The 57,671-nt window shown below is 71.5% G+C and carries 50 protein-coding genes and 1 pseudogene (2 of these 51 cut by a window edge); 20 read left to right on the top strand and 31 right to left on the bottom strand.

Annotation, left to right across the window (positions count from 1 at the left end):
- A protein-coding gene (locus VAB18032_RS00820; RefSeq protein ID WP_013730863.1) for an acetyl-CoA C-acetyltransferase crosses the window boundary here: on the bottom strand, positions 1-295 show its 5' portion. Its footprint begins 998 nt before the window's first position; only the first 295 of its 1,293 coding nucleotides appear in the window; its start codon is at positions 293-295; its stop codon lies beyond the left edge, outside the window.
- A gap of 54 nt (positions 296-349) precedes the next feature.
- Here VAB18032_RS00820 and VAB18032_RS00815 point away from each other — a divergent pair, with 54 nt between their 5' ends.
- The 7 genes and pseudogenes from VAB18032_RS00815 (at position 350) to VAB18032_RS00785 (ending at position 7,605) form a co-directional block, all read left to right on the top strand.
- Positions 350-1,723 carry a 3-oxoacyl-ACP reductase gene (locus VAB18032_RS00815; RefSeq protein WP_013730862.1) on the top strand — a complete coding sequence of 458 codons (1,374 nt, stop codon included), beginning with the start codon at positions 350-352 and terminating at the stop codon, positions 1,721-1,723.
- Positions 1,723-2,844 (top strand): MaoC/PaaZ C-terminal domain-containing protein, encoded by a 1,122-nt coding sequence (locus VAB18032_RS00810; RefSeq protein ID WP_013730861.1) that lies wholly within the window; start codon positions 1,723-1,725, stop codon positions 2,842-2,844. The genes VAB18032_RS00815 and VAB18032_RS00810 overlap by 1 nt, the downstream gene beginning before the upstream one ends.
- 83 nt (positions 2,845-2,927) lie before the next feature.
- Positions 2,928-3,683 (top strand): NUDIX hydrolase, encoded by a 756-nt coding sequence (locus VAB18032_RS00805; RefSeq protein WP_013730860.1) that lies wholly within the window; start codon positions 2,928-2,930, stop codon positions 3,681-3,683.
- A complete protein-coding gene (locus tag VAB18032_RS00800) occupies positions 3,680-4,654 on the top strand; it encodes a protein kinase family protein (RefSeq protein WP_013730859.1) in 975 nt (324 codons plus the stop codon). Before VAB18032_RS00805 ends, VAB18032_RS00800 begins: the two co-directional genes overlap by 4 nt.
- 10 nt (positions 4,655-4,664) lie before the next feature.
- Complete coding sequence (locus VAB18032_RS00795; RefSeq protein ID WP_043719232.1) at positions 4,665-5,627, top strand: hypothetical protein; 963 nt, start codon at positions 4,665-4,667, stop codon at positions 5,625-5,627.
- A gap of 8 nt (positions 5,628-5,635) precedes the next feature.
- A pseudogene (locus VAB18032_RS00790) lies at positions 5,636-6,950 on the top strand (adenylosuccinate synthetase).
- Positions 6,951-6,975: 25 nt separating this feature from the next.
- A complete protein-coding gene (locus VAB18032_RS00785; RefSeq protein ID WP_013730856.1) occupies positions 6,976-7,605 on the top strand; it encodes a DedA family protein in 630 nt (209 codons plus the stop codon).
- Positions 7,606-7,650: 45 nt separating this feature from the next.
- On the opposite strand, the gene VAB18032_RS00780 is transcribed toward VAB18032_RS00785, so the two are convergent.
- On the bottom strand, positions 7,651-8,289 hold the full coding sequence (locus VAB18032_RS00780) for a TetR/AcrR family transcriptional regulator (protein ID WP_043719230.1): 639 nt from the start codon (positions 8,287-8,289) through the stop codon (positions 7,651-7,653).
- Positions 8,290-8,354: 65 nt separating this feature from the next.
- Here VAB18032_RS00780 and VAB18032_RS00775 point away from each other — a divergent pair, with 65 nt between their 5' ends.
- From VAB18032_RS00775 to VAB18032_RS00765, 3 genes are all read left to right on the top strand, one after another.
- Positions 8,355-8,807, top strand: coding sequence for an SCP2 sterol-binding domain-containing protein (locus tag VAB18032_RS00775; RefSeq protein WP_013730854.1), 453 nt, complete (start codon positions 8,355-8,357; stop codon positions 8,805-8,807).
- Position 8,808: 1 nt separating this feature from the next.
- A complete protein-coding gene (locus VAB18032_RS00770) occupies positions 8,809-10,023 on the top strand; it encodes an acyl-CoA dehydrogenase family protein (protein WP_013730853.1) in 1,215 nt (404 codons plus the stop codon).
- 206 nt (positions 10,024-10,229) lie between these two features.
- Positions 10,230-11,795 (top strand): AMP-binding protein, encoded by a 1,566-nt coding sequence (locus tag VAB18032_RS00765; RefSeq protein WP_013730852.1) that lies wholly within the window; start codon positions 10,230-10,232, stop codon positions 11,793-11,795.
- Between the two features lie 149 nt (positions 11,796-11,944).
- Here the strand turns inward: VAB18032_RS00765 and VAB18032_RS00760 are convergent, their stop codons facing one another.
- From VAB18032_RS00760 to VAB18032_RS00700, 13 genes are all read right to left on the bottom strand, one after another.
- Positions 11,945-17,017, bottom strand: a complete 5,073-nt coding sequence (locus tag VAB18032_RS00760; RefSeq protein WP_013730851.1) for a DNA repair ATPase — start codon at positions 17,015-17,017, stop codon at positions 11,945-11,947.
- The gene (locus VAB18032_RS00755; RefSeq protein ID WP_013730850.1) at positions 17,010-19,031 is read right to left on the bottom strand and encodes a flotillin family protein; all 2,022 of its coding nucleotides are present in this window, start codon (positions 19,029-19,031) and stop codon (positions 17,010-17,012) included. The genes VAB18032_RS00760 and VAB18032_RS00755 overlap by 8 nt, the downstream gene beginning before the upstream one ends.
- Before the next feature lie 168 nt (positions 19,032-19,199).
- Positions 19,200-19,832, bottom strand: a complete 633-nt coding sequence (locus tag VAB18032_RS00750) for a DUF1449 family protein (RefSeq protein ID WP_013730849.1) — start codon at positions 19,830-19,832, stop codon at positions 19,200-19,202.
- Positions 19,833-19,942: 110 nt separating this feature from the next.
- Positions 19,943-20,560: a hypothetical protein gene (locus tag VAB18032_RS00745; RefSeq protein WP_013730848.1), complete on the bottom strand. Its 618-nt coding sequence runs from the start codon at positions 20,558-20,560 to the stop codon at positions 19,943-19,945.
- Entirely contained in the window at positions 20,557-21,063 is a 507-nt protein-coding gene (locus tag VAB18032_RS00740) for a SigE family RNA polymerase sigma factor (protein WP_013730847.1), read from the bottom strand. Before VAB18032_RS00740 ends, VAB18032_RS00745 begins: the two co-directional genes overlap by 4 nt.
- 77 nt (positions 21,064-21,140) lie before the next feature.
- The gene (locus tag VAB18032_RS00735; RefSeq protein ID WP_013730846.1) at positions 21,141-21,698 is read right to left on the bottom strand and encodes a hypothetical protein; all 558 of its coding nucleotides are present in this window, start codon (positions 21,696-21,698) and stop codon (positions 21,141-21,143) included.
- Between the two features lie 18 nt (positions 21,699-21,716).
- Positions 21,717-21,905 (bottom strand): hypothetical protein, encoded by a 189-nt coding sequence (locus VAB18032_RS00730; RefSeq protein ID WP_043719224.1) that lies wholly within the window; start codon positions 21,903-21,905, stop codon positions 21,717-21,719.
- Positions 21,906-21,907: 2 nt separating this feature from the next.
- A complete protein-coding gene (locus VAB18032_RS00725) occupies positions 21,908-22,462 on the bottom strand; it encodes a hypothetical protein (protein ID WP_013730844.1) in 555 nt (184 codons plus the stop codon).
- Complete coding sequence (locus VAB18032_RS00720; RefSeq protein ID WP_013730843.1) at positions 22,459-22,971, bottom strand: hypothetical protein; 513 nt, start codon at positions 22,969-22,971, stop codon at positions 22,459-22,461. Before VAB18032_RS00720 ends, VAB18032_RS00725 begins: the two co-directional genes overlap by 4 nt.
- Positions 22,971-23,642 (bottom strand): hypothetical protein, encoded by a 672-nt coding sequence (locus VAB18032_RS00715; protein ID WP_013730842.1) that lies wholly within the window; start codon positions 23,640-23,642, stop codon positions 22,971-22,973. The genes VAB18032_RS00720 and VAB18032_RS00715 overlap by 1 nt, the downstream gene beginning before the upstream one ends.
- Before the next feature lie 537 nt (positions 23,643-24,179).
- Positions 24,180-24,773 carry a MauE/DoxX family redox-associated membrane protein gene (locus tag VAB18032_RS29820; RefSeq protein ID WP_013730841.1) on the bottom strand — a complete coding sequence of 198 codons (594 nt, stop codon included), beginning with the start codon at positions 24,771-24,773 and terminating at the stop codon, positions 24,180-24,182.
- 150 nt (positions 24,774-24,923) lie between these two features.
- Positions 24,924-26,171, bottom strand: a complete 1,248-nt coding sequence (gene purD / locus VAB18032_RS00705; protein WP_043719216.1) for a phosphoribosylamine--glycine ligase — start codon at positions 26,169-26,171, stop codon at positions 24,924-24,926.
- A 127-nt stretch (positions 26,172-26,298) separates the two neighbouring features.
- Positions 26,299-27,588 (bottom strand): adenylosuccinate synthase, encoded by a 1,290-nt coding sequence (locus VAB18032_RS00700; RefSeq protein WP_013730839.1) that lies wholly within the window; start codon positions 27,586-27,588, stop codon positions 26,299-26,301.
- A 124-nt stretch (positions 27,589-27,712) separates the two neighbouring features.
- On the opposite strand from VAB18032_RS00700, the gene VAB18032_RS00695 reads away from it, so the two are divergent.
- The gene (locus VAB18032_RS00695; protein WP_013730838.1) at positions 27,713-28,711 is read left to right on the top strand and encodes a diacylglycerol kinase family protein; all 999 of its coding nucleotides are present in this window, start codon (positions 27,713-27,715) and stop codon (positions 28,709-28,711) included.
- A gap of 69 nt (positions 28,712-28,780) precedes the next feature.
- Entirely contained in the window at positions 28,781-30,955 is a 2,175-nt protein-coding gene (locus VAB18032_RS00690; protein ID WP_013730837.1) for a MinD/ParA family ATP-binding protein, read from the top strand.
- A gap of 193 nt (positions 30,956-31,148) precedes the next feature.
- Here the strand turns inward: VAB18032_RS00690 and VAB18032_RS00685 are convergent, their stop codons facing one another.
- Positions 31,149-31,577, bottom strand: coding sequence for a DUF3151 domain-containing protein (locus VAB18032_RS00685; RefSeq protein ID WP_013730836.1), 429 nt, complete (start codon positions 31,575-31,577; stop codon positions 31,149-31,151).
- A 326-nt stretch (positions 31,578-31,903) separates the two neighbouring features.
- Between VAB18032_RS00685 and VAB18032_RS00680 the strand changes: the two genes are divergently transcribed.
- Complete coding sequence (locus tag VAB18032_RS00680; protein WP_013730835.1) at positions 31,904-33,151, top strand: LOG family protein; 1,248 nt, start codon at positions 31,904-31,906, stop codon at positions 33,149-33,151.
- A gap of 112 nt (positions 33,152-33,263) precedes the next feature.
- On the opposite strand, the gene fbaA is transcribed toward VAB18032_RS00680, so the two are convergent.
- The gene (fbaA, locus tag VAB18032_RS00675) at positions 33,264-34,289 is read right to left on the bottom strand and encodes a class II fructose-bisphosphate aldolase (RefSeq protein WP_013730834.1); all 1,026 of its coding nucleotides are present in this window, start codon (positions 34,287-34,289) and stop codon (positions 33,264-33,266) included.
- Between the two features lie 165 nt (positions 34,290-34,454).
- Positions 34,455-34,838, bottom strand: coding sequence for a phage holin family protein (locus tag VAB18032_RS00670; RefSeq protein WP_043722518.1), 384 nt, complete (start codon positions 34,836-34,838; stop codon positions 34,455-34,457).
- A gap of 162 nt (positions 34,839-35,000) precedes the next feature.
- Between VAB18032_RS00670 and VAB18032_RS00665 the strand changes: the two genes are divergently transcribed.
- From VAB18032_RS00665 to VAB18032_RS00650, 4 genes are all read left to right on the top strand, one after another.
- Positions 35,001-35,213, top strand: a complete 213-nt coding sequence (locus tag VAB18032_RS00665; RefSeq protein ID WP_013730832.1) for a hypothetical protein — start codon at positions 35,001-35,003, stop codon at positions 35,211-35,213.
- A 79-nt stretch (positions 35,214-35,292) separates the two neighbouring features.
- Positions 35,293-36,714, top strand: a complete 1,422-nt coding sequence (locus VAB18032_RS00660) for a 3' terminal RNA ribose 2'-O-methyltransferase Hen1 (protein ID WP_013730831.1) — start codon at positions 35,293-35,295, stop codon at positions 36,712-36,714.
- Between the two features lie 67 nt (positions 36,715-36,781).
- A complete protein-coding gene (locus VAB18032_RS00655; RefSeq protein WP_043722514.1) occupies positions 36,782-39,307 on the top strand; it encodes a polynucleotide kinase-phosphatase in 2,526 nt (841 codons plus the stop codon).
- Between the two features lie 119 nt (positions 39,308-39,426).
- On the top strand, positions 39,427-40,362 hold the full coding sequence (locus VAB18032_RS00650) for a DUF368 domain-containing protein (RefSeq protein ID WP_013730829.1): 936 nt from the start codon (positions 39,427-39,429) through the stop codon (positions 40,360-40,362).
- Positions 40,363-40,411: 49 nt separating this feature from the next.
- Here the strand turns inward: VAB18032_RS00650 and VAB18032_RS00645 are convergent, their stop codons facing one another.
- The 8 genes from VAB18032_RS00645 to VAB18032_RS00610 all read right to left on the bottom strand — a co-directional run bounded on the left by VAB18032_RS00645 (position 40,412) and on the right by VAB18032_RS00610 (position 48,540).
- The gene (locus tag VAB18032_RS00645; RefSeq protein WP_007454255.1) at positions 40,412-40,789 is read right to left on the bottom strand and encodes an ArsR/SmtB family transcription factor; all 378 of its coding nucleotides are present in this window, start codon (positions 40,787-40,789) and stop codon (positions 40,412-40,414) included.
- A gap of 57 nt (positions 40,790-40,846) precedes the next feature.
- The gene (locus VAB18032_RS00640; protein ID WP_013730827.1) at positions 40,847-41,377 is read right to left on the bottom strand and encodes an orotate phosphoribosyltransferase; all 531 of its coding nucleotides are present in this window, start codon (positions 41,375-41,377) and stop codon (positions 40,847-40,849) included.
- A 169-nt stretch (positions 41,378-41,546) separates the two neighbouring features.
- On the bottom strand, positions 41,547-42,356 hold the full coding sequence (locus VAB18032_RS00635) for an SDR family NAD(P)-dependent oxidoreductase (RefSeq protein ID WP_043722509.1): 810 nt from the start codon (positions 42,354-42,356) through the stop codon (positions 41,547-41,549).
- A 14-nt stretch (positions 42,357-42,370) separates the two neighbouring features.
- On the bottom strand, positions 42,371-43,033 hold the full coding sequence (locus VAB18032_RS00630) for a hypothetical protein (protein ID WP_013730825.1): 663 nt from the start codon (positions 43,031-43,033) through the stop codon (positions 42,371-42,373).
- A gap of 136 nt (positions 43,034-43,169) precedes the next feature.
- Positions 43,170-44,078 (bottom strand): collagen-like protein, encoded by a 909-nt coding sequence (locus VAB18032_RS00625; RefSeq protein WP_043719203.1) that lies wholly within the window; start codon positions 44,076-44,078, stop codon positions 43,170-43,172.
- 152 nt (positions 44,079-44,230) lie between these two features.
- Positions 44,231-44,608 carry a hypothetical protein gene (locus tag VAB18032_RS00620; protein WP_013730823.1) on the bottom strand — a complete coding sequence of 126 codons (378 nt, stop codon included), beginning with the start codon at positions 44,606-44,608 and terminating at the stop codon, positions 44,231-44,233.
- Positions 44,609-44,726: 118 nt separating this feature from the next.
- A complete protein-coding gene (clpB, locus tag VAB18032_RS00615; RefSeq protein ID WP_013730822.1) occupies positions 44,727-47,318 on the bottom strand; it encodes an ATP-dependent chaperone ClpB in 2,592 nt (863 codons plus the stop codon).
- A gap of 100 nt (positions 47,319-47,418) precedes the next feature.
- The gene (locus VAB18032_RS00610) at positions 47,419-48,540 is read right to left on the bottom strand and encodes a hypothetical protein (RefSeq protein WP_148272166.1); all 1,122 of its coding nucleotides are present in this window, start codon (positions 48,538-48,540) and stop codon (positions 47,419-47,421) included.
- A 269-nt stretch (positions 48,541-48,809) separates the two neighbouring features.
- Here VAB18032_RS00610 and VAB18032_RS00605 point away from each other — a divergent pair, with 269 nt between their 5' ends.
- A complete protein-coding gene (locus tag VAB18032_RS00605) occupies positions 48,810-49,238 on the top strand; it encodes a hypothetical protein (protein WP_013730820.1) in 429 nt (142 codons plus the stop codon).
- 106 nt (positions 49,239-49,344) lie between these two features.
- Here VAB18032_RS00605 and VAB18032_RS00600 read toward each other — a convergent pair whose 3' ends face one another.
- The 5 genes from VAB18032_RS00600 to dnaK form a co-directional block, all read right to left on the bottom strand.
- Positions 49,345-49,617 carry a hypothetical protein gene (locus VAB18032_RS00600; protein WP_013730819.1) on the bottom strand — a complete coding sequence of 91 codons (273 nt, stop codon included), beginning with the start codon at positions 49,615-49,617 and terminating at the stop codon, positions 49,345-49,347.
- A 211-nt stretch (positions 49,618-49,828) separates the two neighbouring features.
- Positions 49,829-50,266, bottom strand: a complete 438-nt coding sequence (locus VAB18032_RS00595) for a heat shock protein transcriptional repressor HspR (RefSeq protein ID WP_013730818.1) — start codon at positions 50,264-50,266, stop codon at positions 49,829-49,831.
- 29 nt (positions 50,267-50,295) lie between these two features.
- On the bottom strand, positions 50,296-51,483 hold the full coding sequence (dnaJ, locus tag VAB18032_RS00590; protein ID WP_013730817.1) for a molecular chaperone DnaJ: 1,188 nt from the start codon (positions 51,481-51,483) through the stop codon (positions 50,296-50,298).
- An 85-nt stretch (positions 51,484-51,568) separates the two neighbouring features.
- The gene (gene grpE, locus VAB18032_RS00585; RefSeq protein ID WP_013730816.1) at positions 51,569-52,345 is read right to left on the bottom strand and encodes a nucleotide exchange factor GrpE; all 777 of its coding nucleotides are present in this window, start codon (positions 52,343-52,345) and stop codon (positions 51,569-51,571) included.
- Positions 52,346-52,391: 46 nt separating this feature from the next.
- Positions 52,392-54,275, bottom strand: coding sequence for a molecular chaperone DnaK (gene dnaK, locus VAB18032_RS00580; protein WP_013730815.1), 1,884 nt, complete (start codon positions 54,273-54,275; stop codon positions 52,392-52,394).
- Between the two features lie 221 nt (positions 54,276-54,496).
- On the opposite strand from dnaK, the gene VAB18032_RS00575 reads away from it, so the two are divergent.
- Together VAB18032_RS00575 and VAB18032_RS00570 are read left to right on the top strand one after the other, a co-directional pair.
- A complete protein-coding gene (locus VAB18032_RS00575; RefSeq protein WP_013730814.1) occupies positions 54,497-56,335 on the top strand; it encodes a GTPase family protein in 1,839 nt (612 codons plus the stop codon).
- A 103-nt stretch (positions 56,336-56,438) separates the two neighbouring features.
- Positions 56,439-57,671: the 5' portion of a GTPase gene (locus VAB18032_RS00570; RefSeq protein ID WP_013730812.1), read on the top strand. 444 nt of this gene lie beyond the right edge of the window; the window shows 1,233 of its 1,677 coding nt (coding positions 1-1,233); its start codon is at positions 56,439-56,441; its stop codon lies beyond the right edge, outside the window.

The following is a 57,671-nucleotide window of genomic DNA, read 5'->3' as shown; positions in this document are numbered from 1 at the left end:
TGGCGGCTTCCAAGCCGGTGCCACAGGCCTGCTGGATGTCGTACGCGGGGGTGCGCGGGTCGAGCTTGGAGCCGAGCACCACCTCGCGGGTGAGGTTGAAGTCCTTGGAGTGCTTCAGCACCGCACCGGCGACCACCTCGCCGATCTGCTGCCCGGCCAGGCCGAAGCGGGCGATCAGGCCGTCCAGCGCGGCACCGAGCATGTCGGAGTTGCTGGCGCTGGCGTAGCGGGAGTTGGAGCGGGCGAAGGGGATGCGGTTACCGCCGATCACCGCGACCCGTCGAACGTTCTGCACGATCCGCCTCCTCGAAAGGGTTGCCCGCACCTTACTCACCAGTAGGCTACGCCTATGAGCGACAGGTACGCGAGCTTCGTCCAGTCGGGCGCCGGTCGGGCGCTGGTCAAGCGCCTCGGCCTGCCCGATCCGCCGCGGCTGCGCCGGTACGCCCCCGGCGAGCCCATTCTTCCCGGGCCGGTCCTGCTCGGCTCCGCCTCCGGTGGTCGCCTCACCGAACCGGTGGGCAGGATCCTGGCCGCCGCCGGGCTCGCCCTGCGCGATCCGGCCACCGCCGTGCCCGACCCGACCACCGGCCGTACGCCCGACAGCGCCGCCCTCGTCTACGACGCTACCGGCATCACCGACTCGACCGGGCTGCGCCAGCTCTACGACTTCTTCCACCCGCAGGCGCGGGCGGTGCAGCCCAGCGGCCGGGTGATCGTGCTGGGCACTCCGCCGGCCGAGTGCGCCGGCACCCGCGAGGCGACCGCCCAGCGCGCCCTCGAAGGGCTGACCCGCAGCATCGGCAAGGAGTTCGGCCGGGGCATCACCGCCCAACTGGTCCACGTCACCCGGGAGGCCGACGAGAGCACCTGGACCAGCCTGGAGGCGACCCTGCGGTTCCTGCTCTCCGGCCGGTCCGCGTACGTCTCGGGTCAGGTGATCCGGGTCGGTGCCGGCCAGGCCACCGCGCCGGTGGACTGGGAGCGCCCGCTCGACGGGCAGGTGGTGCTGGTGACCGGGGCGGCCCGGGGGATCGGTGCGGCGCTGGCCCGGGTGCTGGCCCGCGACGGCGCGACAGTGCTGGCGCTGGACGTCCCGGCCGCCGGGGACGAGTTGGCCTCGGTGGCCAACGAGATCGGCGCGAGCGCGGTGCAGCTCGACCTGACCGCCGCCGACGCGCCGACCCGGCTCGCCGAATATCTGGCCGGCCGACACGGGCGGGTGGACGTGGTGGTGCACAACGCCGGCATCACCCGGGACAAGACCCTCGGCCGGATGGACGCCGACCGCTGGAACCAGGTCATCGACGTCAACCTGTCCAGTCAGGAGCGGATCAACGACCTGCTGCTGGAGCGTGAGCTGATTCCGGCAGGTGGGCGAATCGTCGGTGTCTCCTCGATCGCCGGGATCGCCGGCAACCGGGGGCAGACCAACTACGCCACAAGCAAGGCCGGGGTGATCGGGCTGGTCGACTCGCTCGCCCCGGCGTTGCGCGAGCGGCGGATCAGCGTGAACGCGGTCGCGCCGGGGTTCATCGAGACCCGGCTGACCGCCCGGATTCCGCTCGTGGTGCGGGAGGCCGGTCGCCGGATGAACAGCCTCGCCCAGGGTGGGCTGCCGGTGGACGTCGCCGAGACGATCAGTTGGCTGGCCTGGCCGGCGTCCGGCGCGATCAGCGGCAACGTGGTCCGCGTCTGCGGCCAGAGCCTGTTGGGGGCGTGATGGCCCGGCGCAGTCCGCACGAGGAGCCCTCCGACGACCTGTCGGTCGGCGAGCTGATCGACGGGCCGACGGAGGCGCTCACCCCGGAGATCCTGGCCGCCGCGTTCGCCGACGAACGCCGTGATCTGGACGCCACCCAGGACCTGAGCAGCGCCGCCGCACGCGTCGGTGCGGGACCCGATCCAGGGGTCACGCAGGACCTGACCAGCGCCGCCGCGTCGGTAGTGGGGCCCGCTGCCGCCTCCGAGGCCGGGCAGCCGGCGGCTCGGGCGCGGGTGGAGCTGTCCCGGCTGCCCGCGCCGGGGCCGCTGTACCGGCGGGCGTTGTTGGGCACGCTGCCCGGGCTGGGCGGCCGGCGCGGTGCCGACGTGCCGGCGGTCGAGTTGGCGGTGGGCGGGGTGGCCGTGGATCCGCAGCGGCTGGCCGACTACGACCGGGTCTGCGGGTTCCGGTTGGCCGACACGCTGCCGGCGACCTTTCCGCACGTCATGGGTTTCCCGCTGGCGTTGCGCCTGATCACCGCGCCGGAGTTCCCGATCCCGCCGACCGGGGTGGTGCACATCGGCAACCGGATCACCGTGCACCGGCCGATCACGGTCACGGACCGGCTGGACTTCACCGCCTGGGCGGAGAACCTGCGTCCGCACGACCGGGGGCGGCAGGTGGATGTCGTACTCGTCGGATCGGTCGACGGGGAGGAGGTGTGGCACGGCGTGTCGACGTACCTCTGGCGGCAGCGCACACCGGGCGACGGTGAGCGGCGCGACCGGGCGGAACCGCCCGCGCCGCCGGCCGCTTCCGCCCGGTGGCGGGTCGAACCCCGCATCGGTACGGAGTACGCCCGGGTCTCCGGCGACCACAACCCGATCCACACCTCCCGGCTGGGTGCGCGGCTGCTCGGCTTCCCTCGGCCTATCGCACACGGCATGTGGACGAAGGCGCGGTGTCTGGCCGCCCTGGAGAGCCGACTGCCGGAGGCGTACACGGTGCAGGTGGCGTTCAAGCTCCCGGTGTCGCTGCCCAGCACTGTCGCGTTCAGCGCCGACCGACAGGGTGACGACTGGGATTTCGCACTGCATGACCAGCGGGGACGTCCCCATCTGGTGGGCACCATCCGCTGACCGAGGGCCGGGCACTTGCCCGGCCCTCATTTTCGCGGTAAGTTGTTCTCACATAGAGATGTTCTCGGACTGAGAGTGACCCAATGGTGAACGAGCAGGACTTCCTCGCCGCGTACGACCCGCGGGACTATCCCGCCATCGCGGTCACCGTCGACGTGGTCGCCCTGACCATCCGCGACGGCGCGCTGCACCTGCTGCTGATCCGCCGCGGCGAGCAGCCCTACGCGGGTCACTGGGCCCTGCCCGGCGGCTTCGTCCGACCCGACGAGGACCTGGCCGGCGCGGCGCGGCGGGAGCTGGCCGAGGAGACCGGCCTCGGCGACGACCGGCTGGGCCGCGTACACCTGGAGCAGCTGGCCAGCTACGGCGCTCCCGAGCGCGACCCGAGGATGCGGATCGTCTCGGTCGCGCACCTCGCCTTCGCACCGGACCTGCCCGACGCGGCGGCCGGCACCGACGCCGACGAGGCGGTCTGGCTGCCGGTCAGCGGGCTGGCCAACCGGGAGCTCGCCTTCGACCACCGCCAGATCGTCGCCGACGGGCTGGAGCGGGCCCGGTCGAAGCTGGAATACACCCCGCTGGCCACCCGCTTCCTGGGGCCCGAGTTCACCATCGGCGAGCTGCGGTCGGTCTACGAGACGGTCTGGGGCCAGCCGCTGCACGCGGGCAACTTCCACCGCAAGGTGCTGTCGGTGCCCGGCTTCGTGGAGAGCACCGGTGCGAGCACCGAACGCGGCGGCAGCCGAGGCGGCCCGCGGGCGCGGCTCTACCGGGCCGGTGACGCCCAACTGCTGCACCCGGCGCTGCTGCGTCCGGCCCGCGAGGAGGCGGTGCGATGACCACCGCCGAAGCGATCCGGCTGGTCGGCGCGGCCCGCGACGACGAGGAACTGTTCGGTGTCGACGCACCGGAACGCCGCTACCGGGAACTGGTCGCCGCCCTGCACCCCGACCGGCTCAGCCTGGCCGGGCCCGGCCTCCAGGCCGAGGCCACCGCAGCCTTCGTCGAGGTGACCACCCGCTGGCGGAGCCGCCACGTGACCGAGCTGAACGGCTACCGCTGTGGCCGGCCGGCGCACTGCGGTGACCTCGCCGACCTGTACGACGTCGGCGACGACCGGCTGCTCAAGCTGCCCCGTGCCGCCAACGACAACGACCTGATGCTCCAGGAGGAACGCGCGCTGCGCCGGCTCGCCGAGCACGGTGATCCGCGCTGGCTGCCGTACGTGCCCCGGCTGGTCGACAGCTTCGCCCACCGGGACGCGGCCACCGGAGCGGAACGGCGGATCAACGTCATCGCCACCGCCCCCCGCCTGCACAGCCTGGTCGAGGTGCGGCGGGCGTACCCGGACGGGCTGGACGCCCGGGACGTGGCCTGGATGTGGCGGCGACTGCTGGTGGCGCTCGGCCTGGCCCACCGGGCGGGCCTGGTGCACGGCGCGGTGCTGCCGCCGCACGTGCTGATCGAGCCGGACGCGCACGGCGTCGTCCTGGTCGACTGGTGCTTCTCCACGGACACCGGCGGCGTCGTGCCGGCGCTGGTCCCCGACTACCAGGACTGGTACCCGCCCGAGGTCACCGGTCGCCACCCCGCCGGACCGGGCACCGACATCGCCATGGCGGTGCGCTGCATGGACTGGCTGATGGGGCGGCACGCGCCGGCCGAGCTGCGCGCCTTCGTCAATGGCTGCCAGCAGCCTCAGTTGGCCGCCCGCCCCGACGACGCCTGGCGACTGCTCGGCGAACTCGACGAGGTGCTGGAACGCCTCTACGGCCCCCGCACCTTCCGACCCTTCACCCTCAACCCCTAAGGAGGCTGCCATGGGCAGCGGAATGTGGTCCACCGACGTGTACGACGCCGCCGACCGGTACCGCCGGGCCACCGGCACCAGCGCGTTCGCCTACAGCGACAGCGGGGCCCGGAAGGTGCACCCGGCGCTGGACCCGCGCGATTCGGTGCGGGAGAGCCGCGACTCCGCCGAGCACCCGCAGTCGACCCCGGTCGCCGTGCTCTTCGACGTGACCGGCTCGATGGGGCACGTGCCCCGTACGCTCCAGGCCAAGCTGCCGCAGCTGCTGGGTCTGCTGCTGCGGCAGGGGTACGCCCGCGACCCGCAGATCATGTTCGGCGCGATCGGCGACGCCACCTGTGACCGGGTCCCGTTGCAGGTGGGCCAGTTCGAGTCCGACAACCGGATGGACGACGACCTCGGCCGGATCGTGCTGGAGGGCGGCGGTGGCGGCCAGATGATGGAGTCGTACGAGCTCGCGCTCTACTTCATGGCCCGGCACACCGTCACCGACAGCTGGGAGAAGCGTGGCCGCCGCGGCTACCTGTTCATCATCGGCGACGAACTGGCGTACTCGAAGGTGAAGTCGGCCGAGGTGAGTCGGTGGATCGGCGGCGACCTGCGCAAGGACATGCCGGTGCAGCAGATCGTCGACGAGGTGACCCGGCGCTGGGACACCTACTACCTGCTCCCCGCCGGCAGCCACTACGCCGGTAACCGCAAGGTGCTCGACTTCTGGCGCGGGCTGCTCGGCCAGAACGCCCTGGAACTCGACGACCTGGACGCGGTCTGCGAGACCATCGCGCTCACCGTCGGCCTCGGCGAGCAGGCCATCGACCTCGACACCGGCCTGCGCGACCTGGACCGGGCGGGCTCGACGGCCACCGGCACCGTGTCGAAGGCGCTGGCCCGCATCGGCAACACCGGCCGACGTACCGAGACGTCCCGGCTGCCGGCCACCGGGACCGGCCGTGGCGGAGTCGTGCGGCTGTGAACGGGCTGATGACGGGCCGGGACGGGCTGGACGACGAACACACCATCGTGGTCGACCTCGGGTACGGCGACGCCGGGAAGGGCACGGTCGTGGACTGGCTCTGCGCGACCCGGCCGGTGCACACCGTGGTCCGCTTCAACGGGGGCGCGCAGGCGGCGCACAACGTCGTCCTGCGCGACGGGCGGCACCACACCTTCGCCCAGTTCGGCGCGGGCACGTTCCACCCCGGCGTGTGGACGCACCTGTCCCGGCACGTCGTCGTCGACCCGCTGGCACTGGCCGCCGAGGCCGACCACCTCGCCGACGTCGGGGTGCCCGACGCGCTCGACCGGCTGACCGTGGACGGGGAGGCGCTGCTGGCCACCCCGTACCACCGGGCCGCCAACCGGGCGCGGGAGTTGTCCCGGGGAGCCGACCGGCACGGCTCCTGCGGGCTGGGGGTGGGTGAGGCTGTCGCGTACGGTCTCGCCCACCCCGACGAGGCGCCCCGGGTGGCCGACTGCCGCAGCCCGAAGCGGCTACGCCGCCGGTTGACCGCGCTGCGGGACCGGCTCACCGCCGAACTCGGCCCGCTGGACGCACCGCCCGTCGACGACTGCCTGCCGGCCTTCACCGCCTTCGCCGAGCGGGTGGCGGTCGTCGACCGCTCCTGGTTGGCGGGGGCGCTGCGGGCCGGGCCGTGCGTGTTCGAGGGCGCGCAGGGGGTGCTGCTGGACGAGTGGCACGGCTTCCACCCGTACACGACGTGGAGCACCACCACCTTCGCCAACGCCGAGTCACTGCTGACCGAGGCCGGGCAGGCGGGGGCGGCGAGCCGACTCGGTGTGCTGCGGACGGTCACCACCCGACACGGGCCGGGACCGCTGGTCACCGAGGATCCGACCCTGCCGCTGACCGATCCGCACAACCCGACCAACCCGTGGCAGGGGCGCTTCCGGTTCGGTCACTTCGATGCGGTCGCGCACGCGTACGCCCTGGCGGCCGCCGGTGGGGTCGACGGCCTGGCGCTGACCCACCTGGATCTCGCCGAACGCGGCCTCGACCTGCGCATCTGCCGTCGTTACGAAGGGCTGGACCGGCTGCTGCCCGGCCCGCCCGGCGATCTCGACCGGCAGGCCGCACTGACCGCCCGGCTGCTGCGCGCCCGCCCGGTGTACGACGACGACTCACCGACCGACTGGCCGCAGGCGGTCGGCGAGGCGCTCGGCGCACCCGTCGTACTCACCTCCCACGGCCCCACCGCCGCCGACAAAAACCTGCTGGCGAGGGTGTAAGGAAGGGCACCTTATTAACGCCTGGTGTAGAGGAAGGGCCCCTTCTTAACGGTCGGTGCCCCGAGCATGGAGTCATGGAAGCCGCGATCGACCTGCTCCGGCAGACCCTCACCTCGCCCTGGGTGTACCTGCTGCTGTTCGGGCTCACCACGGTCGACGCGATCTTCCCGCTGGTGCCGGCCGAGGCGGCGGTCATCACGGCCACCGTGCTCGCCACCGGCGGTGAGCCGAACCTCGCGCTGCTGCTCGTGGTGGCCACGCTCGGCGCCGCGGCCGGCGACCACCTCTCGTACGCCGTGGGGCGCGGCGGCGGATCGCGCAAGCTCGACCACTCGCCGGTCGACAGCCGCCGCCGGGCCGGATCGGAGTGGGCCCGACGGGCCGTGGACCGGCGCGGCGGCATGATCCTGGTCGCCGCCCGCTACGTCCCCGGTGGGCGTACGGCGGTCACCCTGACCATGGGAGCGGTCCGCTACCCGCTGCGGTCGTTCCTCCTGTTCGACCTGATCGGCTCGGTCACCTGGGCCTTCTACTGTGTGCTGCTCGGTGTCTTCGGCGGGCTCGCCTTCGAACGTCACCCGCTGCACGGGATCCTGGCGGGAATCGGTCTGTCGCTCGTGATCACCCTGGGGCTGGAGTTGATCCGCTGGCTGCGGCACCACGCTCACCGTCGGGCTGCGCGCGGTGTGGACCGCGAATGTTAAGAGGGGGCCCTTCCTCTACACCAGGCGTTAATAAGGTGCCCTTCCTTACCGCTCGGGCGGATGCCAGGTGACGCCGTGCAGGAGTTGTCCCGCGCCGAGCCAGGCGACGTTCATCATCCGGGTGGCGGTCTTCTCCGGGTCGGCCTCCGGGTGGTCGGCAAGCCAGTCACCGAGCGACTCGGTAGCGCCCACCAGGGCGTACGCGACCACTTCCAGTTCGGTCTCGGCCACCTCGCGCCCTTCGGCGCGCAGTGCGTGGTCGAGCATCCCGACGACCACCTCGACGATCCTCGCCCGCATCCCGGCCAGTTCGTCGGCGAACGCCCGTTCGGCACGGGCCTGCCGGTAGAGCACCGCCCAGCCGTCGCGGTGTACGCCGACGAACCCGAAGAACGCCCGCAGCCCGTGCCAGAGCCGCTCGTCGGCCGGCAGGCCGGGCACGGCGGCCCCGGCGATCGCCTCCATCATCCGGGTCGCCTCCCGGTGCAGGCAGGCGATGAAGAGCTCTTCCTTGGTGCCGAGATAGGCGTAGACCATGGGTTTGGAGATGCCGGCACGCTCCGCGACCTCGTCCATGCTGGCGCCGTGGTACCCATGGCGGGAGAAGACCCGGACGGCCGCGTCGAGCATCTGTTGCTCACGGACGGCCCTGGGTAAGCGCTTGAAGGTGGGCCTGGTGGACACCTTGCCAGCATACCTACTCACACGTAAGGTTACGCCTGAGTAACCACTGCCCGAGAGGTGCTTCCATGACTGACTTCGACCCGGCCAACTTCGCCAACGTCGGCCCGAAGGAGTTCGCTCAGCTCGTCAAGTCCACGCCGGACGGCAAGCTCAACGAGGTGATGTCGGGCGGACTGCGCGGCAAGATCCTCGGCGAGGTCTTCGGGCGGATGCCGCAGCTGTTCCGGGCCGACCGGGCCGGCTCGACCAACGCGGTCATCCACTGGAACATCACCGGTGCCCCCGACGGCGGCACCGACACCTACGAGGTGGTCGTCGCCGACGGTGCCTGCACGGTCAACGAGACCCCGCAGCACGACCCGCGGCTGAGCCTGACCCTGGGCCCGGTCGACTTCCTCAAGGTCGTCTCCGGTGGCGCCAACCCGGTCATGATGTTCATGACCGGCAAGCTCAAGGCAAAGGGCGACCTGGGCCTCGCTGCCAACATCGCGAACCTCTTCGACATCCCCAAGGCCTGAGATGGTCGAGTTCTCGCTCGACCTGAACGAGGAACAGCGGGATCTGCGGGACTGGGTGCACGGCTTCGCCGCCGAGGTCGTGCGCCCGGCCGCGGCCGAGTGGGACGCCCGCGAGGAGACTCCGTGGCCGCTGATCCAGGAGGCGGCGAAGGTCGGGCTTTACGGCTTCGAGTTCCTCGCCACCTGCTGGGCCGACCCGACCGGCCTGTCCCTGCCGATCGCCAGCGAAGAACTCTTCTGGGGTGACGCCGGCATCGGCCTGAGCATCTTCGGCACCGGGCTCGCGGTCGCCGCGATCTACGGCACCGGCACCCCCGACCAGTTGGTCGAATGGGTGCCGCAGTGCTTCGGCGACGTCGACTCCCCGGCCGTCGCCGCCTTCTGTTCGAGCGAGCCGGAGGCCGGTTCGGACGTCGGCGCGATGCGCACCCGGGCCAGCTACGACGAAGCCACCGACGAGTGGGTGCTGCGCGGGCAGAAGGCGTACGCCACAAACGGCGGGATCGCCGGGGTGCACGTGGTGGTCGCCTCGGTCGACCCGGAACTGGGCTCGCGCGGCCAGGCCGCGTTCGTCGTACCGCCGGGCACCCCCGGACTCAGCGCCACCCGCAAGCTGCGCAAGCTGGGCCTGCGGGCCTCGCACACCGCCGACGTCTTCCTCGACGACGTCCGCGTCCCGGGTCGCTGCCTGCTCGGCGGCAAGGAGGCGCTGGACGAGCGGCTGGCCCGCGCCCGCGCCGGGAAACGCGCTTCCGGCCAGGCCGCGATGCGGACCTTCGAGCTGTCCCGGCCCACCGTCGGCGCCCAGGCGCTCGGCGTCGCCCGGGCCGCCTACGAGTACGCCCTCGACTACGCCAAGGACCGGGTCCAGTTCGGTCGTCCGATCATCACCAACCAGGCGGTCGCGTTCACCCTCGCGGACATGAAGATGGAGATCGACGCGGCTCGGCTGCTGGTCTGGCGGGCCTCCTGGATGGGGCGCAACAACCGGCCGTTCACCGCCGGCGAGGGCTCGATGTCGAAGCTCAAAGCCGGCGAGGTCGCTGTCTCGGTCACCGAGAAGGCCGTCCAACTGCTCGGCGGGGCCGGCTTCCTGCGTGACCACCCGGTGGAGCGGTGGTACCGGGACGCCAAGATCTACACCATCTTCGAAGGCACCTCGGAGATCCAGCGCCTGGTCATCTCCCGGGCGATCTCCGGCATGCAGATCCGCTGACAAGCCCGGCCCGGCCACCGCCGCAGACCTCACGGTCGCGGCGGTGCCGCCGGCCGGTACCCCTTCACCGGGTGCCGACCGACGCTGAGTGGGGGGCCGAAGCGGGCGTGGGGCGGCGGGCGCCGCGTGGCGGCCGGCTGGCTCCCGATGCATGATCGAAAGGGCTTCGAGCCTTCCGGGCGAGCAACCGAAGGAGGTACGCGGTCGTGGAGCTGCCATTCATCGTCGCCACGCTGACCCGGCGTGGCCTGCTCGCCCCGGGTCGCCCGATCCGGGTCGCCTCCCAGCTCAACGCACTACGCACCTGGGGCTGGAGCCTGGCCGGTGAACTTCGCCAGGCCGCCGCCCGCGACCCCGACCGGATCGCGATCATCGACGACCAGGGCACCGAGCTGACCTACGCCGACCTGCTGGAGCGCAGCCTGCGACTGGCCCGCGCGCTCCGCGCCGGACTGGGCGTGGCGGCCGGTGACCGGATCGGCGTGTTCGGCCGCAACCATCCGGGCCTGGTCGAGACCATCGTCGCCGCCACCCTGCTCGGCGCGGACGCGGTGCTGATCAACACCGGCCTCTCCCCGGCACAGCTGACCACTGTGGCCGAGGAACAGCGGCTACGCGTCCTGGTGCACGACGACGAGTTCGCCGAACGGCTCCTCGGGCTACCGGCCGACCTGCACCGCGTCGACGAACGGGCGCGGGAGGACCTGATCCGCACCGCCCTCCCCGGCCAACTGGACCCACCCGATCGGGACGGGCGGATCATCGTGCTGACCTCCGGCACCACCGGGACGCCGAAGGGCGCCCGTCGCCCCACCCCCACCGGGTTCGGCCCGCTTGTCGCCATCATCGACCGGATCCCGCTGCACGTCCGCGACCGGGTGATGATCGCCGCGCCGGTCTTCCACACCTGGGGGTACGCGGCCCTGCAGGTCTGCCTCGCGCTGCGGGCCACCATCGTGCTGCACCGCCGCTTCGACCCGGCCGCCACCCTGGACGCCCTGGTACGACACCGCTGCCAGGCACTGTTCGCGGTGCCGGTGATGCTGCAACGCCTGATGGAGGTGCCACCGCCGGACCCCCGGCCGCCCCTGAAGATCGTGGCGGTCAGCGGATCGGCGCTGCCCGGCGGCCTGCCCTCGGCCTTCATGGACCGGTACGGCGACGTGCTCTACAACCTGTACGGCTCCACCGAGGCGTCCTGGGCCTCCATCGCCGTCCCCGCCGACCTGCGCCAGGCACCCACCACCGCCGGCCGTCCGCCGCACGGCACCCGGCTGGCGATCCTCGACGACGACGGTCGACCCGTCCCCACCGGTCAGGTCGGCCGGGTCTTCGTCGGCAACGAGATGCTCTTCGAGGGGTACACCTCCGGGGCCGACCGGGAACGCCACGACGGCCTGCTGGACACCGGCGACCTGGGCCGACTCGACGCCGACGGTCGCCTCTTCGTCGACGGCCGGGCCGACGACATGATCGTCTCCGGTGGGGAGAACGTCTTCCCCGCCGAGGTGGAACACCTGCTCGCCCAACTCCCGCAGGTACGCGAGGCCGCCGTCGTCGGCGTACCCGACCCCGAGTACGGTCAGCGGCTCGCCGCCTTCCTCGGCCTGTACCCCGGCGAGACCCTCGACGCCGACGCGGTCCGCGAATACGTCCGGCACTACCTGGCGCGGTTCTCCGTGCCCCGCGACGTCGTCTTCGTCAAGTACCTGCCCCGCAACGCCACCGGCAAGGTCCTCACCGGCGAACTACGCGACTACATCACCGGCTGACCGCGCCGACTCCACCTGCCGCAGAACCTCGCCGGGGCACCACGATCCAGGATCGAGTGGCATCACCTTGCTGGTTAACCACTCGATCCTGGATCGAGCATGATCAAGCCGTCCGCAGGGTTGAACCTGCACGGGCCGACCTGGTGGCGTTACCGGTCGGTGGTGCGGGTGAGGGCGGTGGCGATGCTGTTGACGCGGTCGGCGAGCAGACCGAGTGCGCCGACCGCCCGGTCGACCGGGTCGTCGCCGGCACCGCCGAGGGCCCGGGTGCGTCGGAAGGCGTCCTTCACCTCGGCCCAGCGGGCGGCCTGCTCGCCAGTGAGCCGGCCGCGCAGCTCGGCGAGTTTGAGCAGGTTCGCCTCCGCGCCCGCGGCCAGGGTCTGCGCCTCGCCCAGGTAGTGGTCGTCGATCACCGCTTCCAACTCGTCGTCGGTGAGCACCGGTACGACCCGCTCGGCCAGCTTGTTCATGTTCCGGTACGAGCCCTGGAGCTGGAACGGCGGCTCGGTACGCGCGTCGTCGGACTGCGCCGCCGAGGCGATGTACGCCTGGTTGTTGGCCAGCACCACCTGCTGCACCCGCAGCAGTTTGCGCAGCACCGAGACGATCTGTTCCAACTCCACCGGCGGGTACGGATGCGACAGCTGATCGGGTCGTACGCTGTCGTCGCCGCGGGCCATCCGGACCAGCAGTTCCAGGTCGGCGCGGTCCCGACCGGCCAGCGGTGCCAGCACCGGGTTGGCGGTCAGCGAGTTCTCGATGTAGCTGAGCGCGAAGACCTCCTCCCGGCCGGAGAGCACGTCACCGAGGTTCCACACGTCGGCCCGGTTGGCGAGCATGTCCGGGATCCGGAACCGCTTGCCCGACTCGGTGTACGGGTTACCGGCCATGCACACCGCGAACCGCTTGCCGCGCAGGTCGTACGTGCGGGTACGGCCGTTCCAGACGCCCTCCATCCGGCGCTGCCCGTCGCAGAGGGAGATGAACTTCTGCAACAGCTCCGGGTTGGTGTGCTGGATGTCGTCCAGGTAGAGCAGGACGTTGTTGCCCAACTCCAGGGCGAAGGAGATCTTCTCCACCTCCTGGCGGGCGGTGGCGTCGGGCGCCTCCGCCGGATCCAGGGAGGTGACCTTCGTACCCAGGGCCGGCCCGTTCACCTTGACGAAGACCAGGCCGAGACGGCTGGCCACGTACTCCATCAGGGTGGTCTTGCCGTAACCGGGCGGGGAGATCAGCAGCAGCAGGCCGGACTGGTCGACCCGCTTGCCGTCGCCGGTCGCGCCGAGCTGCCGGGCCAGGTTGTCACCGATCAGCGGCAGGTACACCTCGTCGAGCAGCCGGTTGCGGACGAAGGCGTTCATCACCTTCGGCCGGTACTCGTCCAGCCGCAGCCGGTCCCGTTCGGCGTCCACCAGCGCGTTGCGTTGCCGCTGGTAGGCGCGGTACGCCGGAATCAGCTCGGTGCGGAAGGCACGGGTACGCGCCAACATCTCGTCGAGCCGGACGTCCAGCGTGGAGCCCTCGATGCGCGGGTGCGCGCCGAGCAGGCCGCCGACGGTCTCCGTCATGGCGGCGGCGCTGTCGGAGCGGGGCAGCTCGGTGCCGCACAACTCGACGGCGATCGCCTCCGGCAGGTCGTAGGAGGACAGCGCGCCGTCGTCGGTGGCGAGGAACGCGGTCAGCCAGGCGTCGACCAGCTGGTACCGGCCGGCCAGGTCACCGCCGAGCGCCCGCAGGTCGTCGTCGAACTCCCGGGACGAACGGGACTGTGCTCCGCCGAGCGCCCGCCGGAACCGTTCCAGCATGGTCTGCGCCCCGCTGCCGGTGACGAACCGTACCGGCGGCGCGGACAGCTCCGCGAACAGGTACTCCCCGGCCAGCCCGGTCCCGCCGGTCGGCACGGGCAGCCCGGTCTCCCGCAGGAACCCGTCGATCGCGGTGGCCAGTTCGGCGCAGAGCCGGTCGGCCGCGTCCTCGCCGTCGGGTCGGCCGAACCGCTCGCGGGCCCGGGCCAGCGAGGCGGCTCGCGCAGTCCAGGCCGTCCGGGTCGCCTCGTCGGTGCCGTACCGCCAGAACAGGCAGGCCGCGGCCCGGTCGGCCGGTGGGTAGCGCAGCAGTCCCGCGCCGGCGTGCAGGCGCAGCAGCACCCGCAGGATCTCGGCGGCGTCGTGGTCGTGCACGCCGCGCTCGTACCCCTCGTCGTAGCGGGTCTCGGCGATCCGCCGGACCAGCTCGCGCAGGTCGTCACCGTCGACCGCCGCGGTGTGCAGCGCGTCCAGGGTGAGCCCGTCGCGGCCCGCCTCGGCGGCGGACAGGATGGTGGCGGCCAGGTGCTCCGCCCGGTACACCTGCGGCGACTCGGAGACCAGCAGCTGGTCCCAGAACCGGCGGGTCTGCTGGAACTGCTCGTCTCGCACCGGGGCGCGGTAGTCGGTGCCGGTCACCGCGACGACCATCCGGCCGTCGTGCGGCACCACCGCCACGTCGATCGGCTGGGTGTTCACCGCGAAGCGGTGCCGGCCCAGCCGGATCGTCTCGCCGCCGTCGGCGTACAGGTCGAGCCGGTCGCGCAGGCCGCGCCCGGCTTCCTGGCGGGCCGCGCGGACCCGGCCGTCCAGCTCCTCGGCCCGCACCGCGTCGCCGAGGGTACGCAGCTCCTCGACCACGGTACGCAGCTTGCCGACCATCGGATCGGCCGCGAAGTAGGTGTTGATCTCGTCCAGTGAGCCGAGCGTCCCGGCCCGCCGGTGCACGCTGACCATGATCCGCTCGGCGGAGGCGACCAGCCGGTCGGCGCGGCGGGCCCGCTCGTCCAGCAGCGCCTGCTTGCGGCTGGAGAACGCCTCGTAGATGTCGGTACGCCGGGTGGCCAGCTCGGCGAGGAAGTCGTCGAACTCGCCGAACCGCGACTCCAGCTCCTCCACCCGCAGCAACAGCCGGCCGAGTTGCTCGTCGCAACGCTCGGCGGTGTCGGACGCCGCCAGTGCACCGGCCACCGCCTGCCCGAGCAGCGCGAACTCGGCGGCGAACCCGGCCCGTCCCTCCACCGCGGCCAGCTCACGACGGCGCTTGTCGAGCACCGCGCGGGCCCGGTTGACCGCGCCCAGCACCTCGCCGACCCGGCCCAGGATCGCGGTACGGACTGTCGCGTCGGCGATGTCCAGCCCACCCACCACGTCGGTGATGGTCTGCAGGCCCTCGGTACGGGCGGCCAACTCGTCGCCGACCGTGCCGGCCTCGGCCACCGTGCCGATCTCGGCAGCCCTGGTGGCGAGCCGGTCCACCTCCTGCTGGTAGCCGGTGAACGCCTCGTCCCGGCGCAGGAACTCCACCGCCCGGCGGCCGGCCACCGCCAGTTCCTCGTCCAGCCGTCCGGCCAACTCGTCGATCCGGGCGTGGTCGACATAGCGCAGCTCGCGCAGCGTCTCCAGGTGTCCCCGGGCGCGCCGCAGGCCACCCAACTGGGCCACCCAGTCGTCGGCGGTCAGGGGTGCCTCACCCCGGGCCCGGCGGGCCAGCGAGGCGATCTGCTCGGCGCTGGCCTCCACCTCGGCGCGGGCCCGCTCGGTGAGCGTACGAACCTTCTCGTGCTCCTCCAGCACGGCGGTGGCGGTACGCCGCAGCCCGGCCAGCGGGGTGGCCAGGTCGCCGAGTTCCTCCTCGCCGAGCCAGTGGTAGTGATCCCCGATCCGGCCACAGGCGGCGATCAACGCCTCGTACACCTCGGCGGTGGCGGTGCCCTCGACCATCCGGGCCGCCGAGAGCGAGTCGGAGATGCCGCGTACCAGGTCAGCGTTGCCGACCCGCTCCAACGGCCCGGTGCCGGCCGGCTGCGCGGCGGCGTACGCGTCGGAGACGTACGGCGTCTGCCAGATCTGCATCGGGTGGACCCGGGTCGGTTCCTCGGAGACGGCCCGGAACACCACGAGCGTGCCGTCGTCGAACAGCGAGAACCCGTGGCACGGGATCGGTGCGGCGACCTCCTTGCGGATCGCGTTGTACGGCAGCAACAGCGAGCGCCCGTCGGCGCGGGCGTGGAAGACGTAGAGCACGTCCTCGCCGTTGGGCGAGCGCACCACCCGCTCGAATTCGAGACCGGCCACCTCGGCGTCGAAGGTCCGGGTGACACCGGTGGCGAGGTGGTAGCCGCCGGGGAAGATGATGCCGTGGTCCTCGGGCAGCCGTTGGCAGGCCACCCCGATGCCGTCGAGCCGGACCACCTCACGGGTGATCGTGTTGAAGACCAGGTGCCGCCACTGCGTCTCCTTGTACGGCCGCAGCCGCATCAGGATCAACGTGCCGACCCGGGCCCAGTGCACGTCGGCGTCGGCGAGGCTCTGCAACGGCTCGTCCACCGGCTCGCTGTAGATGCCCTCGCCGACCTCGGTGTTGTTCTCCACCTTGACGGTCAGCGTGCCACCCACCGTCTCGACGAAGACCTCGCCGCCGATGGAGATGTGTGGGTGCCGGCCGAGGACGTGGTCCTCGCGGGTGGTCTCGATCCACTCGAAGTCGTGGCTGGGCGGAAAGACGTGATCCCGCTCGCCCCGGCTGTCCAGGTACTCCGGCACCCCGTCGACGCCGACCTGCCAGCGCAGCACCCGGATGTCCTCGGTGCGTGGCCCGGTCTGGAACACCGCCAGCAGTCGGCCGTCCACCCGACGCAGTTGCAGCAGCCGGGCCTGCCGGTAGTAGCGGTACAGCTCGGAGAAGTCGCGGACGAACTGTGGGTGGCGCAGCAGGCCGGGCAGTTCGTCGTGGCCCGCCTCGTCGAACCGGAAGGCGTCCGTGACCGGCTCGCGGACGAACCGGTGCAGGGAGAATACGTCGTCGACGCTCGTCTCCGGCTTCAACCCGATGAAGACGTTGTAGCCGAACAGCATCAGCCCGCCGACGGAGACGATGTCCCGGGGTACGCAGTTGTGCTCGGTACGGATCCGCTCGGTGCTCAGCAGCCGCAGTTCGGTGCTGCCGAAGACCTCCAGCCGTCGGGCGTTGAGCGCCTCCGCCCGCCGGGCCAGCTCGGCGGCCTGCGTGGCGAGTCGCCTGCGCAGCACCTCGTAACTGCCGTCGTCCAGTCCCGGGGCAGCGCCCGGCGAGCCGGTCGTCCCGTCTGCTCCGGCCGTCGGGACCGCCGCCTCCGCTTCGTCGATCAGGGGCACCGGGCCCGGCCGGCCGCTGGACGTACGCCCAGCGGCCGAACCGGCGGTCGGCTCACTCACCGGCGCGCTGCCTGGAGCCGGTCAGGGCGGCGACCGGAGTCTCCGCCACCCCCAGGCGCTGTGCGGCCTTCAGCAGCTCCTGGAGCTTGCCCTGGTCGGCGCCACCGGCGCGCATCTGCTGCGCCAGGAAGGCCGACAGGGTGAGGTTCTGCACGTCGGCGCTGTTCAGCGAGCCGATCATCCGGGTCAGGTCGTCGGTGAAGCTGGCGCTGCCGTCCAACCAGGGCTTGGTCAGGTTCTGCGCCACGTCCGAGTGGGCCACGAAACCGTCCACACTCTTGCCGAACGAGATCGAGCTGAGCAGCCGGTCGAAGAAGACGCTGTCCCCGCCGACGATGTCGATGTTCGCCTTCTCCAGGCCGGTGGAGACCAGCTTGGCCTGCGCCTCGGCGACCTGCCGCTGGGTGTCCAGCCCGGCGAGGCGGACCTCCTTCTCCAACTCCAGGCGCAGCCGGTACTCCTCGTGCTCCCGGGTGGCGTCGTCCAGCGCGGCCATCGCGGCGGCCTTCTCGGTGAGACCCTCGGCCTCACCCTTCAGCTTCTCGCGTACCGCGTCGGCGGCGGCCAGCAGCTTCTCGCGCTCCACCGCGACCTCCGCGCGGCCGACCTTCTCGATCGCCTCGGCGCTGCGCTCCTGGACCTGCACCTCGGCCAGGCCGGCCGCAGCGGTCTCGGCCTGGATGCCCTCGGCCAGCCGGATCTTCGCCCGGGTGTCCAGTTCGGCGGCCTGCTGCCGGGCCTCGGCCAGCACCAGTTCCTCGCGGGCCTTGTGCTTGGCGGCCGCCTCGGCTGCCTCCGCCGCCTTGATGTCCTTGACCAGGTTCTCCTGCGCCTCGGCCTCGGCCTGGATGATCACTGCCTGGCGGGTCCGCTCGGCCTCCTCGACCACCCGCAGCCGCTTGATGTTCTCCTCCTGCTCGGCCACGGTCTTCTCCACCGCGATCCGCTCCCGGATCACCTCGGCGATGGCCCGCTTCTCGGCCTCGACCTCCTTGTTCTTGGCGATCGTGCTCAGCTCGGTCTCGCGGTCCCGGCCGATGACCTCCAGCAGGCGGTCCTTCTCGATCCGCTCGGTCTCGATGGCGATGACCCGCTCGCGGTTCTTCTCGGCCACCGCGATCTCGCGGGCCCGGTTCTCGTGCTGGATGCCCAACTGCTCGTCGGTACGGATGTTCGCGGTCTCGGCGCGCAGCCGCTCCTCGGCACGTACCCGGGTGATCTCGGCCTGCTCGCGAGCCCGTACGGTCTCGATCTCGCGCTGCTGCTTGGCCTCGGCGTCCGCCTGCCGTCGCTCCAGCTCAAGAATCGCTTCCTTGGCGTCGACGTTCTGGCGGGTGATCTCCTTCTCCTCGCTGCGCCGGAACTCGTTGGTCCGGACGTTCTCCTGCGTGGTCAGCTCGGTGATCTTCCGGATGCCCTGGGCGTCCAGGATGTTCGCCGGGTCGAGCTGCGACATCGGCGTCTGCTCCAGGAAGTCGATCGCCGCGTCCTCCAGGCTGTAGCCGTTGAGGTCGGTGCCGATCACCCGGATGATCTGGTCGCGGAACTCGTCACGCTTGGTGTAGAGGTCGACGAAGTCGAGCTGCTTACCCACCGTCTTGAGCGCCTCGGAGAACTTCGCGTTGAACAGCTCCTGCAACGTCTCCCGGTCGCTGGCCCGCGCGGTGCCGATCGCCTGCGCCACCTTGATGACGTCCTCGACGGTCTTGTTGACCCGGACGAAGAAGGTGATCCGGATGTCGGCCCGGATGTTGTCGCGGCAGATCAGACCCTCGTTGCCGGTCCGTTCGATGTCGATCGTCTTGACCGAGATGTCCATGATCTCGGCCTTGTGCAGCACGGGCATCACGACCGCGCCGGTGAAGGTCACGTCGACCCGCCGGACCTTGGAGACGATCAGCGCCTTGCCCTGCTCGACCTTGCGGAACAACCGACTGACCATGAACACCACGCCGAGCGCGACGAGCAGGACGACGGCGAGGAGTACACCGATTCCGGTGGTGATGACTTCCATGGTTGGGCGCGCAGGCGGTCGACGCCGACGGCAGAAGCCGCAGGGGACGCCCGCGCATCCTCCTTTCGAGACGTCTCAGGGGCAGCGTGGGACAGGCCGGTGATGGGGGCGGCTGCCCCAGAGGGCAAGTCAGGGTGATCCGCGGGCGGCGCGGCTTCACCGGGCGGGCTACGTGGCGGAATGTCTCAGCGGATCGAAGGCGGGCCCGGCGGGCATCACCCAGAAGAACTCGCCTTCGGTGTCGTAGTCGTAGATCAGTGCGGAACTGCCGGCGGGCATCTTCTCCTCGCCCGGCTGCCGGACCTGCACCACCGCCGACGAGCCGTCGGGCGCGGTCACCTCGGCCTGACCGAAGTCGGCGGTGACCGTGCCGGTCCGCACGACACACAGGCGCCCGACGAAGGCGTGCCTCGTGGCGTCCGATTCGGCCGGGAAGAGCCGCCCCAGCGGTATGGCCACCAACCGGGTCACCAGCCACGCGCAGAACGCGGCAGCCAGCAGGACGCCGATCGAGACGAGCACCCGGGTGCCGGAACCGAAGCCCAGACCGTCGAGGAGCGCGGTGCCGGCCAGGCTGACGAACCAGGCGACGGCGACGAGCAGGGAGAAGATGATGGCGCTGGGCACGCCGCCGAGGCCAAGGCCGGCGAGGAACGTACCGGCCCCACCGTCGACGTCCAGGTCGTCACCCAGATCCAGCACACCGGTCAACACCAGCAGCCAGTAGCCGACGACCACCACCAGCAGGAAGCTGAACAGCACGGTGGGAAAACTGAGTGCCGCGCCGAGAAAACCGGTCACCGCGTCCTCCTCCCCGTGGTCGGCGAGGGCCCGACCACGATGATCGTGACACGGTATGTCAATGCTCACTGCGGCCGATCGACCCATTGCCACCGGCCGGATCGGGCAGATCAGCCGAGGTTGGCCTCGATCAGTGCGTCGATCGTCGCGGACCGTACCTCGGCTTCGGCAGCGGTCACGGCCAGGAACAGGGAGCTGCCATCCGTCCGCCACGCCGTCAGGTAGGCCGTCGACGTCACCGGGTCGTCCGTCGTCAGCACCTGGGCGCCGCTCGGCACGGTGACCTCGCGGGGCGTTCCGGGCAGGCCGGTCGGTGCGGTGAAGTCGAACACCGCGATGACCCGGGTCACCGGGCCGCTGCCCTCGTACGCCGCCCGGGTTCCGGTCGGCACCAGCTGCGGTTGTTGCGACTTGAGCACCGCCTCGGTGGCATCGACCGCCCCCAGATAGGGCGGCAGTCCCCGCAGATCGGGGGCGACCGGGCCGGCGGAATCGGCCGGGCTGGCGGAGGACGGGCCGGTCGGCGGCACCGCGCTGCGCTCGGCCACCATCACGCCGACCGCCCCGATGCCGACCACGGCGGACAGGGCCAGCCCGACACCGGCGGTCTGCGCGCGGCGACGCCGACGCAGACGGGCACGCACGCCCGGCAGCGGATCCGGGGCGGCCGGATAGTGGTCGGGGTCGGAGTTCCAGACCTCAAGAAGGGCCTGCTGCACGTCGCTCATCCCGCTACCTTCCGATCGGCACCGGCGTGGGTGGGCAGCCCGGCGCGGATCGCACCGAGGGCCCGATGACGCAGCGAACGGACCGTGGCCGGGCGTCGTCCGATGGCTTCGGCGATCGCCTCGTCGGTCATGTCGTCCAGATAGGACAGCACCAGCACCACCCGCTGCAGGGGAGGGAGGTCGGCCAACATCCGGCGGAGTTGGTCGTGGTCGTCGACGCGGCCGAGGCCGCCATCGGCGACCAACGGGCGTACGGGTGCGACGATCCGGGCCCGGCGGACGAGCGTACGCATCCAGCTGATGTGCAGTCGGACCATCACGGTCTTCGCGTACCCGATCGGGTTGCCCTCGACCAGCAGGCGGTGCCACGCACCGGCCATCCGCACGTAGGTCTCCTGGAGAAGATCCTCCGCCTGATCAAAATCAGCAGCGACCGCACGCGCGTACCGCCGCAACGCCGGTGTGGACTGGCGCACGAACATCTCGAACTCGTCGGCTTCCATCCCACCTCCCCTCGCCACTAGTACGCCGCGGGCACGGCGATCTGTTGCAGGCGATCCGGTCGACCGACCGGAAATGCTCACGCCGGCAGCAGTGACGAGACCAGCACCGCCAACGCGGCCAGGTAGCCGACCAGGAGCACCCTGGTGACAGCCGTCGACCGGTGGTCCCACTCCAGGTTCCAGCCGCCGGAGTCGTCGAAGTGCAGCGCCGACGTGGTCATCAGCGACCGGCCCAGACCGAATCCGACACCGGCGGCGACGGCCGTCAGCGGCGTGGCGAAGAGCAGCAGCACCACCGCGGTCAGGTACGCCAGCCCGCTGGGCAGGTACGTCCGCACCCCGGTGCCCATCTCCAGGCCGAACTGGAAGGGCCCCGCGAACCGTCCCAGCCGGAAGACGCTCTCCGGCACCAGACGCTTGTTCTCCGGCAGCGGGAAGCGCAGCACGCCGAGTTCACGCAGGGTCACCACCAGGGCGGCGACCAGCACGATCCCGATCCGCACCGGCGGCGGAAGCGGGGCTCGCAGCAGGGAGCCGACAAGCAGCAGGGCCGCCGCGATGACGACGCCGCCGGCGACGAGCCCGAGGCAGAAGTAGAGAGCAGGGAGACCTCGCCAGACCGGCGAGCTCAGCACGGCGGCTGAGTTCCTGCTTCAAGTGGAGCCGCTGGTGGCGAAGCCGGCCGTCAGCGCCAGGCCCGCCACGAGCAAGGCCGTGGGCCACCATCCGTCGTACCGAAGGCCGGCTGCCGCCACGATCACGCCCAGGCCGACGACCAACCCCATGCCGGTGTACGGATGCCAGAACCGCCGCCGCAGCACGGCACTTCGGGACCCGGGCACGGTCAGTACCGGCAGATAGTGAAGTAGGTGTTCGTCGTGCCGCCGGCCGAGACCGTGGTGTTGCCGTCCGAGCAGCGCCACCAGACACCGTCGGGAGTGGTCCACCGCCACGCGTTCTTCTTCGTCGTCGCGCCGCAGGAGTTCGAGACCGGCTTGTAGGTGTAGGTGACCGGCTCGTCCCGCACCGTGCCGGAGCGATGCCATCCCGAGGCGCAGTAGGTGCTGCCCCGGTACGCGCCCCCGAAGCAGGCAGCAGCCCTGGCGGTGTGCGAGCCCACGTTGTCCTTCTGTGGCGAGTAGCCGTTCGGGAACGCGTCCTTGCAGTCGTTGCGATCCCAGCCGGTCAGGCCGCCGGGTCCGGTCTCGGCATGGGCCGGTGACGAGAAGCGAGAGGTGGCGGACGCCACGAAACCACCCACCGCGAGCGCGCTGAACGCGATCCCGCGCAGGACCGTTCGGCGCTGCGGCTGCACCCGCAGCCTGGTCAGCGCCCTGCTCCGCGGCGCTTCGGGCGCGGCGACGGACAGGTCGGGAATCTGCTCGAACGTCAATGTCATGACGCACTCCCCTCGCGGTGCAGGATCTTCTTCCGCACCAGGTCGAACTGCCGCTCGGCCGACCCGACGTCGACCGGCAGCGTGAGATCGACAACCCGGCCGTCGGCCCGGACGGCCATCAGCACCGGCGGGCTCAGATGGGCGATCTTCTGCCACTCGTCCCGGTCCGACACCACGTCGAACTCCTGCCGGACGGCCTCCGGCCACTGCTCGACGTCCTCGTAGGTGAGCAGGACCGGGCGGATTCCCGCCGCGTCGGCCAGTTCGGCCAGTCGCGCCGTCACGGCACCACACAACGGGCACCCGGTGTCCGAGGCGAGCACGACGCGATCCGCGCCGTCCGTCACCGTGGCCCCCAGCACCAGGTCGGGCCCGGCAGACGAGTAGCTGACCTCGCGGACCACCAGCGCGCGGAGCATCCGGACCTCCCGTAGGAGCGCCCCGACCGCCAGGAACAGGATGAGGATGGCGATCCAGTTCAGGATGGTCAACGCCACCGACGGCGACATCAGCCGACCGTCCAGGAAATGTTGATCTGCTCCAGCCAGGCGAGCTTGTCGGCATCCGTCACCGCGTCGTCGGCGTCGGCGAAGACCACCTCCGCCATCGCGGACGGAAAACCGAGGGTGTACGTGTAGTCGGTCAGCTGGGCGGCCGACGTGACGCCGGGCAGCGGCGAGCGCCACACCTCACCGAACATCGTTCGGGCGCCCTGATGGCGCGGCTGAAGGCTGGCTGCGTGGGCGGGCCCCGGGATCGACAACGACCCGAGCCCTTCGGCGAACAGCGCGATGTGCTCGCTCATCGTGCCCAGCAGCGTCTCTCGTCTGGGCCGTACCACCATTCCACGCACCTGGTCGGCGATCTCCAGCGTGGCGAAGAGTTCGACAAGCCGCTCGCGGCGTGGCGCCGGCCCGCCGAACACCGTCATCAGCTCGTGGTAGTCACCGATCAGCGTGGCGACCGAGGTGTGCTTGTCGAGCGACTCCGACACGACGACCTCGCGGCCGTGAACGAGGAGGCGGTCGACCGGATTCGCGGCAACCATGTAGGTGCAGGCGAATTCGTGATATCCGCGAGGCCCGATCTGGAATCCGCGCCCGTAGGCACCGCTGGCGAAACGGACATGGGCCGCGACGCTGGTGACCCGAGGAAGTTCGGCGAGCTCGACATTCACCACCGCGGCACTGGGTGCTACCAACTCAAGACTCTGACCGGGCACTTGATCTCCCTCCCTGGTGGCCAGACCGTAGCAACAGCGCCGGCCGACCAGCGTCCTGTGTGGCATCTGGGGCGTTGCACGTACGCGCCGTGAACTCGGGCACCGCTTCGGGCTATCCGCCCCCGAGCATCCATATCGCCAATGCGAGCCGCTGAAATTCGGTGGATAACCGCCGACGAGGTCGACTCGACCTGATCTTTCAATGTTCCTGGCGCTTCGCCGTTTTTCGCGGGTGAGAGCGAAACCACAGCGCGGTGCTCAGACGATCACCCGCCCGCTGACGTCGACCGTTGCAGGGGCATGCCTGGTCGTCGGCCGGATGCCGACGAGCACTCCCACCGAAGGGACACCAGCGTTGCGTCCAGGTCAGGCATTGCGCTTCGTACGGTCTCGTCGCCCGCTCGCCCGGATCGCGCTCGTGCTCGCGGTGGTCGTCGCCCTGACCGTGGCCGCTGCGGCGACGGTCTACGGATGGCCGCTGCGGAGTGCCGAACTTCAGCGCGCAGAGGTCGAAGTCCCCGTTCCCGAGCTGTCGGCGACCGCTCCGCCGCTGACCAACTCCGGCACCAACCACCCGGCTGCCGCCGTCACGGCGGCGGCCAACCACAGTTCGAGTCCCGGTCGGATCACCGCACCGCCCTCTGCCGCCGTGCCGACCGACCCGGCCACGGCGGCGGCTGTTGCGGCTGCTGTGGTGGCGGCTGCGGCGAAGATCAGTGCGCGGATCACCACCGGGAGCCCGGTGGATCGGCCACCCGCCAGGCAGCCGCAGGGTGTACCGGGGCGACGCCGTCGAAGCACCTCGGCGTAGCCCGCCAGGACGGCGTAGGTGACCGCGAGCAGGGCGTATCCGACCGTCGACAAGTGCGGTACGAGCAGCACGACGCCAAGGACCACAACGGCGACACCGACCTCGGTGGCACCCAGCAGCCGACCGGTCCAGATCCGGACGACGGACGGCAGCAGCGCCTGCCGGGCCAGCAGCGCCCGGACCCGGTGCGGGCGGGCGGCATGGCCGACACCGGCCACGAACAGCAGCACCGCACCACCCAGAGCCACCACGGTCACCAGCGTCGAGAACCCACTCACCGTGCCTCCTCGGTCCGACTGGCACCGGATCCACAGGTCCAGGTGGGCATGGAGGGTGTCGGGGCGCCACCGACGGTCGTGAAGTGAACCGGCGGTGTGCAGCGACGTGCTGCCGCCCGCACCAACCTGGCGAACCGGTGTTAGCGGCGGTCAGCGGGGGACGACGACTCCCCCGTCGATCGCGACAGCGGCGATGTCGGAGCGGTGGTGCGAGCCCTCCAGCGTCACCTCGCGTACCAACTGGTAGGCGGCATCGCGTGCGGCGGCCAGGTCCGCGCCGGTGGCCGTACCGCAGAGGACCCGGCCGCCGGCGGAGAGCAACGCGCCGTCGGCGGCCCGGCGGGTGCCGGCGTGGATGATCCCCGGACGGTCCGCCCCGGTGATCACGTCACCGGTACGCGGCGTGGCCGGGTAGCCCTCGGCCGCGACCACGACGGTCACGGCGGCACCGGCGCGCCAGCGCAGCGGCGGGTGGTCGGCCAGCGTGCCGGTGGCGGCGGCGTGCAGCAGCCCGGCCAGCGGAGTCTCCAGCAGAGCCAGCACCACCTGGGTCTCCGGGTCACCGAAACGGGCGTTGAACTCGATCACCCGAGGACCCTTGGCGGTGATCGCCAACCCGACGTAGAGCAGACCGGAGAACGGGGTGCCCCGGCGACGCATCTCGGTAAGCGTCGGGTACACCACGTCGCGCATGACCTCGTCGACCAGACCGGCCGGGGCCCAGGGCAGCGGAGCGTACGCCCCCATGCCACCGGTGTTCGGGCCGGTGTCGCCGTCGCCGACCCGCTTGAAGTCCTGCGCCGGCAGCAGCGGCACCGCCGCCTCGCCGTCGGTCACCACGAACAGTGACACCTCGGGGCCGTCGAGGTACTCCTCGATCACCACCCGGCCGCACTCCTGTGCATGCTCCAGCGCCACCGCCCGGTCGTCGGTGACGACGACGCCCTTGCCGGCCGCGAGCCCGTCGTTCTTCACCACGTACGGCGGGCCGAACTCGTCGAGCGCCTCACCGACGCCCTCGGCCTCGGTGCAGGTGTACGCCCGAGCGGTGGGCACACCGGCGGCGGTCATCACGTCCTTGGCGAACGTCTTCGACCCTTCCAGCCGGGCCGCCTCGGCGCTCGGTCCGAAGACCGGGATGCCCTTGGCGCGTACCGCGTCGGCGACCCCGGCGACCAGCGGCGCTTCCGGCCCGATCACCACCAGGTCCGCCGCCACCTCGACGGCGAGCGCCGCGACGGCACCCGGATCGACGATGTCCACCGACCGCTGCTGGGCGACCCCCGCGATCCCCGGGTTACCCGGCGCGCAGATCAACTCGGAAACGGACGCATCCTCGGCAAGCCGCAGCGCGAGCGCATGCTCCCGCCCCCCGCCACCCAACAACAAAACCCGCACGACCCGGCATCCTACCCACCCCCACCCCCACCCCTGTTGATCAAGACGTTTGCGTCTCAGATCCGGCCGTCCGCGACCAGAACCTCCTGATCAACTCTGCGTACGGCGGCAGCGGGCGCGGAGGGGGCTAAGGGAGGAGGGGGTGGCGGGTCACGTTTTCTTCGCGGCCGGGGCCTACGCCCACCACTGAGACCTTGGTGCTGCAGAGTTCCTCGATGCGGGCGATGTAGCGCCTCGCGTTGTCGGGCAGGTCTTCCTCGGTCCGCGCCTTGGTGATGTCTTCCCACCAGCCGTCGTGCTCTTCGTAGATCGGGGTGGCGTGGTGGAAGTCGGTCTGGGTCATCGGCATGTCGTCGACACGCTTGCCGTTGATCTCGTACCCGACGCAGATGGGGACCGTGGCCAGGCCGGTCAGCACGTCCAGCTTGGTGATCACCAGGTCGGTGACGCCGTTGAGGCGGCAGGCGTAGCGGGCGACCACGGCGTCGAACCAGCCGCAGCGACGCTCCCGGCCGGTGGTGGTGCCGTACTCGTGGCCGACCTTGCGCAGGTGGGCGCCGTTGTCGTCGAACAGCTCGGTCGGGAAGGGGCCCGAGCCGACCCGGGTGGTGTACGCCTTGCTCACCGCGATCACCTTCGTGATCGCGGTCGGCGGGATGCCCGCGCCCACGCACGCCCCGCCGGCCGTCGGGTTCGACGAGGTGACGAAGGGGTAGGTGCCGTGGTCCATGTCGAGCATGGTGGCCTGGGCACCCTCCAGCAGGACGGTGTCGCCGCGGTCCAGCGCGTCCCAGAGCATCGACCGGGTCTCCGCGATGTACGGCCGCAGCCGCTCCGCGTACTCCAGGTACTCCTCGATGGTGGCGTCGAGGTCGATGGCCTTGCGGTTGTAGACCTTGAACATCACCTGGTTCTTCTCGCGCAGCGCGAGTTCCAGCTTCTTGCGCAGGATGCCCGGGTCGAGCAGGTCCTGCACCCGGATGCCCATCCGAGCGACCTTGTCGCCGTACGCCGGGCCGATGCCCCGGCCGGTGGTGCCGATGCGGGAGCTGCCCAGGTAGCGCTCCACCACCCGGTCCAGCGCCCGGTGGTGCGGCATGATCAGGTGCGCGTCGCCGGAGATCCGCAGCCGGGACACGTCGACGCCCCGCTCGGCGAGGCCGTCGATCTCGCTGAGCAGCACCTTCGGGTCGACCACCACACCGTTGCCGATGACGATCACGGCGTTCGGGGACAGCGCCCCGGAGGGCATGAGGTGCAGGGCGTACTTCTGGCCGTCCGGCGTGATCACCGTGTGGCCGGCGTTGTTGCCGCCCGAGTAGCGGACGACGTAGTCGACCCGCTCACCCAGCTGGTCGGTAACCTTGCCCTTGCCCTCGTCGCCCCACTGAGCGCCGATGAGCACGATCGCTGGCATCTTCTCGCCTCCAGAAGGCTCGGGTGCCAGATGGCGACCGGTCAGCGAGCCCGGGGTGTCAGGTTAACAAGTAGTGACGGCTCGACCGGCAGGGGTCGCGCAGACAAAGCAGGAGGAGCTACCCGTGTACGACGTGGTGCTGCTCACTCTGGGCTCGGAGCGGGACGCTTCCGGGGCCGGGTGCGGCAGCGGCGAAGCCTGCTGTGGCGGCGACGTGGCAGCGACGAAGGACCGCGACGACCGCTGCGAGACGCCCCGCGTACCCGTGTTGGCCTGTGCGGACGCGTTGACCGCCCGAGGCGCCCGGGTGGAGGCGGTGACCGCCCGCTCGGACGCGGAGATCGACGACGTGCTGGCCCGGCTGGACGGCCCGGCCCGGCCCGACGGCCTCACCTGGCCGGACCCCGACTCCAAGATCCGCCTGGTGGTCGCCGTCGCCGGTGACGCACAGTTGCGCGCCGTGCTGCGCCGACTGGTCCGACGGTACGCCCCACCGCCCAGCCGCCGCCCGGCGGACCTGGCCGGCAACCGGACCGTGCCGGACCTGCCGCCGATCGGCGTACTGCCGCTGGACCCGGCCCGCAGCACGACGCACCGTGACCTGGCCGCGCAGCTCGGCCTGCCGCGTGACCCGGCTGCGGTGGCCGCCGCGGTGCTCGACGGCACGCCCCGACGGCTCGACCTGCTGCGCAACGACGGTGGTTCGGTCACGCTGGACGGTGCCCTGCTCGGCGCCGCGAGCGAGGACGGCCGACCGCTGCACTGGCGCGGCCGGGTCGAGGTGGACGACGCCGTGCTCTCCGACGGCGACGATCCCCTGCTGGCCTGCGTGATCGGCAACGCGGGCGGTTACGCCCGGCTCGACGACGTCACCCTGCTCGCCGACCCGGACCCGAGCGACGGGCTGGTCGAGGTGGCGGTGGCCGTACCGGTGGTCACCCGGTCGCGGCTGGGCCGTCGGCGGGTACGCCTGGAGGTCCGCCGGGCCCGCGGTCGAGCCGCCTCGGTGCTGCCTCGCGACGAGGCCGCGCTGCCCTACCTGGACGACGGTGTGCAGGGCGAGTTGACCCGTAAGCGGTCCTGGTGGACCGAGCCGGGCGCCTGGGCGGTCTGGACGCCCTGACCGCGTCCCGCACCGGCGGCCGAGATCGTCCGGTGGGCCTATCCTCGGCTGGAGGACTGGGGAGGAACCGTGGTGGACGAGAACGCCGACCGGGTGCACGTGCCCGGCCAGCATGGGGTGCCGGAACGGGACATCGAACCACTCTGGCCACCCGACCAGATCGACGGCTTCGGCACGTCGGGGTGGGACGCCCCACCGCCCGCCCCGCCTGTCGCCCCACCGCCCGGCGGTCGACCGGCGACGTCACCCGGTGACCACCCGCCGGCCACCCACTCCGCGACGCCGGGCGGATATCCGGCCGTCCCGCCGTCGCCCGCCGACTACCCGTCGTTGACCGGCGGTGGGCCGTCCGCCACCGGCTGGGCACCGGTGCCCACCCCGCCGCAACCGCCCGTTTCCGCTGATCCGGATCCGGGTCCGGCCGCCAGCGCGTGGGGGCCGGGCAACGGCGGCTCGTTCTCGGCGCCGCCGACCGCATCCGGACGAGCGACCCCGGTCGGGCCGCCGCCGGAGTCCGGTCAGGTCAACCTGGACCTGCCGTTCACCCTCGACCCACCGACCGCCCTCACGCCGAGCCGGGACAGTGGGCCTCGCGCGGTGAGCGACAACGTGCCGGCGGAGCGGGGTGACGCGCCCGACGCCGGGGCGGACTCCGCGGCAGCGGAGAGCGGCGACGCGACCTCGACGACCCGGCCGATGGAGTCACCGTGGGCGCAGCCGCCACAGCGGTCCGGTGTCGCCACCCCGTCGGAGAACGGCGGCAGGGCCGAGGCCGCGGTCGGTGTGCCTCGCCCCACCTGGGCCGGGCCGGCTCAGCCACTCCCGCCGGTGCCGTCCGCGCCGCCGGACACCCTGCTGTCCGGCACTGCGGTACCCCAGCAGCCCGGACCGGATCAGGCGGCTTTTCCGCCGCCCCAGCGCGGCAGCTTCCCCGTGCCACAGCACGGTGTGGCCACACCCCAGCACGGCGATCCGGTGCCGCACCCTCCCGCACCGCACGGCGAGCCGCTACCGCACCCTCCCGCACCTCAGCAGGGTGTCGTGGCTGGTCCCGAGACGCCCGTACTCCAGCCGGGGCCCTTCACGGCCGCGGTGCCGCCGCCGGCCGACGTCAGGGCACCTGCCGCGCCTCACCCCGGGCCGGGCGCACCCCAGGTCACGCCGCCGTACGCAACACCACCCGGGCCCTTCCCGCCGCAGCCGGCCTGGCAACCGGCCCCCTGGCAGCAGCAGGGCCCGCCGGCGGTGCCGTACCAGCCGACGGAGACCGCGCCCCGGACCGGGTACGCTGATCAGGGCTGGACCCAGGAGACCGGCGGTGCACCCACCGCGGAGGACTTCGCGCGACGGCGGCAGGTGCGCCCCACCGACCCGGTCGCGACGATGGGCGTACGCGCAGTGGTCAACAAGACGGGCCTGGTGAAGCTGCCACCGGGCCGGCACGAACTCGAACTCAAGCGCGACATCGAGATGGTGCGCCGCAACTTCGGCGGGCTGCGTCAGGTCACCGTGGTCAACCCGAAGGGTGGTGCCGGCAAGACGGTGGCCATCCTGCTGCTCGCCATGACCTTCGGGCAGAAGCGTGGCGGTTACGTGCTGGCCTGGGACAACAACGAGACCCAGGGCACCCTCGGCATGCGCGCCCAGCAGGACTTCCACTCCCGTACGGTGCGGGACCTGCTGCGCGATCTGGGTCAGTTCCACGGTGCGCACGGCCGGGTCGGCGACCTGTCGCAGTACGTCCGCTCGCAGGGCGAGGGGATGTTCGACGTACTCGCCTCGGACGAGTCGGCCACCGGGGGCGAGATGCTCACCGCGGCGGCCTTCGGTGAGATCCGCGAGGTGGTCAGCCGGTTCTACAAGTTGATCTTCGTGGACACCGGCAACAACGTCCGGGCACAGAACTGGCAGGCGGCGATGGACGCCACCGACCAACTGGTGGTCACCATGTCGGCCCGTAACGACTCGGCCGAGACCGCCGCCCGGATGCTCGACCACCTGGAGCAGAGCGGACGGCAACGGCTGGTCCGGCAGGCGGTCACGGTCGTCTCGATGCCGCCGTCGCGCAAGGAGATCGACCTGCCGGCGATCCAGGAGCACTTCGCCGCGCGTACCCGGGCGGTGCTGCTGGCGCCGTACGAGCGGCTCATCGACACCGGCGAGCCCATCCGATACGCAGGCCTGTCAGCGGCCACCCGCGACGCCTGGCTCAAGATCGCCGCCGCCGTGGCCGAGGGCCTGTAGCCCGAGCGGGGACCCGCGCGAGCGGGGACCCGCGTGGGCGGGGACGCGGCGCGCTCGATCCGGGATCGAGTGGCTTCCAACGCGAGGGAGACCACTCGATCCGGGATCGAGCGCGATCATGCTGGTGGGCGGCGTCACCGCGGCGCTCAGGGCAGGCGGGTCACTGCGGTGAGGGGCTACCCGGGGTTGAGGGTCAGTTGCTGGCGAGGGCGTCGGCGGCGGCCGGGTCGCAGTCGCGGAGGAACTGGGCGCAGCGGGCCGCCTCGTCGGCCTCGCCGATCTCGTCGGCGGCCCGGGAGAGCACGTACAGGCAGCGCAGGAAGCCCCGGTTCGGCTCGTGCGACCAGGGCACCGGACCGTGCCCCTTCCAACCGTTGCGGCGCAGCTGGTCCAGGCCACGGTGGTAGCCGGTGCGGGCGTACGCGTACGCCGCGACGGCCTGATCCTGCGCGAAGGCCCGGGTGGCCAGCACGGCCCAGGCGGCGCTGTGGCTCGGGAACCGGGCCGCCGCCTCGGCGTACGCCTCGTCGCTGCCGGCCTGCTCCGCCGTGGTCAGGGCGGCGTCGGCCTCCTCGTCGGCGGGCAGGAGCGTGGCGGGTGGCTCAGGTAGGAGGTTCTGCATCGCCCCATTCAACCCGCATCGACCGGCGGTACGCGAGCGGGTCCGGCAAGCCGGCTGACTGAACGGCCGAGAGGTCTGTCACGCCTGCGGCCCATGCCGCCAATTGGAACAATCCACTACAACTGAATCTCCGGAGCCTCTCCAGGAACCGGATTGCGGGAGCCCGGCCAGGCCGCCGGGCTCCCGCCCACCGCTGCTGACGCTCCCGCCCACCGCCGTCGACGCCCTCGCCCCAACACCGCCGACGCTCCCGTCCAGCGGCGAGCGGGTCGACGCCGGACCGGGGCAAGTCGGCGCGGGTTGAGCCGGCGGGGCAGGATGATCAGGTGCCGACTCCACCCCCCGCGGACGTCATCGAGCCGCACACCTGGACAAACGAGATTCAGACCCGGGCCGAGTTCGACCGGCGGCTGGCCAGCGGAAGCCTCGTCGGTCTCACCGTCCAGGGCCTTCGGCTGGATCTCGACCCGATCCCCGACTTCACCACCGTCGAGGTGGCCGGGACACTCTTCGTCGGTTGCCGCTTCGCCTCCCGGCAGGTCGGTGCCGACCTGGTCCGGCGCGGCGCGAACGTGGTGCCGCCGTTCTCCGGGCTGCCCTACCCGACCCAGCCGCCGCACCTCTACACCCCGGAGGAGTTGGCCGCCGGCTTCGCCGAGGGCGGGTTCGAGGCGATGTACGACGCCCGGGTGTACGCGCACTTCCGGGCCCACGGCGGGGCGCTGCCCGACGTCCGGGAGGCGCTCGGCCAGCGGCTGCACGACCACGGCGTGGACAACGCGCTCGCCGATGCCACCCGTGCCTGGCTGACCGCGCACGGGCCGCAGTCGGTGGTCGGCGTGATGGGCGGGCACGCGGTACGCCGGGGCAGCCGGTCGTACCGGATGGCCGCGGTGCTCGGCCGAGAACTGGCCCGAGCAAACCGGCTGGTGGTCACCGGCGGCGGGCCGGGCGTGATGGAGGCCGCCAACCTGGGCGCGTACCTGTCGACCCGCCCGGCCGAGGATCTGACCGCCGCCATCGACCTGCTCGCCACCGCACCCGACTTCAGCGACCACGACCGCTACACGGCGGTGGCACTTCGCGTCCGGGAGTTGTTCGGCCGTTCGGTCACCCCACCGCCGGACGGCACCGAGCCGGCGACGGCGTACCAGGCCGACTCGACCGAGCTGGCCACCGGTGACCTGGACTGGGCCCACTGCGGCGGGCTGGCGGTGCCGACCTGGCTCTACGGCCACGAACCGGCGAACCTGTTCGCCGGTCGGATCGCCAAGTACTTCTCCAACGCCATCCGGGAGGACACCATCCTGCGGCTGGCCCGGGGCGGAATCGTCTTCGCTCCCGGCCGGGCCGGCACCGTGCAGGAGGTGTTCCAGGCCGCCACCAAGACCTACTACGGCACCGACGGAGCCAGCGGTGCCTACGTGTTCCTGGACCGTGCCTACTGGACCGAGGAACTGCCGGTGGAGTCGCTGCTGCGTCCGCTGCTGGCGACCTCGCCCTTCGGTGACCTCTCCGACACCGTGCACCTCACCGACGACGCCCACGAGGCCGTCCGCCTGCTGCTGCGGTAAGGAAGGGCACCTTGTTAACGCCTCCGGTAGAGGAAGGGCCCCTTGTTAACAGAGCGGCGGCGGTCAGGCTCCGGGAAGGAGCCTGACCGCCGCCGTCGGGACGTCTAGTACGTCACTTGGTCATCGTGGTGCCGGTGGAGCGCAGGTGCTCGCAGGCCTCCGCCACGCGGGCGGCCATGCCGGCCTCGGCGGCCTTGCCCCACACCCGCGGGTCGTACAGCTTCTTGTTGCCGACCTCGCCGTCGACCTTGAGTACGCCGTCGTAGTTGCGGAACATGTGGTCCGCCACCGGGCGCGAGAAGGTGTACTGGGTGTCGGTGTCGATGTTCATCTTCACCACGCCGTAGTCGAGCGCCTCGCGGATCTCGGACAGCAGCGAGCCGGAGCCACCGTGGAAGACCAGGCTGAGCGGCTTCTCCTTGCCGTACTTGGCGCCGACCGCCTCCTGGATGTGCTTGAGCACCTCGGGGCGCAGCTTGACGTTGCCCGGCTTGTAGACGCCGTGCACGTTGCCGAAGGTCAGCGCCGCCATGTAGCGGCCCTTCTCGCCCAGGCCGAGCGCCTCGACCATGGCCAGGCCATCCTCGACGGTGGTGTAGAGCTTGTCGTTGATGGCGTTCTCGACGCCGTCCTCTTCACCGCCGACGACGCCGACCTCGATCTCCAGGACGATCTTGCCCTTGGCGGCCTCGGCGAGCAGCTGCTCGGCGATCTCCAGGTTCTCCGCGACCGGCACGGCCGAGCCGTCCCACATGTGCGACTGGAACAGCGGCTCCTGGCCGGCCTTCACCCGCTCCTGCGAGATGGCCATCAGCGGCCGGACGAACTTGTCCAGCTTGTCCTTCGGGCAGTGGTCGGTGTGCAGCGCGATGTTGACCGGGTACTTCTTGGCCACCTCGTGCGCGTACGCGGCGAACGCCACCGCGCCGGTGACCATGTCCTTGATCGAAGGGCCGGAGAGGTACTCGGCGCCGCCGGTGGAGACCTGGATGATGCCGTCGCTCTCCGCGTCGGCGAAGCCCTTGAGCGCCGCGTTGAGCGTCTGCGACGACGTCACGTTGATCGCCGGGTACGCGTACCGGCCCGCCTTGGCGCGGTCCAGCATCTCGGCGTAAGCCTCGGGGGAAGCGATGGGCATGTCGAACGCTCCTTACTTGCCGCTGTCGGCCGTGCGGCCGCTGTTCTCCTTGCGTGCCGGTTTACGGCGCCTGATACCACTGGGCACGCCGGACCGCGCTGTCCTCCGCGGGCAGTATCCCGTAGCTCGTGCAGCCGGGCACAACCGGCCCAGCGCGCCGAGCGCTCACCGCCGGTCCGTCGAGTCGGGCACGATGACGCTGATCAGCCAGGTGACCACTGCCATCACGATGGCGCCCCAGAAGGCCGCCCAGAAACCGTTCACATGGAACGGCAGTTTCAGCACGCCGGCGACCCAGTCGGTCAACAGGAACAACAACGCGTTGACCACCAACGCGAACAGGCCGAGAGTCACCAGGTAGAAGACGCAGCCCACCACCTTGATCAGCGGCTTGAGCACCGCATTGATCACCCCGAAGATCAACGCCACGATGAGCAGGGTGAAGGCGGTGTCGTAGCCGCTGCGTCCGGTCACCTCGACTCCGGGCACGATAAGCGTGGTGACCCACAGTGCCACGGCGGTGGTCGCCAGTCGGATGAGGAAGCCCACGACCACATCCTGGCATCGGGGCGGCCACCGGCGGGTCGGTTCGGCCGACTGACCTGCGGTCACGGCGTACCCTCACGCGCCCGGCAGGTCGGTTGCCAGCGAGGTGCGTGCGCAGCCCGTACCGTGGGTGGGTACCGTCCACCGACTACCCGGAGGCATCGAATGGGTCAGCCTGACGAGGACTTCGCTCCCGGCGACCACCTCAGCCCGGAGGAGCGCGATCTGGAGGCTGAGCCGGCCGACGCGATCGAGCAGGCCGCCGTGGTCGATCCGACCCGGGCCGACGACGAGCCGCACCGCGGCTTCGAGGTCGACGACTGGGACGCGATGGAGCAGGCCCGGGTGGTCGCCGCCGACGAGGACGACTACCGCTGACCTGTGCTGGGGCCGCAGCGTTGCAGGGCTGGCCGAAAACGGGACGACGCAAGATCGACGGAGCTGACACCATTGGCCCGTGCTGCTGACCCTGACCACGACGCACCGACCGGCGACCGATCTCGGTCACCTGCTGGTCAAGCATCCCGACCGGACGCACGCCTTCGACGTGCCGGTCGGTACGGCGCACGTGTTCTATCCGCAGGCCGACGAAGCGCGGTGCACCGCCGCTCTCCTGCTTGACGTCGACCCGACAAAGCTGGCCACCGCGCGGGGCCGGGGCCGTGGGCGGCAGCCGACCGCGACCCCGGAGAGCTTCACCCTCGGGCGGTACGTCAACGACCGGCCGTACGCCGCGTCCAGCCTGCTCGCCTCGGCGCTGTCCCGGGTGTACCGGTCGGCGCTGCGCGGCGAGTCCCGGGACCGGCCGGAGTTGGCCGCCACCAGCATCCCGCTGGAGATCCGGGTGCCCGTGCTGCGCTGCCGGGGCGGTGCCGAGGTGGCGACCCGGCTGTTCGGCCCGCTCGGCTGGACGGTGACCGCCACCGCCATCACGCTCGACGAGCAGCACCCGCAGTGGGGCGAGAGCCGCTACATCGACCTCACTCTCACCGGCACCCTCCGGGTCGCCGACGCCCTCAACCACCTGTACGTCATGCTGCCCGTGCTGGACGACGCCAAGCACTACTGGGTGGCCCCGGACGAGGTGGACAAGCTGCTACGGGTCGGTGCCGGTTGGCTCGCCGGCCACCCGGAGCGGGGGCTGATCGTGCGTCGCTACCTGGCCCACCGGCGGGCACTTGCCGGTCAGGCGTTGGAGCGGCTGGCCGCACAGTGCCCCACCGACGAGCCGGGTGTCGACGACGGCGTGGCGGACCGGCCGGCCCAGGCACCTCGGGCGTCACTGGCCGCCCGACGCCGGGAGGCGGTGCACACCGCGCTGGTCGAGGCCGGTGCCCAGCGCGTACTTGACCTGGGCTGCGGCGGCGGTGCGCTGCTGGCCACGTTGATCGGGGACCGCCGGTTCACCGAGATCGTCGGCACCGACGTCTCCACCCAGGCACTCAGCCTGGCCGCTCGCCGGATCCGACTCGACCGGCTGCCCGAGCGGCAGCGCAACCGGGTCACCCTGCACCAGTCCGCGCTGACCTACCGGGACGAGCGGCTGCGCGGGTACGACGCCGCCGTGCTGATGGAGGTCATCGAGCATCTCGATCCGCCGCGCCTGCCGGCGCTGGAGGACGCGGTCTTCGGTTACGCCCGACCGGCCACGGTCGTGCTGACCACGCCCAACGTCGAGCACAACGTCCGGTACGAGGGTCTCGCGGCGGGCGCGTTCCGGCACTCCGACCACCGCTTCGAGTGGACCCGTGCCGAGTTCGCCGAGTGGGTCGACCGGGTCAGTGCGACGTACGGCTACTCCGCCGTCGTACGCGGCGTCGGCGACGACGACCCGCAGGTCGGCGCGCCGACGCAATTGGCCGTGTTCACCCGAACCTGAGTGTTAACAAGGGGCCCCTGCTCTACCGGAGGCGTTAATAAGGGGCCCTTCCTTTCAAGGAGGCGTGGTGGCTGTACTGGGTGTTCCGGAGCTGGCGCTGGTGGCGCTGGTCGGCGTCTCCGGGTCCGGCAAGTCCACGTTCGCCCGCCGACACTTCGCGCCCAGTCAGGTGCTCTCGTCCGACGCCTTCCGGGCGATGGTCGCCGACGACGAGAACGACCAGTCCGCCTCCGCAGACGCCTTCGACGCGTTGCACTACGTGGCGGGCAAGCGGCTGCGGGCCGGTCGGCTGACCGTGGTCGACGCGACAAACCTCCAGCCGCACGCCCGGGCCGCCCTGGTCCGGGTGGCCCGCGAACACGACGTCCTGCCGGTGGCCATCGTGCTGGACGTGCCGGAGGCGCTGGCCTGGGCGCGTACCGAGGCCCGGGCCGACCGCACCTTCGGCAAGCAGGTGCTCGCCCGGATGTCCCGCGACCTGCGCCGGACGTACGCGCAGCTGGCCCGGGAGGGCTTCCGCAAGGTGCACGTGCTGCGGGGCGTCGACGAGATCGACGCCGCGCAGATCCGCTTCGAGCGGCTGTTCAACGACCGGCGGGAGCTGACCGGACCGTTCGACATCGTCGGTGACGTGCACGGCTGCCGCGCCGAACTGGAGTCGCTGCTCGGTCGGCTGGGCTGGCAGCTGCACCGCGACGAGGCGGGCCGGGCGGTGGACGCCACGCACCCGGCGGGGCGTACCGCCGTGTTCGTCGGTGACCTGGTGGACCGCGGCCCGGACTCACCGGGCGTGCTCCGCCTGGTGATGGGCATGGTCGCGGCCGGGCACGCGCTCTGCGTGCCGGGCAACCACGAGCAGAAGCTGCTGCGCAAGCTGCGCGGGCGCAACGTGAAGGTGGCCCACGGTCTGGCGGAGACGCTTGAGCAGTTGGCCGCCGAGCCGGACGAATTCAGCGCCGAGGTGGCGACCTTCGTCGACGGCCTGGTCAGCCACTACGTGCTCGACGGCGGCCGGTTGGTGGTGGCGCACGCCGGGCTGAAGGAGGAGTACCAGGGGCGGGCGTCCGGCCGGGTACGCGCGTTCGCGCTGTACGGCGAGACCACCGGCGAGACCGACGAGTACGGCCTGCCGGTGCGCTACCCGTGGGCGCGGGAGTACCGGGGCGCAGCGACGGTGGTCTACGGTCACACCCCCACCCCGCAGCCGGAGTGGGTCAACAACACCATCTGCATCGACACCGGCTGCGTGTTCGGCGGGCGGCTGACCGCGCTGCGCTACCCGGAACGGGAGCTGGTGGCGGTGCCGGCGGAGCGTGAGTGGTACGCCCCGGTCCGCCCGCTGACCGCCGTACCGGCCCGGCCGGACGAGGTGCTGGAGTTGACCGACGTGGTCGGCCGGCGGCACGTGGAGCACCCGTACAGCTCGCTCACCGTGCCGGCGGAGAACGCCGCCGCCGCGTTGGAGGTGATGAGCCGCTTCGCGGTCGACCCGCGCTGGCTGGCCTGGCTGCCGCCCACCATGGCACCGTGCTCGACCTCGAAGTTGGACGGTTACCTGGAGCACCCGGCGGAAGCTTTCGCCGACTACCGGGCGGCCGGGGTGGACCGGGTGGTCTGCGAGGAGAAGCACATGGGCTCCCGCGCGGTCGTGCTGGTCTGCCGGGAGGCCGACGGCGGCCCGTTCGGTCCCGGTGGCGGGGTGGTGCACACCCGCACCGGTCGGCCCTTCTTCGGTGACCCGCTGGACACCGAACTGCTCGCCCGGGTCCGCACGGCGGTCTCCGCCGCCGGGCTCTGGGAGGAGTTGGACACCGACTGGTTGCTGCTCGACTGCGAGCTGCTGCCCTGGTCGGCCAAGGCCGGTGGCCTGATCCGCGAGCAGTACGCGAGCGTCGGCGCGGCCGGCCGCACGGCCCTGCCGGCAGCGTTGGCGGTGTTGGACGTGGCGGCCGCCCGTGGGCTGGACGTCGGTGTTCTGCGCGATCGGGTGGCCGGTCAGCGTGCCGACCTGCTCGCCTACACGGCGGCCTATCGCGCGTACGTACGCCCGACGGACGGTCTGCGTGGCGTGACCCTGGCACCGTTCGCGGTGCTGGCGGGGCGGAAGGCGAGCTATGCCGACCGGGATCACGGCTGGCACCTCGCCCTGGCCGACCGGCTCTGCGCGGCGGATCCGGAGTTCTTCACCACCACCCGTCGTCAGGTGGTCGACCTGTCCGACGCCGATGCGGTACGCGAAGCCACCGACTGGTGGCTGGCGTTGACCGCGGACGGCGGTGAAGGCATGGTCGTCAAGCCGTACGCCGGTCCGGCGGCCCGCAGCGAGCGGGGTTCCCTGCTCCAGCCGGGCATCAAGTGCCGGGGGCGGGAGTATCTGCGGATCATCTACGGCCCGAGCTACACCGAGCCGGCCCGACTGGCCGCGCTGCGGAGCCGGTCGCTGGGTCGCAAGCGGGGGCTGGCCCTGCGCGAGCACGGGCTCGGCCTGGCGGCGCTGGACGCCCTGGCCGATGGTGCACCGCTGTGGCGCCGACACGAGCTGGTCTTCGCCATTCTGGCCTGCGAGTCCGAGCCGGTCGACCCTCGACTGTGACCCGGTCGGCCGACCCTCGACGGTGACCGGCCCAGGCCGTCGGATCACGTACCGGTAGCCTGGGTGGCCGCGCCGGAGGCCATTCGGTCAGGCCGGGCGACCGACAGGACGGATTCTTCGTGGCATTTGGCGAACGGTTGGGGCACGGGGTACGTGGCGCTGCCATCGGTGTGGCCGAGGCGGTACCAGGGATCAGTGGCGGAACGATCGCACTGGTCACCGGCGTGTACGAACGGGTCATCGCCTCCGCCGGCCACGTGGTGAGCGCGATCCGGTACGCCGCGTCGGACCTGCCGCGTGGGCGCGGCGGAATCCGCGCCAGGCAGCAGCTTCGCCAGGTGCACTGGGAGGTGGTCGTCCCGCTGCTGATCGGCATGCTGCCGGGCCTGCTGATCGCCGCGAAGACCCTCGAACCGCTGCTCACCGACTATCCGGAGCAGACCCGAGGGCTCTTCCTCGGGCTGGTGCTCGCCTCGGTGCTGGTACCGGTGTCGATGGTGGGCGCACCGTGGCGGCGCAAGGAGATCGCGGCCCTCGTCCTCGCCGCGGTGGGCGCGTTCGCGCTGACCGGCCTGCCGCAGGCCACTCTCGACCCGCATCCGCTGATCGTGCTGATGGCAGCGGCCATCGCGGTCTGTGCCCTGGTGATGCCCGGGGTGTCCGGGTCGTTCCTGCTGCTGACCGTCGGCCTGTACGAGCCGACGATCACCGCGTTGAACGACCGCGACTTCGGCTACCTGGCGATCTTCGCGACCGGCATGGTGATCGGCCTGTCGCTCTTCGTCAAGCTGCTTCAGTGGCTGCTGGAGGAGCACCGCCGGATGACTCTCGCGGTCATGTCCGGTGCCCTGCTGGGCAGCCTTCGGGCACTATGGCCGTGGCAGTCCGACGAGCGGACCCTCCACGCGCCGGGCGACAATATCCTGCCCATCACCGCGCTGTTCCTGGTCGGCATCGCCGTGGTCACGGCGATGGTCGTCGCCGAACGTCGACGGTTGCGTCGCGCCGCCCAGGATCTCACCGAGGAGGCGTACGAGACACCTCAACGGCACTGACACCCGCCGTCTGGTGGCTACCCGTGGGCAGCCACCAGACGGCTGCGAGTCAGCGAGCCTTCTTGGTGGCCCGCTTACGCGGCGGGGTCAGCAGGTCGGCGATCGTGGCGATCGCGCTCGGGACCAGTCGGTAGTAGGCCCACACACCGCGCTTCTCCCGCTCCAGCAAGCCGGCCTCGGTGAGGATACGGAGGTGGTGACTGACCGTCGGCTGGGAGAGGCCGAGCGGTGCGGTCAGATCGCACACGCACGCCTCGCCCTCGGGCGCCGACTGGATCAGGCTGAGCAGCCGCAGCCGAGCGGGGTCGGCAAGGGCCTTGAGGACCCCCGCCAGCCGCTCGGCGTCGGCGCGTTCGATCGGCTCACCGGCAAGCGGCGAGATCTGAGGCATAGTCATTTCGGCCAACGCAGTTCCCACGTATTCCATCCTTCCACCAGCAGCATCGATCCGCCTGCATATCAGCAGATCCGAATCGGCAAACTTTTACGCCACAAGGCCGAGGTCAGCCAACGTATAGGCCGCCCGATAGGGCAATCCGGCGGCTCGCACCGCATCGCCGGCACCACGATCAACGATAACGGCCACCCCCACGACATCGGCCCCGGCCTCGCGAAGAGCCTCGACGGCGGTCAACACACTTCCACCTGTGGTGGAGGTGTCCTCCACCGCCAGCACCCGACGACCGGCCACATCAGGGCCTTCGATCCGTCGCTGAAGTCCGTGCGCCTTGCCGGTTTTGCGCACCACGAAAGCGTCCAACGGACGCCCGGTGGCGTGCAGCATCGACAGGGCGATCGGGTCAGCTCCCAATGTCAGGCCACCCACTGCGTCGTACGACCAGTCGGCGGTCAGGTCCCGCATCACCCGGCCGACCAACGGGGCCGCCCGGTGATGGAGCGTGACGCGCCTGAGGTCGACATACCAGTCGGCCTCCCGCCCCGAGGAGAGCACCACCCGGCCGTGGACCACAGCCAGGTCAGAGATGAATTTACGCAGGTCGTCGTGGTCCCCCATGGGGGTAGAGGGTACTGCGCACACCTGTGCGCCGCGTGCGCGGGCTACCTGCGGCTACCCGTCCGGGCGACCGATGAATGACGATGCCCGTTACACTCGGTTAGCCGTCACCGTGATTCGAGTGATCCAGCCTCGGGGCGGTCGTTTCCGGACCACCGAGCTGCGTCAGTCAGCCGCGGTCCCGGCCGATGCGGCCACGGGTGTCCCGGGCGACCCGGTCGAGCAGGCCACGCGGCGCGTGCCGCAGGCCCGCCACGGCCAGCTTGTACTTCCAGGACGGAACGCTGACGAACTTGCCTTTTCCCAGGTCACGTAAGGCTTCGTCGACCACGTCGGCGGCGTTGAGCCACATCCATTCCGGGGTTTTCGACATGTCGATGCCGGCTCGCTGATGAAATTCGGTACGCGTGTAGCCGGGGCAGAGCGCCATCACCCGTACGCCGAACGGGCGCGCGGATTGGCCCACCGACTCACTGAAGTTGGTGACCCACGCCTTGCTCGCCGAGTACGTCGATCCGGGCATGAGCGCGCCGAACCCGGCGACGGAGGAGACATTAATCACTGCCCCGTTCCGCCGTTCGGTCATCGTGACCAGCGCAGCAAGGGTGAGCCGCATGACGGCGTGCACGTTGAGCCGGAGCAACCGGATCTCGTCCGCCACCGACGATCGCAGGAACGGCGTGTTCAGACTGATCCCCGCATTGTTGACCAGCAACTCGACGGGCGGGGTCGCGGCGACTCGTTGCTCCACCTGCGCACAGCCGTCGTCAGTGGACAGATCGGCGGCAATCGTCTCGGTCTCCACGCCGTACCGGCCGGTCAGCTCGGCGGCCTGAGCAGCGAGCCGGGTCCCGTCCCGGGCCACCAGCACCAGGTGCCACCCGTCGGCGGCCAGTCGACCGGCGAAGGCCGCTCCGATGCCTGCGGTCGCTCCGGTGATCAGCGCCCAGCGACCGGCGGTCGGCTGGTCGGACGGCAACGTCACGGAACTGCTCACCTCGGCGGGTAAGAGGGCGGCGGCGCTGCCCCGGGCGGCGGATAAGGCTGGTACGGCGGTGCCCCGCCCGGCTGAGGCGGCGTCGCCGCGGGTGCCGAGCGGCGGCGGAACCAGGGACCGACCGACGGCAGGGCCAGCAGTACGGCTACCACAAGGTAACCGAGCACCTGGGCGACCGAAAGGGTCACGGTGAGCGGAATCCACCAGGACGGGTAGCCGTCCGCGGCCAGACCGAACAGTTCGGTGAGGGACGGGTCGTTGCGGAGATTCAAGGGTGTGACGTACTGGATGAGCTGAACCAGCAGGCCGCAGCAGCCGAACGACACACCGAAGCCGGCGACCACCCAGGTGCCCACCCGGGCACCGGATCGGCCTGCCGCCACACCGAGCGCAAGGCCGGCGAGAAGGAACCCGGCCAGCACACTCACCACCGTCGACAGCAGGACCGAGGTCCGCAGGAGGGTGGCCATCGCGTCGATCTCACTGCCGCTCTGCGAACTGCCGGCGGCCGCGGCACGCAGCCGGTCGCCGATGCCGCCGAACGCGATCAGGCCCGCCAGCGCGTAGCCGAGGGCACCGAGCGCCATCACCGCCAGCACCGCCACAGCGAGCCGGACCGCGCCAGGCCGACCGACCGGCACCTGTTCGGGGTACGACACGACGAGTCCCTCCGGTAGGCGTTCGGGAAGCAACCTACTCGGAGGGACCGTCACAGTCGCCTCGGTTCGGGCGTGTCGAGGCCCCGGCGCAGGCCGTCCGGGCCGGACCGGGGCTCGACCAGCCGATCAGCCTCGATCAGTTGGAGTTGCCGCTGGGCGGCTGATCGCCCGGTTGCCCCGGCGGATTCTGGCCGCCCTGCTCGCCCGACGGGCCCGAGGACGTCTGTCCCGGGATCGGCGGGTAGCCGGGCTCACCGGACTGTTGCGGCGGCTGGCCGGGCGTCGCCGGATAGCCGGGCTCAGCGGACTGGCCGGGCGTCGCCGGATAGCCGGGTTCACCGGACTGGCCGGGGTAGCCCGGCTGGCCCGGGTAACCCTGCTGGCCGGGTTGGCCTGGGTAGCCCGGCTGAGCCGGATAACCCGGCTGGGCCGGGTAGCCGGGATAGGTGGCACCGGGAGTCGGCGGCTCCCACTGCGCCGCCGGCTTGCGGAAGAACTCGTTTGCCTTCGGCAGCGCCAGCAGGATCAGCGCCACCAGCAGCGAGATCAGGCTGATCACGCCGAGCAGGATGCTGACCGGAGTCGCCCAGGAGGGCAGCGCCTCCTCGACCCGGCGCTGGATCTCCTCCGCGCTGGGCATGTCCCCGCTGGTGTCGCTCGGCGTGGCGAGGCCACCGCCCAGGCTGCCCAGCATGTTGAACCCGTTGCAGCAGAACAGGATGCCGCCGACGATCCAGGTGGCGATCCGCGAACCGTTCTTGCCCCGCAGGTTCACCAGGCCCAGACCGGCCAGTGCCAGCGCCGCCGCCAGCATGAAGATGGAGGTGCCGACACCGACGGCGACCGTCAGGTCGGCGATCCCCTCCAGCCCTTCGGCGCTGCTGCCCTGCAGGGCTTCCTCCATCGCGTCGCGGACGGCGCCGATGGTGGCCAGGGTGATGATCGCGCTGATCAGCTGGCAGATCGCGAACAACCACAGCAAATAGGTGGATAGGGTTACCACACCCGGCCGAGACCGGGTCGGAGTGCTCTGAGGATCAGCCATCTCTCTCCTTCTCGGGAACGCGCTTCACCGTATCGGCACCCGACCAGTTCGGCACGCCTGAGGTGCCAGCCGCACCGCGCGTCACCTGCGGCAACGGCGGTCGATCAGTCGAGATGAATCCATGCTCCGGCGCGATCCGACCACCGACGGGCTCAGGATTCGGCGAGCCGGTCGGCGGCGTACGCACCGACGGTGGTGCTGTCCAGCACGCACCCGGTGGCGGTCTGCAGCTGTGCGGAATCGGCGCGCAGCCCGACCCAGGCCGCCTGTCCGGCTGCCGGATCGAGCCGTTCCAGGAGAGTGGCCGCGTACACCCGGGCGGCCGGTGTGCCCGCCGACAGCAGGCGTTCGAGCTGCCCGCGTACCTCTTCGGGGCGGTCGGCCGCCAACTCCTCGATCCGTTGGTAGGCCTCGGTCTCCGGCAACATGGTTCCGGCCAGCCCCACCCCACCGAAGGTGACCGTCTCGGCGTTGGCGAGGGCCGCGGCCGCGTCCGCCAACTCGTCGTGCTGTCGTCCCATCGCGAACATGTCTCCATCCTGACCCGGACGCACGGGCGGCGCACCCCTGTTCCGCGGGCGACCCGTACCGCTGACGACGACGGGCCCGCGTCGCGAGGACGCGGGCCCGTGGCGGGTGGTTCGGCGGTCAGGCGGCCGTCACCGACAGGCCGTCCTTGGTGTCGGCGAGGTCGACCCGTACGGTGTCGCCGTCTCGAATCTTGCCGGCGAGCAGCGCCTTGGCGAGCTGGTCGCCGATCGCGGACTGGACCAAGCGACGCAGCGGCCGGGCACCGTAGATCGGGTCGTAACCGTGCTCGGCGAGCCAGGTGCGGGCGGCGTCGGTGACGTCAAGCGTCAACCGGCGGTCCGCGAGCCGGCGGCGCAGCCGGGCGATCTGGATGTCCACGATGGCCCGCAGGTCGTCGCCCTGGAGGGCGGCGAAGACCACGATGTCGTCGAGCCGGTTGAGGAACTCCGGCTTGAAGTGCGACCGGACCACCGCGAGCACACCCTCACGCCGCTGTTCCTCGGCGAGGGTCAGGTCGCTGATCACCGACGATCCCAGGTTCGAGGTGAGGATCAGGATGGCGTTGCGGAAGTCGACCGTACGCCCCTGACCGTCGGTGAGCCGGCCGTCGTCCAGCACCTGGAGCAGGACGTCGAAGACGTCCGGGTGGGCCTTCTCCACCTCGTCGAGCAGGATCACCGAGTACGGCCGGCGGCGTACCGCCTCGGTGAGCTGGCCACCCTCCTCGTACCCGACGTAGCCGGGCGGGGCACCGACCAGGCGGGCCACGGAGTGCTTCTCGCCGTACTCGCTCATGTCGATGCGGACCATGGCCCGCTCGTCGTCGAAGAGGAACCCGGCGAGCGCCTTGGCCAGCTCGGTCTTGCCGACGCCGGTCGGGCCGAGGAAGAGGAAGCTGCCGGTCGGGCGGTCCGGGTCGGCGACGCCGGCCCGGGCGCGGCGTACCGCGTCGGAGACCGCGCCGACGGCCTCGGCCTGGCCGACGACCCGCTCGCGCAGCGAATCCTCCATCCGCAGCAGCTTGGCGGTCTCGCCCTCCAGCAGTCGGCCGGCGGGGATGCCGGTCCAGGAGGCGACCACGGCGGCGATGTCGTCGGCGCCGACCTCCTCCTTGAGCATCGCGCCGTCGGCCTGGAGCCGGGCCAGTTCCTCCGCCGCCTGCTTCAGCTCGTTGTTCAGTGCGGGGATGCGGCCGTAGCGCAGCTCGGCGGCGCGTTCCAGCTCGCCGTCGCGCTCGGCCCGCTCGGCCTCGCCACCGAGGCGCTCCAACTCCTCCTTGGCGGTGGAGAGCTTGGTGATGTGGGTCTTCTCCAGCTTCCACCGCTCGGACAGGGCGGTGAGCTGCTCGCGCTTGTCGGCCAACTCCTTGCGCAGCCGTTCGAGGCGCTCGGCGGAGGCGGCGTCCGGCTCCTTGGCCAGCGCCATCTCCTCGATCTCCAGCCGGCGAACCGCCCGCTCGATCTCGTCCACCTCGACCGGCCGGGAGTCGATCTCCATCCGGAGCCGGGACGCCGACTCGTCGACCAGGTCGATCGCCTTGTCCGGCAGGAACCGGTCGGTGATGTACCGGTCGGAGAGCGCGGCGGCGGCGACCAGTGCGGCGTCGGTGATGCGTACGCCGTGATGCACCTCGTAGCGTTCCTTGAGCCCGCGCAGGATGCCGATGGTGTCCTCGACGGTGGGCTCGCCGACCAGCACCGGCTGGAAGCGGCGCTCCAGGGCCGGGTCCTTCTCGATGTGCTCGCGGTACTCGTCGAGCGTGGTCGCACCGACCATCCGCAGCTCACCGCGGGCCAGCATCGGTTTGAGCATGTTGCCGGCGTCCATCGAGCCCTCGCCCTTGCCGGCGCCGACGACGGTGTGCAGTTCGTCGAGGAAGGTGATGACCTGCCCGTCGGAGTTCTTGATCTCCTCCAGGACGGACTTGAGCCGCTCCTCGAACTGCCCCCGGTACGACGCACCGGCGACCATCGCGCCGAGGTCGAGCGAGACGAGCTTCTTGTCGCGCAGCGACTCCGGCACGTCTCCGGCGACGATGCGCTGGGCCAGGCCCTCCACGATGGCGGTCTTGCCGACACCCGGTTCGCCGATCAGCACCGGGTTGTTCTTGGTACGCCGGGACAGCACCTGGATCACCCGACGGATCTCGGAGTCCCGGCCGATCACCGGGTCGATCTTGCCGTCGCGGGCGCTCGCGGTCAGGTCGACGCCGTATTTGGCGAGGGCCTGGTAGGTCTGCTCCGGGTCGGCGCTGGTGACCCGGCGGTCCCCACCCCGCACCTTCGGAAAGGCGGCGACAAGCGTCTCCTCGGTGGCACCGGCGGCCTTCAGCGCACCGGAGACGGCACCGCCGACCCGGGCCAGCCCGGCCAGCAGGTGCTCGGTGGAGGTGTACTCGTCGCCGAGCGGGCGGGCGATCTGCTCGGCCGCACCGATGGCGTTGACGAACTCACGGGCCAGGGTCGGCTCGGCGATGCTGGAACCCCGGGCGGCGGGCAGCGCGTCGAGGGCCCGCTGGGTGACTCGGCGCAGCTCGGCGGGATCGGCCCCGACGGCGCGCAGCAGGCCGGCAGCGGTCGAACCCTCGGTGTCGAGCAACGACAGCAGCAGGTGCCACGGCTCCACGGTGGCGTGCCCGCGCTGGTTGGCCAGGGCGACGGCGCCGGTGATGGTCTCGCGGCTGCGGGTGGTGAGGCGTTCGGTGTTCATGGGCTCCCCTGGATCGGCGTGTCCACTGGTACCGACAGAACCAGAGTTGAGTCTATTCCGCTCAACCCTAGCGGTGTGACCTACCCCACGGCAATGCGAGTCAGCCCGTCTCCAGCGCCACTTCCACCCAGGTGCGGTCACCGAGGTGACCGATGCCGAGCAGGATGGTCTCCGACGTGCCCGCGAACAGAGTGCCGTCAGGCAGCCGTCGCAGGTGGTGCCGATCGGTCAACGGCCAGCGGGGCAGGTCGACGTACCGGCCGCCGAGCAGCGCTCCCGCGCCCCGTGAGCTGACCACCGCCACCACCCCGGCGCCCAGCGGAACGGCTCGGCCGGCTCCCGGCTGCCCCTCGGCGCGTACCCGCTGCCAGGAGGCGCCTTCGAGTCGCCACAGCGCCGGAAAGCTGATCCGGTCCGGCCGCTCACCGATCAGCCAGAGTTCGCCGGCCACCGACTCCACCCGCAACAGCCACACCTCGCCGTCGGGTGCGGGCAGCGTGGTCGGCTCCCAGCTGCGCCCCTCGTCCCAGGAGATCGCCGCGTACGGCCGGCCGTCCTCGCCCGCCCCGGCCGCCACCAGCGGCCCCTCGTACCTCGTACCGTTCCGCACCAGCCACGCGTCACCCAGCACCACCGCGTTCAGCGCGGGCAGCGGCGGTTGGGTGGCCAGCGGACGCAGCGTCCGGCCGGTCCAGCGGCCGACCTTGCCCGTCTTCTCGCTGATCTGGAACCTGCCCTGGGTGGCCCGCCACTGCGGGGGCGCGACCTCACCCGGGCTGTGCCGGAAGGTCCGGCCGTCGTCGGTGGACGTCCACCAGCCGTACGGTTCGGCCCACAGGGCCAGCAGTCCCGGCGCGGTGTACATCTGCTGGTTGTCCGCCACCGGCTTCGGATGCCGCAGCCGCTGCCAGGAACGTCCTCCGTCGCCGGTGGACCAGAGCAGGGCGGGACAGTTCCGGCCGGGTGGCTGGCCGTCGCAGGAGCCGAAGAGGGCGTAACCGCGGTAGGCGTCGACGAACTCGACGTACGGCCGGTCGTACTGTCGCGGTACCGCGAGCCGACTCCCGCGGACCTCCGCGATCTGCGGCGGACTCGACGGCGCCGCACTCGACGGCACCGGGGTCGGCGTGGGCGGCGGGCGGCGGATGTCTCCGATCGAGCAGCCCGCCAGCGTCGGCACCAGGGCGGCCATCGCCATCCAACGATGTCGGCGGGTAGTCATTCAGCCTCCGTCACGGAAGTAGCCCGAGCCCTGTTCGTGGCATCAGGCCGCCCTACCAGGCGTCGGGGTACGCCACGACATGATGACGGAGTCCGGCCATCGGCTACCGCGGGTCGGCCGTCCGGAGGATGCGGCCCGGCCAACGGGCGGAGATTTGCTTCCGGGAGGGGCTACCCGTACTGACCGGTACCGCGTTACCGTGTCGCCCCAGCAGCCAGGGTTCGCGGAGAGCGGACGACGCCCCCGCGGGCAGAGCGGAAGGTTGGCCGGTGAGCGTGCAGGAGTCAACGTTCCACGGCTTCGCCAACCCCGTCGACCCGTCCCCGGCGGAGTTGCGGTCGTGGGCCTACAACCCCGATTCGGTGCCGTTGACCTCCATGCCACCGGACTGGGACCTGCTGGTCTCCGGCGACCGGCTGGTGATGACGCTGTTCGACCTGGCCATGGACCCGACCTGTCCGGCGCGACGGTTCGCCCTGCACTGCCTCTACATCTACGCCGCGGACGGGATCCGGACGAACTTCCGGGCGCATCCTCGGCGGCGCTTCCGCAAACTGGTGGATCAGGCCGAGCGCAACGGTGACGACATGATGCGCACCTGGGCGCACAACAGCCGGGTGTTGCTGACCCGTCCGGAGCTGTTCGTCTACCGCGAGTGGTGTGAGGGCGGCCTCGTCCGCGAGGGCCGCCGACTCTGAGCCTGCTCAGGGCGGGGCAGCTGGGTGGCCGGTCGAGTCGGTGAGGTGAGCTCACGCGAACGAGCCGGGACCCCCCGTGGCTCCCGGCCCGCACGTCGGCGGATCGTCAGCGCGATCCGCCTCGCTCGCGTCGATGCTGGTCGGTGCGCGCCTGGCCGGCGCCGTGACCGCCACGACCGCTCTGCACAGGCCGAACGCTCCGGCTGCCGCTGGCATTCCGGTCGCCGGGCCTGTTGGTGTCGCCGCCGAAGCGGCCGGACTTGACCTGGTCGGAGAAGCGGCCCTTGGTGAGCCGGTTGAACCGTTCCCGTACGTCCTCGGCCAGGTTGTCGAGCCGGTGCTCCGCCGCTTCGGCCACCTTCTTCGCCGAATCCGCCATGGCTCCCCCCGCCGAGTCCGGATTGGGACAGTTAGACCATTAACGTGGAGGCTAACGAAGACAACCTGTCTCCCGCTCGGATTTGCCGAAACAGGTCCGAAACGAATTCCACCCGCTCAGAAAAGTGATCGCGCTCGGTCCTGGATCGAGTGGCCCGGCGGTCGTGCAGGGCCACCCGATCCGTGATCGAGCGCGATCTTCGAATTGGTGGTCAGCGGTCAGGGTTGCGGCGGGGACGCCAGACCACCAAGGCGGTGGAGGTCTGGTTGGTCGGCACCAGATCGCGACCGGGGAAGCGGGCCAGCGACTCCAGTTCGGCCATCCGCCGGTACGCGGCCTCCAGCTCGGCCTCCAACTGGGCGACCCGCTGCTGCGCCTGCTCCAACAGCCGTTCCAGGCCGATGATCCGCTTGATCCCGGCGAGGTTGACCCCGTCGTCCTGGCTGAGCCGCTGCACCTCGCGCAGCAGCACCACGTCCCGAACGCTGTACCGCCGCCCGCCGCCTGCTGCCCGGCCGGCCTGCACCAGGCCCAGCCGGTCGTACTGACGCAGCGTCTGCGGGTGCATCCCCGCCATCCGCGCCGCAACCGAGATCATCAGCACCTTGGCCTCGTAGGCGGGGTCATCCGAACCGACGAACCCGTCCATGCCGCTCACCTCCGCACCGCTTCACCGAGTCAACTGAACCGACGCACCCGGGCGTCGAGATGTTCCCGAGCCGCCGGCGGGGTGTGCGCCGCGAACGTCTCCAGGGCCGTCCGCGCCTCGTCGGAGATCCCGGCGGGCACCACCACGTCCAGCGTGACGAGCAGATCGCCGGTCTGCCCGTCCCGGCGACCCACTCCCTTGCCCCGAGCCCGCAGCACCCGCCCGCTCGGCGTACCCGGCGGCACCCGCAGGGTCACCGCGCCGTCGAGGGTCGGTACCCGCAGATCCGTGCCGAGTACCGCCTCGGTGAAGGTGATCGGGACGGTCAGGGTGAGGTCGTCGCCGGTGCGCCCGAACAGGTCGTCGGGCCGGACCTTGACGTGCACGAACAGGTCACCTGCCGGGCCGCCGCGGGTGCCCGGCTCGCCCCGGCCGGCCAGCCGGATCCGCTGGCCGTCGGCCACCCCCGCCGGGAAGCGGACGTTGAGCGTACGGGTCTTGGTGACGCCGCCGGTGCCCTGGCACTCCGGGCACTTCTCGTCGACGACGGTGCCGACGCTCTGACAGTTGCGGCACGGCTCGGAGAAGCTGAAGGCACCCTGGTTGCGGGTGGTCACCCCGGCACCGTGGCAGACCGGACAGGCCCTCGGCTGGGTGCCCGGCTTGGCACCGTTGCCGTGGCAGGTGTCGCAGACCCCGGGGGCCCGCAGCGTGAGCGGCAGGGTCACGCCCCGCACCGCGTCGTCGAAGTCGAGCGCCACCTCGGTCTCGACGTCCCGGCCGCGCGCCGGACCGGGCGCACCGCCCCCGGCGCCGCCACCCTGGCCGCCCGTGAAGATCGAACTGAACAGGTCGGAGATGTTGCCGCCGGCGAACCGACCACCTCCGCCGGGAGTTCCCCCGCCGAACAGGTCGGAGACGTCGAAGGGCATCCCGCCGGGCTGGCCAGGCTGGCGGGCGCCCCGGCGGAACGCGCCCGAGCCGAACAGCGACCGCATCTCGTCGTACTCACGGCGCTTGGTGTCGTCGCCCAGCACCGCGTACGCCTCGGAGACCGCCTTGAAGCGCTCCTCAGCCTTGGGGTCACCGGGGTTGTGGTCCGGGTGCGACTCCCGGGCCAGCTTCCGGTACGCCTTTTTGATCTCATCAGCGGAGGCGGTCTTCGCCACGCCCAGGACCGCGTAGTAGTCCTTCTCGATCCAGTCCTTGGAACTCAACGTCCACCTCCTCCCCACTGCCGGGCCGGGGCCGTCCCGTCCGCCGTCAAACGGCGGAGGAGACGCCCCCGGTCACCGTCGCGCACTATTCCGGATCGGCCACCGCGACCATCGCCGGCCGCAGCAGTCGCTCGCCCATCTGGTAACCCCGTCGCATCACCTGCACGCAGGTCGGTTCGGTGACGTCGGGCGAGGTCTGGTGGGCCACCGCCTCGTGCCGCGTCGGGTCGAACGGGTCGCCCTGCTCACCGAAGGGAGTCAGGCCGAACTTGCCCAACGCGGCGATCAGCTGCTCGGCCACCGAACCGAACGGACCGACCAGATCACCGTGCTCCCGGGCCCGGTCCAGGTCGTCCAAAATCGGCAGCAGCGCGGCCAGCACGGAGCCGGTCGCCTGCTCGGTGACCAGCGCGCGGTCACGCTCGACCCGCTTGCGGTAGTTGGCGTACTCGGCCGTGACCCGCTGCAGGTCCCGGGTGCGCTCGTCGAGATCGGAGCGCAGCGCCGCCAACTCGGCACCGAGCCCGCCGGCCGCCCCGTCCGACCCCTTCTCGGCCGTGGACTCGCCGACCGGACTCGCCGGAGAGTCCACCACCGGTGGCCCGTCGGTGGCCGGTTCGCTCAACGCGGCGGCCTCGACCTGGATGGCGTCGACCACCACCTCGGCATCCTCGACCAGGCCCTCGGCCGGAACGTCCGACCCGGCGTCGGCAGCCGCGCCCTCCGGCTCGGAGGTTTGGCTGATCTTGCGGTTGTTGCGGATGACGACCCGCGGCGCATCGCCGGCGGCCGGCTCCGACGCCGAGCCACCCGGCGCCGACCCGGTGTCACCCGGGTCAGCGGCTCGTGGCTGCTCCGTCATACGACTACCTCATCCCTCTGCCCGTGAGCCTGCGTCGTCCGGACCGTCACTTCTTGTCCTCGTCGACGATTTCCGCGTCGACCACGTCGTCGGCACCGGGCCGCCCGCCGGCCTGACCAGCGCCGGCCGCACCGGCCGCACCACCGGCACCGGCACCGGCACCACCAGCAGCGCCGCCCGCCTCAGCCTGCTCACCCTGCTGGGCGTAGAGCAGCGAGCCCGCCTCCTGGGAGACCTGCGCCAGCCGCTCGTGCGCCGACTTGATCTTATCGATGTCGCTGCCACCGAGGGCACCACGCAGCTCACCGAGGGCCTCGTTGAGCTTCTCGCGGTTCTCGGCGGGGAGCTTGTCGCCGTTCTCGGCGAGGAACTTCTCGGTCTGCCACTGCAGGGCCTCGGCCACGTTGCGGGCCTCCGCCTCGTCGCGACGACGCTTGTCCTCCTCCGCGTGCTCCTCGGCGTCCCGGCGCATCCGCTCGATGTCATCCTTCGGCAGCGAGGAACCGCCGGTGATGGTCATCTTCTGCTCCTTGCCGGTGCCCAGGTCCTTCGCGTGGACGTTGACGATGCCGTTCGCGTCGATGTCGAAGGTGACCTCGATCTGCGGCACGCCACGCGGGGCCGGCGGAAGACCGGTCAGCTCGAAGGTGCCGAGCTTCTTGTTGTACGCGGCGATGTCGCGCTCGCCCTGGAAGACCTGGATCAGCACCGAGGGCTGGTTGTCGTCGGCGGTGGTGAACACCTCCGAGCGCTTGGTCGGGATGGTGGTGTTGCGCTCGATCAGCTTGGTGAAGATGCCGCCCTTGGTCTCGATGCCCAGGCTCAGCGGGGTCACGTCGAGCAGCAGGACGTCCTTGACCTCACCCTTGAGCACGCCGGCCTGCAGGGCGGCGCCGACGGCGACGACCTCGTCCGGGTTGACGCCCTTGTTCGGGTCCCGGCCGGTGAGCTGCTTGACCAGGTCGGTCACGGCCGGCATCCGGGTCGAGCCGCCGACCAGGATCACGTGGTCGACGTCGGAGACCTTGATCCCGGCGTCCTTGACGGCCTGCTCGAACGGGACCTTGCAGCGGTCCAGCAGGTCCTGCGTCATGCGCTGGAACTCGGCCCGGCTCAGCGTCACGTCCAGGTGCAGCGGACCGGCCGCACCGGCGGTGATGTACGGCAGGTTGATGTTGGTGGTGGTGGCGGCGGACAGCTCGATCTTGGCCTTCTCGGCCGCCTCCTTGAGCCGCTGCATCGCCATCTTGTCCTGCGACAGGTCGATGCCGTGCTCGCCACGGAAGGTCTTGACCAGGTGATCCATGATCCGCTGGTCCCAGTCGTCACCGCCGAGCAGGTTGTCACCGCTTGTCGACTTGACCTCGATGACGCCCTCGGCCAACTCCAGCAGCGACACGTCGAAGGTGCCACCACCGAGGTCGAAGACCAGGACCGTCTGCTCCTTGGAGCCCTTGTCCAGCCCGTACGCCAGGGCTGCCGCGGTCGGCTCGTTGACGATCCGCAGCACGTTGAAGCCGGCGATCTCACCGGCCTCCTTGGTGGCCTGACGCTGGCCGTCGTTGAAGTACGCCGGGACGGTGATCACCGCATCGGTGATCTGCTCGCCCAGGTAGGCCTCGGCGTCCCGCTTGAGCTTCATCAGCGTCCGGGCCGAGATCTCCTGCGGGGTGTACTTCTTGCCGTCGATGTCGACGGACCAGTTGGTGCCGATCTCCCGCTTGACCGAACGGATCGTCCGGTCCGGGTTCGTCACCGCCTGGCGCTTGGCGACCTCACCGACGAGCACCTCGCCGTTGCGGGCGAACGCGACGATCGAAGGGGTCGTCCGCGAGCCCTCAGCGTTGGCGATGACGGTGGGCTCACCGCCCTCCAGGACGCTGACGCAGGAGTTCGTCGTGCCGAGGTCGATACCGACCGCACGTGCCATCTTCGCTTCCTCGCTTCGTAACGTTGGGCAGGTGACGAGCACCCCCGTCGCACCGCCCGGCGGGCGCCGCCCGCAGCGACCCCACCTCAAGTTGAGTGAACTTGACTCAATAGTGCCACGCCCACCGCGATCGTCAAGTCGAGGTTGAGTCGAGTCGGCGCAACTCACCGCCCGCTACTGACCGGTTGTCTTACCTTGTGTCGGTCGGGCACGCTTTAGCGGTGACGACGAACGGCGATCCCGCCTCACTCTCCGGCGCGCCCGCCGTCGCAGCCCGCACCGGCCGTACCGACGCCGGGGAGGACCGGCCCGCCGCCGACGACCGCCTGCCCGACGCCCTGTCCGGCCTGCGTGCCGCGATCGGGGCCGCCACGTTCCCGCTGGTGCTGCCCTCGGCCGAGCCCGCCGAGCGGATCGGCGCCGCGCTGGCCGACCAGCTCGACGACTACCTGCTGCCCCGGCTCACCCGCCTCGACGCGCCGCTGCTCGTCGTGGTCGGCGGATCCACCGGCGCCGGCAAGTCGACCCTGGTCAACAGCCTGGTGCAGGCCCGGGTCAGCGCCGCCGGGGTGCTGCGCCCCACCACCCGCTCACCCGTACTGGTCTGCAACCCGGCCGACTCGTCCTGGTTCCGCCGGGGCGAGCTGCTGCCCGGCCTGACCCGTACCAACCAACCCAGCGACGACCCGCGCACCCTGCACCTGGTCACCGCCCCCGCGCTCGCCCCCGGCCTGGCGTTCCTGGACGCCCCCGACATCGACTCGGTGGTCGACGCCAACCGGGCGTTGGCCGGTCAACTGCTCGCCGCTGCCGACCTCTGGCTCTTCGTGACCACCGCCGCCCGGTACGCCGACGCCGTTCCCTGGGAACTGCTGCGCGGTGCGCGGGCCCGGGGCGCGGTGATCGCCATGGTGCTCGACCGGGTGCCGGCCGAGGCCACCGACGAGGTCGCCGGGCATCTCGCCGAGATGCTCGCCGAGCAGGATCTGGGCTCGGCGCCGCTGTTCGTGCTGCCGGAGACCTGGGTCGACGGGCAAGGGCTGCTGCCCGCCCGGGTCACCGCGCCGCTGGCCGACTGGTTCGCCCGGCTCGCCGCCGACGCCGACGCCCGCTCGGCGGTGGTCCGGCAGACCCTGGGTGGCGCGCTGATCGCGCTGCAACCGGCCGTGGAGAGCCTGGCCGCCGCCGCGGACGAGCAGGTGGCCGCCGCCGACACGCTTGACGATCGGGTACGCGCCGCGTACCGGGCCGCGAACCGGACGGTCGAGCAGGGGCTGCGCGACGGTCGGCTGCTCCGGGGCGAGGTGCTGGCCCGCTGGCAGGAGTTCGTCGGCACCAGCGACTTCCTCCGCAGCCTGGAGGCGCGGATCGGCCGGCTACGGGACCGGCTCGTGGCCGCGTTCAGCAGACGCCCGGCACCCGCCGCCGAGCTGCGCGAGGCGATCGAGTCTCAGCTGGTCACCCTGCTGCGGGCGGTGGCCGCCGAGGCGGCCGAGCAGGCGTACACCGGCTGGAAGGCTCATCCGGCCGGGGCCGCGCTGCTCGTGCCGGACCTCGCCCACCACGGCGACGACCTGCCCGAGCGCGCCGAGCGACTGGTCCGGGACTGGCAGCGGGGCGTGCTGGAGCTGGTCCGCACCGAGGGCGGCGACCGACGGTTCGTGGCCCGTACGGCCGCCTACGCGGTGAACGCCACCGGGTTGGCCGTCATGATCGCCGTGTTCGCCTCGACCGCGTTCATCCCGACCGGGCTGGAGGTCGCCACCGGCGCGGGCACCACCCTCGCCGGGCAGGCGGTGCTGCAGGCGATCTTCGGTGACCAGGCCGTGCGGACGCTCGCCGACAAGGCCCGGGCGGACCTGCTGGAACGGGTGCGCGCCCTGCTGGACGCCGAGGCCGCCCGCTTCCTCAGCCGGACCGAGCAGGCCCGGCCGGCGGAGCAGACCGCCACCGCGTTGCGCCAGGCCGCCGAGCGGGTGGAGGCGGCCCGGCTGGCCAGCGGCTTCGCCGACGCGACAAGCGCCCTGAGCGGGCCGGCCGACCAGGGACGCCCGGCGTGAGCGCACTGCCGCGAGACGAGCCCACGGCGGCCGGCACCGAGGTCAGCCTGGACGCGCTGGGCAAGGCCAGCGCACGGACCCGCCGGGAGCGGCTGTGATGGGGATGGGCGGACGCCTGCGTGAGGCGTTACGGGCCGACGGGCGGGTCGACGCCGACCAGTTGGTCGCCCGGCTGGAGGCGATCCGCCGGTTCCTCGGCATCGTCGACGGCCAACTGCCGGACACCCCGCTGGTGCCGGCACGCACGCTTGTCGAGCGGGCCGGCACCCGGCTGTCGCTCTCCCGCGACCACACCGTCGTGGCGCTCGCCGGTGCGACCGGCAGCGGCAAGTCGAGCCTGTTCAACGCGATGGCCCGGATGGATCTCTCTCCGGTCGGGGTGCGCCGACCCACCACCGGCGTGACGCACGCCTGCGTGTGGGGGCCGCTCGACGGCGGCACCCGACTGCTGGACTGGCTCGGCGTACTGCCCCGGCACCGGTTCGTCCGGGAGAGCCTGCTGGACGGCGACGACGAGTCCACACTGCACGGGCTGATCCTGCTCGACCTGCCGGACTTCGACTCGGTGCAGCACTCGCACCGGCTGGAGGTGGACCGGCTGCTCGGCCTGGTGGACCTGGTGGTCTGGGTGGTCGACCCGCAGAAGTACGCCGACCGGGTGGTGCACGGCAGCTACCTGCGCGAGTTCCACAGGCACCGCGACGTCACAGTGGTCGTGCTCAACCAGGTCGACCGGCTGCCCCCGACCGACGTCGACCGAGTGGTGGCCGACCTGCGCCGACTGCTCGACGCCGACGGGCTCGACGGGGTGCCGCTGCTGACCACCACGATCACCGACCCGGCCGGGACCGAGGGGCTGCGCGGAGCGCTGGAGCGCAGCGTCGCCGAACGGCAGGCCGCGCTGCGTCGACTCTCCGGTGACGTGGACGCGGTGGTCGCCGCGCTGGACGAGATGGTCGGCGCGCCACGCCCGGCGTTGACCACGGACGACCCGGCGCTGGCCGCGCTGGATCGGGCGCTGGTCGCCGCAGCGGGCGTACCGACCGTGGCGGAGGCGGTCGAGCAGGCGTACCGACACCGGGCCGCCACCACGACCGGTTGGCCGCTGGTACGCCTCTGGCGGCGGCTGCGTCCCGATCCGCTGCGCCGGTTGCACCTCCCCGACCGGTCGGGCGATCCGCGCGACCCGGCGGAGAGCCTGGTCGCCGCGACCTCCGTGCCCGAGCCCAGCGTCGCCGACCGGTCGGCGCTCGGGCTCGCGGTCCGCACGGTGGCCGAGCGGGCCGGCACCGGCCTGCCGAGCGCCTGGCCGAACGCGGTCACCGCGGCGGCCCGG

It is taken from the genome of Micromonospora maris AB-18-032 (genome assembly GCF_000204155.1).
Classification (GTDB): domain Bacteria; phylum Actinomycetota; class Actinomycetes; order Mycobacteriales; family Micromonosporaceae; genus Micromonospora; species Micromonospora gifhornensis.
The sequence above is the reverse complement of the archived record's forward strand: the minus strand, read 5'-3'. Positions and strand labels throughout refer to the sequence as shown.

Bases quoted from the DNA above. Each gene is read 5' to 3' on its own strand.
- VAB18032_RS00815 (WP_013730862.1), top strand. From the start codon at position 350: ATGAGCGACAGGTACGCGAGCTTCGTCCAGTCGGGCGCCGGTCGGGCG.
- VAB18032_RS00810 (WP_013730861.1), top strand. From the start codon at position 1,723: ATGGCCCGGCGCAGTCCGCACGAGGAGCCCTCCGACGACCTGTCGGTC.
- VAB18032_RS00805 (WP_013730860.1), top strand. From the start codon at position 2,928: ATGGTGAACGAGCAGGACTTCCTCGCCGCGTACGACCCGCGGGACTAT.
- VAB18032_RS00800 (WP_013730859.1), top strand. From the start codon at position 3,680: ATGACCACCGCCGAAGCGATCCGGCTGGTCGGCGCGGCCCGCGACGAC.
- VAB18032_RS00795 (WP_043719232.1), top strand. From the start codon at position 4,665: ATGGGCAGCGGAATGTGGTCCACCGACGTGTACGACGCCGCCGACCGG.
- VAB18032_RS00785 (WP_013730856.1), top strand. From the start codon at position 6,976: ATGGAAGCCGCGATCGACCTGCTCCGGCAGACCCTCACCTCGCCCTGG.
- VAB18032_RS00775 (WP_013730854.1), top strand. From the start codon at position 8,355: ATGACTGACTTCGACCCGGCCAACTTCGCCAACGTCGGCCCGAAGGAG.
- VAB18032_RS00770 (WP_013730853.1), top strand. From the start codon at position 8,809: ATGGTCGAGTTCTCGCTCGACCTGAACGAGGAACAGCGGGATCTGCGG.
- VAB18032_RS00755 (WP_013730850.1), bottom strand. From the start codon at position 19,031: ATGGAAGTCATCACCACCGGAATCGGTGTACTCCTCGCCGTCGTCCTG.
- VAB18032_RS00745 (WP_013730848.1), bottom strand. From the start codon at position 20,560: ATGAGCGACGTGCAGCAGGCCCTTCTTGAGGTCTGGAACTCCGACCCC.
- VAB18032_RS00740 (WP_013730847.1), bottom strand. From the start codon at position 21,063: ATGGAAGCCGACGAGTTCGAGATGTTCGTGCGCCAGTCCACACCGGCG.
- VAB18032_RS00725 (WP_013730844.1), bottom strand. From the start codon at position 22,462: ATGACATTGACGTTCGAGCAGATTCCCGACCTGTCCGTCGCCGCGCCC.
- VAB18032_RS00720 (WP_013730843.1), bottom strand. From the start codon at position 22,971: ATGTCGCCGTCGGTGGCGTTGACCATCCTGAACTGGATCGCCATCCTC.
- VAB18032_RS00700 (WP_013730839.1), bottom strand. From the start codon at position 27,588: ATGCCAGCGATCGTGCTCATCGGCGCTCAGTGGGGCGACGAGGGCAAG.
- VAB18032_RS00685 (WP_013730836.1), bottom strand. From the start codon at position 31,577: ATGCAGAACCTCCTACCTGAGCCACCCGCCACGCTCCTGCCCGCCGAC.
- fbaA (WP_013730834.1), bottom strand. From the start codon at position 34,289: ATGCCCATCGCTTCCCCCGAGGCTTACGCCGAGATGCTGGACCGCGCC.
- VAB18032_RS00665 (WP_013730832.1), top strand. From the start codon at position 35,001: ATGGGTCAGCCTGACGAGGACTTCGCTCCCGGCGACCACCTCAGCCCG.
- VAB18032_RS00645 (WP_007454255.1), bottom strand. From the start codon at position 40,789: ATGGAATACGTGGGAACTGCGTTGGCCGAAATGACTATGCCTCAGATC.
- VAB18032_RS00640 (WP_013730827.1), bottom strand. From the start codon at position 41,377: ATGGGGGACCACGACGACCTGCGTAAATTCATCTCTGACCTGGCTGTG.
- VAB18032_RS00625 (WP_043719203.1), bottom strand. From the start codon at position 44,078: ATGGCTGATCCTCAGAGCACTCCGACCCGGTCTCGGCCGGGTGTGGTA.
- VAB18032_RS00620 (WP_013730823.1), bottom strand. From the start codon at position 44,608: ATGTTCGCGATGGGACGACAGCACGACGAGTTGGCGGACGCGGCCGCG.
- clpB (WP_013730822.1), bottom strand. From the start codon at position 47,318: ATGAACACCGAACGCCTCACCACCCGCAGCCGCGAGACCATCACCGGC.
- VAB18032_RS00610 (WP_148272166.1), bottom strand. From the start codon at position 48,540: ATGACTACCCGCCGACATCGTTGGATGGCGATGGCCGCCCTGGTGCCG.
- VAB18032_RS00600 (WP_013730819.1), bottom strand. From the start codon at position 49,617: ATGGCGGATTCGGCGAAGAAGGTGGCCGAAGCGGCGGAGCACCGGCTC.
- VAB18032_RS00595 (WP_013730818.1), bottom strand. From the start codon at position 50,266: ATGGACGGGTTCGTCGGTTCGGATGACCCCGCCTACGAGGCCAAGGTG.
- grpE (WP_013730816.1), bottom strand. From the start codon at position 52,345: ATGACGGAGCAGCCACGAGCCGCTGACCCGGGTGACACCGGGTCGGCG.
- dnaK (WP_013730815.1), bottom strand. From the start codon at position 54,275: ATGGCACGTGCGGTCGGTATCGACCTCGGCACGACGAACTCCTGCGTC.